The organism is Candidatus Thiodiazotropha endoloripes, assembly GCF_001708965.1.
GTDB classification, from domain to species: Bacteria; Pseudomonadota; Gammaproteobacteria; order Chromatiales; family Chromatiaceae; genus Thiodiazotropha; species Thiodiazotropha endoloripes.
Window position 1 is genome coordinate 1 of record NZ_LVJW01000008.1, and the last position, 57,671, is coordinate 57,671.

General features: G+C 51.5%; 51 protein-coding genes (1 of these 51 running past the window's edge). 34 read left to right on the forward strand and 17 right to left on the reverse strand.

The genetic code is table 11. The features are described 5' to 3' along the window. Nucleotides 1-57: 57 nt before the first annotated feature. Nucleotides 58-6,951 carry a VCBS domain-containing protein gene (locus tag A3193_RS19505; RefSeq protein WP_268806846.1) on the forward strand — a complete coding sequence of 2,298 codons (6,894 nt, stop codon included), beginning with the start codon at nucleotides 58-60 and terminating at the stop codon, nucleotides 6,949-6,951. A gap of 270 nt (nucleotides 6,952-7,221) precedes the next feature. Here A3193_RS19505 and A3193_RS19510 read toward each other — a convergent pair whose 3' ends face one another. The 3 genes from A3193_RS19510 to A3193_RS19525 all read right to left on the reverse strand — a co-directional run bounded on the left by A3193_RS19510 (nucleotide 7,222) and on the right by A3193_RS19525 (nucleotide 11,730). Further along, entirely contained in the window at nucleotides 7,222-8,844 is a 1,623-nt protein-coding gene (locus A3193_RS19510; protein WP_162273759.1) for a sensor domain-containing diguanylate cyclase, read from the reverse strand. A gap of 413 nt (nucleotides 8,845-9,257) precedes the next feature. Continuing rightward, entirely contained in the window at nucleotides 9,258-10,118 is an 861-nt protein-coding gene (locus tag A3193_RS19520; RefSeq protein ID WP_069015673.1) for an HDOD domain-containing protein, read from the reverse strand. 1,378 nt (nucleotides 10,119-11,496) lie between these two features. Next, nucleotides 11,497-11,730: a helix-turn-helix domain-containing protein gene (locus tag A3193_RS19525; RefSeq protein ID WP_139116858.1), complete on the reverse strand. Its 234-nt coding sequence runs from the start codon at nucleotides 11,728-11,730 to the stop codon at nucleotides 11,497-11,499. A gap of 91 nt (nucleotides 11,731-11,821) precedes the next feature. Between A3193_RS19525 and A3193_RS19530 the strand changes: the two genes are divergently transcribed. Beyond that, nucleotides 11,822-12,265 (forward strand): helix-turn-helix domain-containing protein, encoded by a 444-nt coding sequence (locus tag A3193_RS19530; RefSeq protein ID WP_069002827.1) that lies wholly within the window; start codon nucleotides 11,822-11,824, stop codon nucleotides 12,263-12,265. Between the two features lie 42 nt (nucleotides 12,266-12,307). Here the strand turns inward: A3193_RS19530 and moeA are convergent, their stop codons facing one another. Genes moeA through A3193_RS19560 form a run of 6 tightly spaced genes read right to left on the reverse strand, consistent with a single transcriptional unit; the run spans nucleotide 12,308 to nucleotide 16,985 of the window. After that, the gene (gene moeA, locus A3193_RS19535; RefSeq protein WP_069002828.1) at nucleotides 12,308-13,585 is read right to left on the reverse strand and encodes a molybdopterin molybdotransferase MoeA; all 1,278 of its coding nucleotides are present in this window, start codon (nucleotides 13,583-13,585) and stop codon (nucleotides 12,308-12,310) included. Then, entirely contained in the window at nucleotides 13,545-14,168 is a 624-nt protein-coding gene (gene mobB / locus A3193_RS19540; protein WP_235615061.1) for a molybdopterin-guanine dinucleotide biosynthesis protein B, read from the reverse strand. The genes moeA and mobB overlap by 41 nt, the downstream gene beginning before the upstream one ends. Further along, nucleotides 14,134-14,736: a molybdenum cofactor guanylyltransferase MobA gene (gene mobA, locus A3193_RS19545; RefSeq protein ID WP_069015651.1), complete on the reverse strand. Its 603-nt coding sequence runs from the start codon at nucleotides 14,734-14,736 to the stop codon at nucleotides 14,134-14,136. Before mobA ends, mobB begins: the two co-directional genes overlap by 35 nt. Then, a complete protein-coding gene (locus tag A3193_RS19550) occupies nucleotides 14,733-15,446 on the reverse strand; it encodes an ABC transporter ATP-binding protein (protein ID WP_069015652.1) in 714 nt (237 codons plus the stop codon). The genes mobA and A3193_RS19550 overlap by 4 nt, the downstream gene beginning before the upstream one ends. Continuing rightward, the gene (locus A3193_RS19555; RefSeq protein WP_069015653.1) at nucleotides 15,446-16,144 is read right to left on the reverse strand and encodes an ABC transporter permease; all 699 of its coding nucleotides are present in this window, start codon (nucleotides 16,142-16,144) and stop codon (nucleotides 15,446-15,448) included. Before A3193_RS19555 ends, A3193_RS19550 begins: the two co-directional genes overlap by 1 nt. A gap of 4 nt (nucleotides 16,145-16,148) precedes the next feature. Next, nucleotides 16,149-16,985 (reverse strand): ABC transporter substrate-binding protein, encoded by an 837-nt coding sequence (locus tag A3193_RS19560; RefSeq protein WP_083218899.1) that lies wholly within the window; start codon nucleotides 16,983-16,985, stop codon nucleotides 16,149-16,151. A gap of 516 nt (nucleotides 16,986-17,501) precedes the next feature. On the opposite strand from A3193_RS19560, the gene A3193_RS19565 reads away from it, so the two are divergent. The 4 genes from A3193_RS19565 to moaB all read left to right on the forward strand — a co-directional run bounded on the left by A3193_RS19565 (nucleotide 17,502) and on the right by moaB (nucleotide 22,288). Next, nucleotides 17,502-18,914 carry a sigma-54-dependent transcriptional regulator gene (locus A3193_RS19565; RefSeq protein ID WP_305782062.1) on the forward strand — a complete coding sequence of 471 codons (1,413 nt, stop codon included), beginning with the start codon at nucleotides 17,502-17,504 and terminating at the stop codon, nucleotides 18,912-18,914. A 4-nt stretch (nucleotides 18,915-18,918) separates the two neighbouring features. Beyond that, on the forward strand, nucleotides 18,919-20,988 hold the full coding sequence (locus A3193_RS19570; protein WP_069015655.1) for a cache domain-containing protein: 2,070 nt from the start codon (nucleotides 18,919-18,921) through the stop codon (nucleotides 20,986-20,988). Between the two features lie 106 nt (nucleotides 20,989-21,094). Continuing rightward, nucleotides 21,095-21,628, forward strand: a complete 534-nt coding sequence (locus A3193_RS19575) for an HD domain-containing protein (RefSeq protein WP_069002839.1) — start codon at nucleotides 21,095-21,097, stop codon at nucleotides 21,626-21,628. A gap of 138 nt (nucleotides 21,629-21,766) precedes the next feature. Beyond that, on the forward strand, nucleotides 21,767-22,288 hold the full coding sequence (moaB, locus tag A3193_RS19580) for a molybdenum cofactor biosynthesis protein B (protein ID WP_069015656.1): 522 nt from the start codon (nucleotides 21,767-21,769) through the stop codon (nucleotides 22,286-22,288). Between the two features lie 384 nt (nucleotides 22,289-22,672). On the opposite strand, the gene A3193_RS19585 is transcribed toward moaB, so the two are convergent. The 4 genes from A3193_RS19585 to moaA all read right to left on the reverse strand — a co-directional run bounded on the left by A3193_RS19585 (nucleotide 22,673) and on the right by moaA (nucleotide 26,161). Next, nucleotides 22,673-23,104 (reverse strand): hypothetical protein, encoded by a 432-nt coding sequence (locus tag A3193_RS19585; RefSeq protein ID WP_069015657.1) that lies wholly within the window; start codon nucleotides 23,102-23,104, stop codon nucleotides 22,673-22,675. A 209-nt stretch (nucleotides 23,105-23,313) separates the two neighbouring features. Continuing rightward, nucleotides 23,314-24,228 carry a helix-turn-helix transcriptional regulator gene (locus tag A3193_RS19590; protein WP_305782063.1) on the reverse strand — a complete coding sequence of 305 codons (915 nt, stop codon included), beginning with the start codon at nucleotides 24,226-24,228 and terminating at the stop codon, nucleotides 23,314-23,316. A 15-nt stretch (nucleotides 24,229-24,243) separates the two neighbouring features. Next, nucleotides 24,244-25,128 carry a formate dehydrogenase accessory sulfurtransferase FdhD gene (locus tag A3193_RS19595; protein ID WP_069015676.1) on the reverse strand — a complete coding sequence of 295 codons (885 nt, stop codon included), beginning with the start codon at nucleotides 25,126-25,128 and terminating at the stop codon, nucleotides 24,244-24,246. A 10-nt stretch (nucleotides 25,129-25,138) separates the two neighbouring features. Further along, entirely contained in the window at nucleotides 25,139-26,161 is a 1,023-nt protein-coding gene (moaA, locus tag A3193_RS19600) for a GTP 3',8-cyclase MoaA (protein WP_069002845.1), read from the reverse strand. Nucleotides 26,162-26,442: 281 nt separating this feature from the next. On the opposite strand from moaA, the gene A3193_RS19605 reads away from it, so the two are divergent. The 11 genes from A3193_RS19605 (at nucleotide 26,443) to A3193_RS19655 (ending at nucleotide 37,913) form a co-directional block, all read left to right on the forward strand. Continuing rightward, entirely contained in the window at nucleotides 26,443-26,967 is a 525-nt protein-coding gene (locus A3193_RS19605) for a DUF3305 domain-containing protein (protein WP_069002846.1), read from the forward strand. Beyond that, nucleotides 26,954-27,487, forward strand: a complete 534-nt coding sequence (locus A3193_RS19610) for a DUF3306 domain-containing protein (RefSeq protein ID WP_069002848.1) — start codon at nucleotides 26,954-26,956, stop codon at nucleotides 27,485-27,487. The genes A3193_RS19605 and A3193_RS19610 overlap by 14 nt, the downstream gene beginning before the upstream one ends. Continuing rightward, nucleotides 27,484-29,094, forward strand: a complete 1,611-nt coding sequence (locus A3193_RS19615; protein ID WP_083218102.1) for a 4Fe-4S binding protein — start codon at nucleotides 27,484-27,486, stop codon at nucleotides 29,092-29,094. Before A3193_RS19610 ends, A3193_RS19615 begins: the two co-directional genes overlap by 4 nt. Nucleotides 29,095-29,190: 96 nt before the next feature. Continuing rightward, nucleotides 29,191-29,856, forward strand: a complete 666-nt coding sequence (locus tag A3193_RS19620; protein WP_083218103.1) for a TorD/DmsD family molecular chaperone — start codon at nucleotides 29,191-29,193, stop codon at nucleotides 29,854-29,856. A 47-nt stretch (nucleotides 29,857-29,903) separates the two neighbouring features. Next, nucleotides 29,904-30,116 (forward strand): hypothetical protein, encoded by a 213-nt coding sequence (locus A3193_RS19625; protein WP_069002850.1) that lies wholly within the window; start codon nucleotides 29,904-29,906, stop codon nucleotides 30,114-30,116. Between the two features lie 18 nt (nucleotides 30,117-30,134). Further along, nucleotides 30,135-33,032 carry a formate dehydrogenase subunit alpha gene (locus tag A3193_RS19630; RefSeq protein ID WP_069015658.1) on the forward strand — a complete coding sequence of 966 codons (2,898 nt, stop codon included), beginning with the start codon at nucleotides 30,135-30,137 and terminating at the stop codon, nucleotides 33,030-33,032. 27 nt (nucleotides 33,033-33,059) lie between these two features. Continuing rightward, nucleotides 33,060-33,689, forward strand: coding sequence for a formate dehydrogenase FDH3 subunit beta (fdh3B, locus tag A3193_RS19635; protein ID WP_069002854.1), 630 nt, complete (start codon nucleotides 33,060-33,062; stop codon nucleotides 33,687-33,689). A 369-nt stretch (nucleotides 33,690-34,058) separates the two neighbouring features. Then, a complete protein-coding gene (locus A3193_RS19640; protein WP_069002856.1) occupies nucleotides 34,059-35,150 on the forward strand; it encodes a formate dehydrogenase subunit gamma in 1,092 nt (363 codons plus the stop codon). Then, nucleotides 35,147-35,788 (forward strand): hypothetical protein, encoded by a 642-nt coding sequence (locus tag A3193_RS19645; RefSeq protein ID WP_069015659.1) that lies wholly within the window; start codon nucleotides 35,147-35,149, stop codon nucleotides 35,786-35,788. The genes A3193_RS19640 and A3193_RS19645 overlap by 4 nt, the downstream gene beginning before the upstream one ends. Nucleotides 35,789-35,806: 18 nt before the next feature. Then, nucleotides 35,807-37,063 carry a (Fe-S)-binding protein gene (locus A3193_RS19650; protein ID WP_069002860.1) on the forward strand — a complete coding sequence of 419 codons (1,257 nt, stop codon included), beginning with the start codon at nucleotides 35,807-35,809 and terminating at the stop codon, nucleotides 37,061-37,063. Nucleotides 37,064-37,526: 463 nt separating this feature from the next. Then, on the forward strand, nucleotides 37,527-37,913 hold the full coding sequence (locus A3193_RS19655) for a DUF4399 domain-containing protein (protein WP_414630438.1): 387 nt from the start codon (nucleotides 37,527-37,529) through the stop codon (nucleotides 37,911-37,913). Between the two features lie 361 nt (nucleotides 37,914-38,274). Here A3193_RS19655 and A3193_RS19660 read toward each other — a convergent pair whose 3' ends face one another. Next, nucleotides 38,275-39,438, reverse strand: a complete 1,164-nt coding sequence (locus tag A3193_RS19660) for a putative sulfate/molybdate transporter (protein WP_069015661.1) — start codon at nucleotides 39,436-39,438, stop codon at nucleotides 38,275-38,277. A 211-nt stretch (nucleotides 39,439-39,649) separates the two neighbouring features. On the opposite strand from A3193_RS19660, the gene A3193_RS19665 reads away from it, so the two are divergent. Both A3193_RS19665 and arsJ read left to right on the forward strand, forming a co-directional pair. Further along, nucleotides 39,650-40,648 carry an ArsJ-associated glyceraldehyde-3-phosphate dehydrogenase gene (locus A3193_RS19665; protein WP_139116859.1) on the forward strand — a complete coding sequence of 333 codons (999 nt, stop codon included), beginning with the start codon at nucleotides 39,650-39,652 and terminating at the stop codon, nucleotides 40,646-40,648. Between the two features lies 1 nt (nucleotide 40,649). Then, nucleotides 40,650-41,882: an organoarsenical effux MFS transporter ArsJ gene (arsJ, locus tag A3193_RS19670; RefSeq protein WP_069015662.1), complete on the forward strand. Its 1,233-nt coding sequence runs from the start codon at nucleotides 40,650-40,652 to the stop codon at nucleotides 41,880-41,882. A 17-nt stretch (nucleotides 41,883-41,899) separates the two neighbouring features. On the opposite strand, the gene A3193_RS19675 is transcribed toward arsJ, so the two are convergent. Further along, nucleotides 41,900-42,322, reverse strand: coding sequence for an MAPEG family protein (locus A3193_RS19675; protein WP_069002863.1), 423 nt, complete (start codon nucleotides 42,320-42,322; stop codon nucleotides 41,900-41,902). Nucleotides 42,323-42,452: 130 nt separating this feature from the next. Between A3193_RS19675 and A3193_RS19680 the strand changes: the two genes are divergently transcribed. From A3193_RS19680 to A3193_RS19690, 3 genes are all read left to right on the forward strand, one after another. Further along, entirely contained in the window at nucleotides 42,453-43,031 is a 579-nt protein-coding gene (locus tag A3193_RS19680; RefSeq protein WP_069002864.1) for a TetR/AcrR family transcriptional regulator, read from the forward strand. Between the two features lie 25 nt (nucleotides 43,032-43,056). Then, complete coding sequence (locus A3193_RS19685) at nucleotides 43,057-43,569, forward strand: GNAT family N-acetyltransferase (RefSeq protein WP_139116860.1); 513 nt, start codon at nucleotides 43,057-43,059, stop codon at nucleotides 43,567-43,569. A gap of 62 nt (nucleotides 43,570-43,631) precedes the next feature. Further along, on the forward strand, nucleotides 43,632-44,024 hold the full coding sequence (locus A3193_RS19690) for an SAM-dependent methyltransferase (protein WP_069002866.1): 393 nt from the start codon (nucleotides 43,632-43,634) through the stop codon (nucleotides 44,022-44,024). 131 nt (nucleotides 44,025-44,155) lie between these two features. Here the strand turns inward: A3193_RS19690 and acuI are convergent, their stop codons facing one another. Together acuI and acuR are read right to left on the reverse strand one after the other, a co-directional pair. Further along, nucleotides 44,156-45,142 (reverse strand): acrylyl-CoA reductase (NADPH), encoded by a 987-nt coding sequence (gene acuI, locus A3193_RS19695; protein WP_069002867.1) that lies wholly within the window; start codon nucleotides 45,140-45,142, stop codon nucleotides 44,156-44,158. 49 nt (nucleotides 45,143-45,191) lie between these two features. After that, nucleotides 45,192-45,824: an acrylate utilization transcriptional regulator AcuR gene (gene acuR / locus A3193_RS19700; RefSeq protein WP_069015663.1), complete on the reverse strand. Its 633-nt coding sequence runs from the start codon at nucleotides 45,822-45,824 to the stop codon at nucleotides 45,192-45,194. Between the two features lie 370 nt (nucleotides 45,825-46,194). On the opposite strand from acuR, the gene A3193_RS19705 reads away from it, so the two are divergent. The 12 genes from A3193_RS19705 to A3193_RS19760 all read left to right on the forward strand — a co-directional run. Beyond that, complete coding sequence (locus tag A3193_RS19705) at nucleotides 46,195-46,485, forward strand: hypothetical protein (protein ID WP_069015664.1); 291 nt, start codon at nucleotides 46,195-46,197, stop codon at nucleotides 46,483-46,485. Continuing rightward, nucleotides 46,482-47,615 carry an ABC transporter permease gene (locus A3193_RS19710; RefSeq protein WP_069002870.1) on the forward strand — a complete coding sequence of 378 codons (1,134 nt, stop codon included), beginning with the start codon at nucleotides 46,482-46,484 and terminating at the stop codon, nucleotides 47,613-47,615. Before A3193_RS19705 ends, A3193_RS19710 begins: the two co-directional genes overlap by 4 nt. 6 nt (nucleotides 47,616-47,621) lie before the next feature. Next, complete coding sequence (locus A3193_RS19715) at nucleotides 47,622-48,305, forward strand: ABC transporter ATP-binding protein (protein ID WP_305782064.1); 684 nt, start codon at nucleotides 47,622-47,624, stop codon at nucleotides 48,303-48,305. Between the two features lie 6 nt (nucleotides 48,306-48,311). After that, a complete protein-coding gene (locus tag A3193_RS19720; protein ID WP_083218893.1) occupies nucleotides 48,312-49,316 on the forward strand; it encodes a hypothetical protein in 1,005 nt (334 codons plus the stop codon). 11 nt (nucleotides 49,317-49,327) lie between these two features. Continuing rightward, nucleotides 49,328-49,813, forward strand: coding sequence for a TlpA family protein disulfide reductase (locus tag A3193_RS19725; RefSeq protein WP_069015677.1), 486 nt, complete (start codon nucleotides 49,328-49,330; stop codon nucleotides 49,811-49,813). Next, nucleotides 49,810-50,487, forward strand: coding sequence for a sulfite exporter TauE/SafE family protein (locus A3193_RS19730; RefSeq protein WP_069002872.1), 678 nt, complete (start codon nucleotides 49,810-49,812; stop codon nucleotides 50,485-50,487). Before A3193_RS19725 ends, A3193_RS19730 begins: the two co-directional genes overlap by 4 nt. Nucleotides 50,488-50,615: 128 nt before the next feature. Beyond that, the gene (locus A3193_RS19735) at nucleotides 50,616-51,299 is read left to right on the forward strand and encodes a nitrous oxide reductase accessory protein NosL (protein WP_069015666.1); all 684 of its coding nucleotides are present in this window, start codon (nucleotides 50,616-50,618) and stop codon (nucleotides 51,297-51,299) included. A 134-nt stretch (nucleotides 51,300-51,433) separates the two neighbouring features. Then, nucleotides 51,434-51,946, forward strand: a complete 513-nt coding sequence (locus A3193_RS19740; RefSeq protein ID WP_305782065.1) for a nitrous oxide reductase accessory protein NosL — start codon at nucleotides 51,434-51,436, stop codon at nucleotides 51,944-51,946. Between the two features lie 156 nt (nucleotides 51,947-52,102). Beyond that, on the forward strand, nucleotides 52,103-54,232 hold the full coding sequence (locus A3193_RS19745; RefSeq protein WP_069002874.1) for an HAD-IIB family hydrolase: 2,130 nt from the start codon (nucleotides 52,103-52,105) through the stop codon (nucleotides 54,230-54,232). A 296-nt stretch (nucleotides 54,233-54,528) separates the two neighbouring features. After that, nucleotides 54,529-55,428, forward strand: coding sequence for a carbohydrate kinase family protein (locus tag A3193_RS19750; protein ID WP_069015667.1), 900 nt, complete (start codon nucleotides 54,529-54,531; stop codon nucleotides 55,426-55,428). Nucleotides 55,429-55,452: 24 nt separating this feature from the next. Then, complete coding sequence (locus tag A3193_RS19755) at nucleotides 55,453-57,432, forward strand: alpha-amylase family glycosyl hydrolase (protein WP_069015668.1); 1,980 nt, start codon at nucleotides 55,453-55,455, stop codon at nucleotides 57,430-57,432. A 121-nt stretch (nucleotides 57,433-57,553) separates the two neighbouring features. After that, on the forward strand, nucleotides 57,554-57,671 hold the beginning of the coding sequence (locus A3193_RS19760; protein ID WP_069015669.1) for a response regulator transcription factor. It continues 599 nt past the right edge of the window; the window shows 118 of its 717 coding nt (coding positions 1-118); its start codon is at nucleotides 57,554-57,556; its stop codon lies off the right edge, out of view.

A 57,671-nucleotide genomic window follows, 5' to 3' on the forward strand; every position in this document is an offset into this window, starting at 1 on the left:
ATTGATCTGGCAGAAGGTTCAGCTCTCTCCTTCTCCACCTCATCAGAAGTCGAAGGGCTGACTTTGAATGAGGATGGGTCCTACAGTTTCGATGCGTCATCTTATCAATCTCTCAGTGCGGGTGAAACTGAGACCATTGAAGTGCCAGTGGCGGTCGCAGATGATCACGGCGCTACGGCTGAAACCACACTGACGATTACCGTCACTGGCACGAATGATAATCCAGTTGCAGAGGCCCAAGAGATCTCGGCGGACGAAGGTGGTTTGGTTAACGGTCAGTTACAAGCCAGTGATGTTGATCTGGTAGAAGGAGGGTCTCTCAGTTTTTCCACTTCATCAGAAGTAGAAGGGCTGGCATTGAATGAGGATGGCTCGTACAGTTTCGATGCCTCATCTTATCAATCCCTCAGTACGGGTGAAACTGAAACTATCGAAGTACCGGTAACCGTCACCGATGACCAGGGCGCCACAGCTGAAACCACACTGACGATTACCGTCACCGGTACTAATGATGCCCCAGTAGCAGAAGCGCAGCAGACAACTGTAGAAGAAGGTGCCTTTGCAAAGGGGCAGCTGAAAGCTGGTGATATTGATCTGGCAGAAGGTTCAGCTCTCTCCTTCTCCACCTCATCAGAAGTCGAAGGGCTGACTTTGAATGAGGATGGGTCCTACAGTTTCGATGCCTCGTCATATCAAACCCTAGGTGTGGGTGAAACTGAAATCATTGAAGTGCCAGTAATGGTCGCAGATGACCAGGGCGCCACAGCTGAAACCACACTGACGATTACCGTCACCGGTACTAATGATGCCCCAGTAGCAGAAGCGCAGCAGACAACTGTAGAAGAAGGTGCCTTTGCAAAGGGGCAGCTGAAAGCTGGTGATATTGATCTGGCAGAAGGTTCAGCTCTCTCCTTCTCCACCTCATCAGAAGTCGAAGGGCTGACTTTGAATGAGGATGGGTCCTACAGTTTCGATGCGTCATCTTATCAATCTCTCAGTGCGGGTGAAACTGAGACCATTGAAGTGCCAGTGGCGGTCGCAGATGATCACGGCGCTACGGCTGAAACCACACTGACGATTACCGTCACTGGCACGAATGATAATCCAGTTGCAGAGGCCCAAGAGATCTCGGCGGACGAAGGTGGTTTGGTTAACGGTCAGTTACAAGCCAGTGATGTTGATCTGGTAGAAGGTGGGTCTCTCAGTTTTTCCACTTCAGAAGAAGTTGATGGCCTTACTTTGAATGAAGATGGGTCCTACAGTTTTGATGCCTCATCTTATCAATCCCTCAGTACGGGTGAAACTGAAACTATCGAAGTACCGGTAACGGTCACAGATGACCAGGGTTCTACAGCTGAAACCACACTGACGATTACCGTCACTGGCACGAATGATAATCCAGTTGCAGAGGCCCAAGAGATCTCGGCGGACGAAGGTGGTTTGGTTAACGGTCAGTTACAAGCCAGTGATGTTGATCTGGTAGAAGGTTCAGCTCTCTCCTTCTCTACCTCATCGGAAGTCGAAGGGCTGACTTTAAATCAGGATGGCTCATACAGCTTCGATGCATCATCTTATCAATCACTTGGTGCGGGTGAAACTGAAACGCTTGAAGTCCCTGTGACGGTCACTGATGATCAGGGTGCCACAGCTGAAACCACTTTAACAATTACTGTCATAGGCACTAATGATGCTCCAATTGCCAATGCAGAGCAGGTTGCAGTAGATGAAGGTGCTCTAATACAGGGTAATCTGGAGGCAGGTGATATAGATCTAGCTGAGGGAGCTTCACTCAGTTTTACCACATCATCAGAAGTTGATGGCCTGACTTTGAATGAGGATGGCTCTTACAATTTCGATGCATCATCTTATCAATCACTCGGTGCGGGTGAAACTGAAACTATCGAAGTACCGGTAACGGTCACAGATGACCAGGGTTCTACAGCTGAAACCACACTGACGATTACCGTCACCGGTACTAATGATGCCCCAGTAGCAGAAGCGCAGCAGACAACTGTAGAAGAAGGTGCCTTTGCAAAGGGGCAGCTGAAAGCTGGTGATATTGATCTGGCAGAAGGTTCAGCTCTCTCCTTCTCTACCTCATCGGAAGTCGAAGGGCTGACTTTAAATCAGGATGGCTCATACAGCTTCGATGCATCATCTTATCAATCACTTGGTGCGGGTGAAACTGAAACGCTTGAAGTCCCTGTGACGGTCACTGATGATCAGGGTGCCACAGCTGAAACCACTTTAACAATTACTGTCATAGGCACTAATGATGCTCCAATTGCCAATGCAGAGCAGGTTGCAGTAGATGAAGGTGCTCTAATACAGGGTAATCTGGAGGCAGGTGATATAGATCTAGCTGAGGGAGCTTCACTCAGTTTTACCACATCATCAGAAGTTGATGGCCTGACTTTGAATGAGGATGGCTCTTACAGTTTCGATGCATCATCTTATCAATCACTCGGTGCGGGTGAAACTGAAACGCTTGAAGTCCCTGTGACGGTCACCGATGACCAGGGCGCTACAGCTGAAACGATGCTGACGATTACCGTCACCGGCACTAATGATGCTCCAATTGCCAATGCAGAGCAGGTTGCAGTAGATGAAGGTGCTCTAATACAGGGTAATCTGGAGGCAGGTGATATAGATCTAGCTGAGGGAGCTTCACTCAGTTTTACCACATCATCAGAAGTTGATGGCCTTACTTTGAATGAAGATGGGTCCTACAGTTTCGATGCTTCCTCTTATCAATCACTTGGAGAGGGTGAAACTGAAACTATCGAAGTACCGGTAACCGTCACTGATGACCAGGGCGCCATAGCTGAAACCACACTGACGATTACAGTAACCGGCACCAATGATGATCCAGTAGCAGAGGCCCAAGAGGTCTCAGCGGAAGAAGGCGGATTGGTTAGCGGTCAATTGCAAGCCAGTGATGTTGATCTGACAGAAGGTTCAGCTCTCTTCTTCTCTACCTCATCAGAAGTCGAAGGGCTGACTTTGAATGAAGATGGGTCCTACAGTTTCGATGCCTCGTCATATCAAACCCTAGGTGTGGGTGAAACTGAAATCATTGAAGTGCCAGTAGTGGTCGCAGATGACCAGGGCGCCACAGCTGAAACCACACTGACGATTACAGTCACCGGCACCAATGATGCCCCAGTAGCAGAGGCCCAAGAGATCTCGGCGGACGAAGGTGGTTTGGTTAACGGTCAGTTACAAGCCAGTGATGTTGATCTGGTAGAAGGTGGGTCTCTCAGTTTTTCCACTTCAGAAGAAGTTGATGGCCTTTCATTGAATGAAGATGGGTCCTACAGTTTCGATGCGTCATCTTATCAATCACTTGGTGCGGGTGAAACTGAAACGCTTGAAGTCCCTGTGACGGTCACTGATGATCAGGGTGCCACAGCTGAAACCACACTGACGATTACCGTCACTGGCACGAATGATGATCCAGTAGCAGAGGCCCAAGAGGTCTCAGCGGAAGAAGGCGGATTGGTTAGCGGTCAATTGCAAGCCAGTGATGTTGATCTGGCAGAAGGTTCAGTTCTCTCCTTCTCCACCTCATCAGAAGTCGAAGGTCTGACTTTGAATGAGGATGGTTCGTACAGTTTTGATGCTTCCTCTTATCAATCACTCGGTGCGGGTGAAACTGAAACGCTTGAAGTCCCTGTGACGGTCACTGATGACCAGGGCGCCACAGCTGAAACCACGCTGACGATTACCGTCACCGGTACTAATGATGCCCCAGTAGCAGAAGCGCAGCAGACAACTGTAGAAGAAGGTGCCTTTGCAAAGGGGCAGCTGAAAGCTGGTGATATTGATCTGGCAGAAGGTTCAGCTCTCTCCTTCTCCACCTCATCAGAAGTCGAAGGGCTGACTTTGAATGAGGATGGGTCCTACAGTTTCGATGCGTCATCTTATCAATCTCTCAGTGCGGGTGAAACTGAGACCATTGAAGTGCCAGTGGCGGTCGCAGATGATCACGGCGCTACGGCTGAAACCACACTGACGATTACCGTCACTGGCACGAATGATAATCCAGTTGCAGAGGCCCAAGAGATCTCGGCGGACGAAGGTGGTTTGGTTAACGGTCAGTTACAAGCCAGTGATGTTGATCTGGTAGAAGGTGGGTCTCTCAGTTTTTCCACTTCAGAAGAAGTTGATGGCCTTTCATTGAATGAAGATGGGTCCTACAGTTTCGATGCGTCATCTTATCAATCACTTGGTGCGGGTGAAACTGAAACGCTTAAAGTCCCTGTGACGGTTACTGATGACCAGGGTGCTACAGCTGAAACGATGCTGACGATTACCGTCACCGGCACTAATGATGCTCCAATTGCCAATGCAGAGCAGGTTGCAGTAGATGAAGGTGCTCTAATACAGGGTAATCTGGAGGCAGGTGATATAGATCTAGCTGAGGGAGCTTCACTCAGTTTTACCACATCATCAGAAGTTGATGGCCTGACTTTGAATGAGGATGGCTCTTACAATTTCGATGCATCTTCTTATCAATCCCTTGGTGTGGGTGAAACTGAAACTATCGAAGTACCGGTAACGGTCACAGATGACCAGGGCGCCACAGCTGAAACCACACTGACGATTACCGTCACCGGCACCAATGATGCCCCAGTAGCAGAAGCGCAGCAGACAACTGTAGAAGAGGGTGCCTTAGCAAAGGGGCAGCTGAAAGCTGGTGACATTGATCTGGCAGAAGGTTCAGTTCTCTCCTTCTCCACCTCATCAGAAGTCGAAGGGCTGACTTTGAATGAGGATGGTTCGTACAGTTTCGATGCTTCCTTTTATCAATCACTTGGAGAGGGTCAAACTGAAACCATCGAAGTACCTGTGACGGTGGTTGATGATCAGGGTGGTTCATCCGATACCTATCTGACTATCACGGTAACCGGAACCAACGATCTTCCAACGGTAGTTACCGAAGAGGTCGTGGTAGATGAGGGGAAAATCATTAAAGGACAATTAGAGGCTGATGATATCGATTTACCGATTGGAGCCTCTTTGACCTTTTCAACAGATGCAAATGTCGATGGATTGACTCTCCATGCGGATGGTTCCTATAGCTTTGATGCAAGTGGTTATGAAGGATTGGATTCAGGTGAAACCGCAGTTATCGAAGTACCTGTGATAGTTGAAGATGATCATGGAGGGAAAGCCGAAACTATTTTGACCATAAATGTAGAGGGTATCGATAGTAATTCGGATTCATCTGGAGAACATACCGGTAGTGATCCTGACGAAAACGAGGAGAACCGTGGCAGAGGAGAGGAAGAGCGGGAAGAACACCGAGGTAGAGGCGGACGGGACGACCGTGAAGAGCACCGAGGACGAGGAGACCGGGACGACCGGGAAGAACACCGAGGACGAGGCGGACGGGACGACCGTGAAGAGCACCGAGGACGAGGTGATCGGGAAGACCGTGAAGAACACCGCGGACGAGGTGATCGGGACGACCGTGAAGAACACCGAGGTAGAGGCGGACGGGACGACCGTGAAGAGCACCGAGGACGAGGCGGACGGGACGACCGTGAAGAGCACCGAGGACGAGGTGATCGGGACGACCGTGAAGAGCACCGAGGACGAGGTGATCGGGACGACCGTGAAGAGCATCGAGGACGAGGAGACCGGGACGACCGTGAAGAGCACCGAGGACGAGGCGGACGGGACGACCGTGAAGAGCACCGAGGACGAGGAGACCGGGACGACCGGGAAGAACACCGCGGACGAGGCGATCGGGAAGACAGGGATGAACACCGAGGACGAGGAGACCGGGACGACCGGGAAGAACACCGAGGACGAGGCGATGGGGAAGACCGTGATGAGCACCGAGGACGAGGCGATCGGGAAGACCGTGAAGAACACCGCGGACGAGGTGATCGGGACGACCGGGAAGAACACCGAGGACGAGGAGACCGGGACGACCGGGAAGAACACCGAGGTAGAGGCGATCGGGAAGACAGGGATGAACACCGCGGACGAGGCGATCGGGACGACCGTGATGAGCACCGGGGTCGTGGCGACGATGATGACCGAGAACACCATAGAGGTTGGGAGCATCGTGATAATTGGGATGAACACCCTCGAAATGGTGAGCATGGCGAACGACATGAACATCGTGGTCATAGATTTCGTGAAGACAACGAAGAGTCCCAAGCCTCACCGACTGACATCCAGGTTCAGGGTGGAGTTGTAGAAGAGGGCTCTGCAAGCGGAACGGTTGTAGCAACCCTATCAGCCATCGATGAGGATAGTGGTGATCAGTTCAGCTACGATCTGATCCGGGATGATTCAGGACATTTTGATATCGTTGGTGATCAATTGGTTGTCACCCATGGTGCTGATATCGACTATGAAGATCGCAGTGCGCATCAGATATCGATAAGAGTGACCGATTCGACAGGTAACACGTTCACAGAGACCATTGCGATTAATGTTGCAGACGTGCAGGAAGCCATGTCAGTTGCAGAAGAGGATTACTCAAACGCGGATGTCGACGATGATAGTGGCCTGTTGGAGGATTCAGATGATCTTGATCGCAGGGATGAATTGGATGAGGACTCGGGACTCTCTACAGACTCAGACTATGAGTTCAGTGAAGAGTCTTCAGAGTTGGCGGAAGGAAGTGATTTTGATGACAGTCAGGATCTTGACCATGAAGTCAGAGAGGATGAGGCGGATAATCCATTCGATGGGGCAAATTATTTTGATGAAGGGCGGGCTGAAGGCTGGACTGATGTGGTGCAGCTGAATCCGGATGCAGATCCCAATGCCGATCCATCCAATCCATGGGAAATCTCGGTGGATGGTGAACAGGTTCAGTATGATATTGCAGACAATGCACTTTCCGTAAATCCAGAAACAAGTAGTCAGATTACATTTTCTGATGGTTCTGAGTTGACGATTGAGGGTGTGGAGCGTATTGAGTGGTAAGCAGAGTTATTACACTTTGTTTTTCGGTAGTAGTTCTGAATTGAAAATCTTCAGTTCAAGGGGTACTAAAAGCGATTAACGAAGGCATAGATTTAATACTACCTGATCCAGATAATGGATTTTATAAGTTTCTTGATCTGGGAATACGTTTTACCACGTCTGATAGGATTGGTGAAGAAGTGTTGAATTTTGCCTGTTTATTCGATTTATTGTAGTTATCTTTATTCTCAGTATGTGATGACTGGTGTGTATAAGCCTGAGTTCTCTATACTAGATAGCCTCTACCCTGTTTTTACCTGTGCGCTTGGCCATATATAGTGCAATATCTGAACGCTCAAGAATGTCTGTGTAACTTTCATCGTTCTGATCTATCTGGCTGATTCCAATGCTTACAGTTGTAGCAATGTTTTCATGACTTGAATCGAATGGTTTACTTCTGACATCATCACATATTCGTTGTGCTAAAAGCCTCGCTCCCTCGATGTCAGTCTCTGGTAGTAGCATGACAAATTCCTCGCCACCATAACGTGCTAAAAGATCCTCCGATCTGGTTGAATCCAGAAAAATATTGGCATTATGCTGAAGTATTTGATCGCCTATAGTGTGGCCATATGTGTCATTCACTTTTTTAAAATTATCAAGATCGATAATAAGAATGGAATAATCTCGATTAAACCGCTTGGCGCGTTTGAACTCAATTCCGGCAATTTTATTGAGTTCCCGGCGGTTATAGAGACCGGTCAGTTCATCAGTATTTGCCTCCTGTAACAGCTTGAGTGAAGCTGTTTTTTTCTGTATGCCATTCGTGGCTATAAATCCACTCGTGAGACTGATTACTATGAATATTAAAACATATAGAATCGTTGACATATACACAGGAATTGACGATTGTTGGCTGATTGTTTCGTTTGATAAATAGGAAATATAGACCCAATATCGATCACCGTTTTTCCGTATAAATGCATCTGCCCCGAGTTGTATATTTTCGAGTGTGCCTATCGTGTGTCTGTTGAGTGGATAAGCCCTTTGAAATATATAAACTCCTGTGCTTGTGGTTATTAAGCCGCTGTTACTACCATGTTTTATTTCCTTCCATACCTCAGGCTCTTCGCTTTCAAAAGTTACCTTACTGCTATACATAAAACCCCAGAGCTTTTCTTTTTCTGCCCCCATTAACCAATATCCATCGCTGTTATGCATAGTGACTTTCCCGCGTAGAGATTTGAAGATATCCTTTATCTTCTGAAGCAGTTCAATGGGGGTGTAATTGATGATGAGAACGCCGCGTTTTTTTCCATAGCCGTCGTAAACGGGGGTGGCAAACCGAATGGTGGGGACGATAGGTTTTTCGATCTTACCTTGTTCCATATTCAGGTCTAACGGCGATATATAGATCTCTCCCTGAGCTAGTGTTATTGCGTTTTGATAATAGTATCGATCACTTTTATCCTGTAGTTCTGTCTTTGGTACTATCTCTGGATCTCCCGATGTTTTGTTAACCCTTGTTACCTCTTTACCATTTGCATTAATTAAGCGAATTTGGTCATAGTAAGGTTTTCGCCTCACAAAAAGTGAAAAAGCCCGATTGAGTTCAATCCAATTCAATAAACTGTCATTCTGTAGATACTTTCTGAGAATTTCACCTTCAGAGAGCACAAACAGGTCAGAAAGTTTATCCTTGAACAGGGTTGAGGTGAAATCACCTGCGCTCTTCAACGCAGATTGCTCGCGAGCCACTATTATTTGTTTATCCTGAGATTGTGTTTGTTGGATTATATAAAAAAGAGTGCCATATAATGTTATGGTGGCAGGAATAAATATCTTCAAGAAGAAGATAATAAACGATGGTTTCTTTACCAGTTTTTTGTCCAATGAGGTCTCGGTATTAATCACAGACTGGTTCCTCATTGCGCTTACGCTTTCTACAGTATCGCATAGGAGTGCATCTATAACGGTTCCCTGTTATTTAATGAAAACGCTATTAGCGTATTCAGTAATATGATTGCAAGCATAGTTTTGAGTTGCTTAATCTTCAGGAAAATGACGCACGCTAAATAGGTAGTGACTTTAATGACAATCAGTAGTGAGCTACTGTTTTTCGAGAAGTTATTTAAACTAATTCTATTAGCAGTCATATTTATAATCCTCTGATTAACACCTCCTTATGTGGTTACTAAACCTGATTTAATATCGCGCATGAACTAGCATATCGATAGATGCATCCAGCCTTATTCAGAGCCGATCTTTCTAACGAAACAGCAGGTTTAGTTCTGGTGTGAAAGTTGAAACAGACTAGGTAAACATTCTTATGCCTGTTTTTGATCTATCGGAGATAGAATCGTCTTCAAAGTGTCCAGGGACATCATTAACATCTTATCGACGTGAGGAGTGATGTTTTCTGGACTAAGTCCTGTCTCTTCCCATATTGATGGATCAATCGCCCATATCATCTCTTCAACAGATAGTCCAGTCATCTGGCCTCGGGCAATCGCTAGTGCTATATGAACAAGGGATACGTCGAATTTATGGTCGGTTGCCCCCTTCGGTGTATGGTGATTCTGAATGACGGATATAATACTGTCTGGCAGTTGCCAGGATTTCATCAGTGCGGCACCCACATCCATATGATTGAACCCTAAATAGTGGTCTTCCTCTTCGGCGAGAATCCACTCGTCGCCAGCTGTGATATTTAAGATTTCAGTCGCTTTATCCGGTATTCTCAGGTAGATAACCAAACGTCCAACATCATGTAGCATACCGGCAACAAATAGACGCTCACTATGCAGTACATTACATTGCTGGGCCAATATCTTTGCTATTACGCCGGTTGTTACACCATGGCGCCAATAGTCCTCCATATTGATCAAGTGCTCTGGTATACCAGTAAAAGACCTGACAGCACAGGTTGCAGTCACGAGATTTCGTAACTCCTCGGTACCGGCAATGGTGACTGCTCTGGAAATCGTGTCTATTCTTGATCTGAGTCCATACATAGAGCTGTTAACCAGTCTTAACAGTCTGGAGGAGATGTCTGTATCGGCTGAAATTATTTCGGCAAGCTTGGCTGATGAACAGTTGGGCTGTTCCATCATGTGATTGACTTGTATGAAAACTTCGGGGAGAGCAACCAGCTGGTCGATATCTCTCACAAGTTCATCTGGTGACATGGCAATAACAAACCCCAATAAATTACACCACGGCTAATATAACCAATGGTTCTATGATCCAAATAAGTCGTTTATTGGTATCACTGATACGTGATTACCTATCCATGGGGTTTGATATTTGTATTCCGTAAGAGGCCGCTAATCTAACAAAAGAGACAAAAGATACCTACAAATAAGTACTCCTTCGCTGAGGATATTTGAACTGGTTCTCACTTTTTTGTGCCATTTAACAATTAGATTTATTCTAAATAAAAGCCGCATATAGATACGGAATTCGATAAAGAGTGCTTGGATCAACAAGCGTTCTATCTCTTTCCGTTTGTTGGATTCCTAAGATAAAAAAAATAAGTATGGCTTTGTTGACATAGATCAATAGAAAGATTCTGTGTGCTGGTAAGTTTGGCGACTTTGATTGAATTGGCGCCACATGTCAGTAATAAGCCTCTTAACACTTTTGCTGGTATCACGTGGAATATTTAAGTAAAGAATTATTTATTATGACTTGTATGTAACACGATGGAACTGTTGTGATCGCGCTTGCCATAAACAAGTATGAATATCCTATAGATTAAGATCGATATGTCGGTAAGCAAAGAGCAGATCAGAAAGTACTGTAGGATAAAGTATGTAGAGCATGCCCGTTCTCAAGGTGATACTCATGTAACGATTATATCTTCAGAAGTCACACAAGCATTCCAACTCGATCCCGATGATCCAATTGTATGTGAATCGCTATGGTCGAATGAGTTTGAGTATGAGAATTATCTATTTAGAGTTTCTAACAGTTGTCGAGGGGAGCATGGCGTCTCAATCATGGTCTATCGAATTCTCACTATAAATGAGGAGGAAGATGCGGATAATTGAATTATTCTTATACTAACTTATAGAGCAAATAGCTTTTATTCGATTATCGATGAAAAAATAGTTACCTTGACGCTAATTGACTGGATGGCCAGGATGGCACTCTAAATCTGCTTTCAAATGATCCACTCTATTCTGGAAGTAAAAATAAAGTTTAATCCTTGTGGATGTGTTATCTAGATGGACTTAAATAACACCACATTGCTTCAGTAAACCTTTTTTTAAATATGGTTAGAGTTGGTTTGGCACGTCTCCTCATAAAGCCGTGTCAATTTCTGCTCCATCTCCTGCATACGCCATTTAAGCCATAACGCGTTCTGTTTCATCCCTCTTACTGAAAAACTGCTGATACTATCGTGATGAGTGGCAATATGATCGAATGCTCTACAGAGTTGTTCACAACGTAAATTGAACTCTGAAAACTCATCACAATAAATTTTCAGTCTGTCTGAATAAGAGGGCGCTGCTTTAATCTTTCCATGAAACAATACTCGATACCTTTTTGTTTTGTGAAAATTCAGGAGGAACATTTCGAGATCTGTTGTTCACTCTGTGCCTTGGGGTAGAGGTCAGGTCGTAGTTCATATCGGCTCAATTTACCCTCGGAATGGCGCTCGAGTAAGAGGGTTAACCTTCCACTGGGCTTTCTGAAGCCAGAGGCGATCTGAGTCAGGTAGATATATTTGGTACCGCACTTTGCTGCCAGACGGGTGGCTGCCTCGCGACCTTCCGTTGAAATAAATGTCTTCATATCCATATTGAGGATGAACATTAGCATAGAGCTAAACGAATAGCAATATGTACATGGCCACTAATATAGCAATTAGCTATTATTTTTGACCATGAATATCAAGACGATACGCAAAGCCAATCTACTGGATCAGATCGACCGTTTTCATTCCCAGCGGGAGTTCTCCGAAAAGGTTGGGCTGACACCAGCTCACGTGAGCCAGATGGTCACAGGAAGACGCAATATGGGTGATGTGGTTGCCAGGCGGATCGAAACCGGTCTTGATCTACCTGAAGGTTATATGGATGTTCAGCATCCGGTGGTTGGGGTGGAGTATCAATATCCGAAGAACAAAGGGAGCAGGCAACCAGCCGTCTCGGATGGGGATAATCTGGAGACCCTGCTGATGTCAGTGCGTCAGATGAATCAACGACTCTCACCGAAAACCAGAGAGGTGGTGGCAAAAATTGAGCGGGCTGCGCTGAATGGCAAGTTGACGGATGAGGAGTGGACTACCCTGGAACGCTTGCTCAACTGTTTTGAAAAGGGGTGCTGAACACCCTTATCAACTCGTCAGTAAGATCCTCAACGTGACTGTTCACTCAAGACTTAACGATGCGAAGGGTTGAATCTCAACCCGGTCTCCTTCACTGACCCCGGCGCAACTTTCCGGCAGTAGGATAAAGCAGTTTCCACGACTCATTGAAGTGAGAATTCCCGAGCCCTGTTGGCCGACGGATTCGACGCTGAGTTGGCCATCGTCACCGGTTGAAAAAACACCCCGTATAAATTCATATCGCCCAGGCCGTTTACGGAGTGCGTCATGACAGACTGCCGTCAGGATAAAGGGTTGATAGGGCTTGCCAGTGGCCATGTAGTGTATGGCCGGCAGAACGAACTGATAGAAAGTGACCATGACCGCCACCGGATTGCCGGGCAGGCCAAAGAAGCGGGTTTGCCCCAGTTCGCCGAATGCCAGGGGACGTCCAGGTTTCATGGCGATTTTCCAGAAGTGGATTTCACCCAGCTGCTGCAGGATCTTTTTGGTGTAGTCGGCCTCTCCAACTGAAACACCGCCGGATGAGATTACCATATCCGCCTCTTCAGCGGCTGCCTGGAAGGCCTGACGCAAGGCTTCCGGGTCATCTTTGATTACTCCCATATCGAGCAGATGCACGCCACAGTTTTTCAGCATGCCGTAGAGACTGTAACGGTTACTGTCGTAGACATCCCCCTCTCTCAGGGATTCACCGATACCGCGCAATTCATCGCCGGTGGAGAAGAAGGCGACACGGGGCCTGCGCCTGACACTGACCTCTCCAAAGCCGAGTGATGCCATGACCCCCAGGTCGGCAGCCGTCAGGCGCCTGCCCGGTTCCAGCACACGGCTGCCTTTGGCGATATCCTCACCGGCATGGCGCACATTCTGTCCCTGTTTGTGTTGTGAGGTGAATGAGACCATTTGCGTCTCATCCAGCTTCGCCTGCTCCTGCATGATGACCGTGTCCGCGCCTTCAGGCATCGGCGCGCCGGTCATGATGCGAATACATTCACCGGATTGGCAATGACCTGGAAAGGGTTGACCGGCCACGCTAGTGCCGATCAGTTTGAAACTTGTAATAGAGGAGGATTGCAGATCTGAGCCCTTCAGAGCATAGCCATCCATCGCGGAGTTGGTATGGCCGGGAACATCGAGTGGGGAGATGATTGGTTGTGCCAGCACCCGGCCCAGAGCATCGCGCAGTGCCAGCCGTTCAGTGGTCAGGATCGGCTTGATACCACTCTGGATAGCCTCTCTGGCTGCAGCAACCCGGAGGGTGCTGGATGGTTCAGGGTCAGCGCAACTGGTTTGAGGATTGGTGGCTTGCAGGGTCATGGATGGGGCGTTCTCCGAATCGATAGAGCTGTTGACGAATGAAGTTTGCAATAGCTTCCGGTTGGTTGAGATCCAAGACCGGTAAACCCTCCGGTAGAGAGCATATCGCCTCATCCGTGGCGATGGCAATAACGTTTGAGTCCGTCTGGCAGATCAACGGCTTGCCCAGTTTAGGTCGGTGCAGCTCAATTTTTTGTATGGGAGCGTGTTTGAATCCCTCCACCAGCACCAGGTCGAGGGCGTGATGGTCGAGATGAGGTAGGGTGGACTGCAGATCCGGTTCATTCCGGTCATCGGTTTCGGCAATCAGTGCCATCCGTCCTCTGGAGGCGACCAGCATCTGGCTCGCACCGGATTTACGCAGTTCATAACTGTCTTTATGGGGGTGATCGATCTCAAACTGGTGTTGTGCATGTTTCACCACCGCGATCCTCAGGCCTGCCGCTTTGAGGATCGGCAGCAGTCTGGTCAACAGGGTGGTTTTACCGGTGCCACTGTAGGCTATGATGCCGAGCAGGGGGATCGGGTAATCGATCATCCTTCCACCCTTAACGTTCAGCGGTTTGGGGTTGTTCGAATTCATTCCTTTCCTCTGGCGTATTGATGTTCAGAAAGGTTTCAGGAATATCGGAAAAGTCGGTTGTAACCATTTTATGTTGCGCGTACCAGAGATCGATTTTCCGATCGCCGCCGTCCAGGTAAGCCTTCAGGCTTGGCCGCAGTTTTTTCCCGATCAGGGCATACACCGGTTGCAGGCGCTTGCCGTCGTGAGCCACCGCAATATCCGCATCTGCGTCTTCACGGGCGCTTGCCAGCCGGGCTACCAGATCTTTTGGTAATCTGGGACCGTCGCAGGGTACGGTGATCAGATTCGGGGTAGTGATCTGTTCCAAAGCGGAGTAGATCCCCGCCAAGGGTCCCTGGTAACCACTCAGTTCGTCACGAATCACCGGATAACCGAATCTCTGATAGTCCGTCATGTTTCGGTTGGCGTTGATTAGCAGATGCCCAACCTGGGGTGCGATGGTGTTGATGACATGTTCGATCAGTGGTTTACCATCAAGCAGGACCAGGCCTTTGTCATTGCCGCCCATGCGGCTACCCCGGCCACCGGCCAGGATGACTGCGGTGTAATCTGAACGGTCGTTCACGCCGTGCTCCTGAAGTTTGGGTGAGTCTGATCGAATTCGATCAGTTTCTGATCATCGATGCGTATCAGTTTACCCTGATCCAGGCGTAAGTGCTGGTCTATCAGAGTGGGGAAGTGCATGGGATCGTGGCTGGCCAGCAGCATGGCTGTGCCATCGCTTTTGAAGGCTTCCAGCAGACTGAGTGTTCGATGTCTCGATTCCTGATCGAGGTTGGAGGTCGGTTCATCCAGCAACAGGATGGACGGCCTCTTCAACCAGGCCCGTGCCAGGGAGACCCGTTGTTTCTCGCCACCGGATAGTGATTTGGCTGGCGCGTGGGACAACTGCTGGAGATCGGCCCACTCCAGGGCTTTATCGATCTGTTGTTGACGCTCCCGTTTGGTCAGTTTCACGCCGATGGCATAGTCCAGATTGTAGCTTACTGTGCCGTCAAACATATACGGGTGTTGATGAAGATAGAGGGCATGGTGTTGCAGGGTTTTTTTGACATGACGCCAGTTGAGTGGCCCCTTTCCCAGGTCGATCCGGATGCTGTCCGGTTTCTCCAGTCCAGCCAGAATACGTAACAGGGTGGTTTTCCCCGCCCCATTGTCGCCACTCAACAGGTGGGTCTGTCCAGCTTGAAGGGAGAAGGTGACCTCGTTCAGCACTTGCCTTTTGGCATAGTGTTTTTTCAGGCAATGGACATTGAATTGATCTGTTGTAGTCATCAGGCTGGTTGCCCCTTACCTTGAAAGTGCTGCAGGAAGGCGTTCAGAGTGAATGCCAGAATCAGTAGAACCAGACCCAGGGCGATGCCCTGAGCGAATTCACCCTTACTCGATTCCAAAGCGATGGCGGTTGGAATGTTGCGGGTATAGTGGAGGATATTGCCGCCAAGCATCATTGATGCCCCGACCTCGGCAATAATCCGGCCGAATGCTGCAAGCAGCGCAGCCATCAGCCCAAAACGCGCTTCCCGCATGATGGTGATCAACGCCCTTAGCGGTGTCGCGCCCAGGGTGCGTGCTGTCTCCCAGGCTCTGCGGTCACAGGCTTGCAGTGCCGAGTGTCCCATGGCAACAAGTATCGGAAAGGCAAGTGCGATCTGACCAAGCACCATCGCCGTCTGGGTGAACAGTAACTTCCACTCCCCAAGCGGACCCTGTCTGGAGAGTAGTATGAAAAGGGTCAGGCCTACGACCACGGCAGGCACTGAGAGCAGAGTGCTGTTGATGGAGATCAGCAGACGCCTGCCGGGGAAGTGGTAGTAGGCGAGTATAAAAGCGATCAGCAAGGCCGGTGGTGACGCCACCAGTATGGCAACCCCCGATACCCTGAAGGAGATGGCAATGATCTCCCAGAGTTCAGGGTTACCGCTGAACAGTAACTCCAGGGCTGCCAGCGTTGTGGTTGTTAATGATTCCATGTGATTAATGTTCTGCGGCGGCAAACTCTCCAGCATCGGCGGATGGGGTAAAGAGACGGTTACTGCCAATGCGGAAATTATTGATGCGCTCCTGACCCTCTGGTGAGATCAGCCATTGGATCAGTGCCTGGGCACCAAAATGGTTGGTGTCGGGGTAACGCTGTGGATTCACCGCGATGATGCCATACGGGTTGAACAGCAGGGGATCGCCCTCAAAGCCGATTTTCAGTGGAGACTTCTTCTCATAGGCAAGCCATGTACCCCGATCAGTCAAGGTGTAGGCATCCATTTCTGCTGCGATCTGCAGCACTTTACCCATTCCCTGGCCGGCTTCACGATACCAGCGCCCATGTGGGTCGACTGCCGCCTTCTTCCATAGACCCAACTCTTTTTTGTGGGTGCCGGAATCATCCCCGCGAGAGACGAAGGTCGCCTGATGCTCAGCGATGAGTTGCAGGGCCGTGGTGGCATCCTTGGCTTTTGATAATCCGGCAGGGTCTGATTGTGGACCGACGATCACAAAGTCGTTGTACATCACACCGTATCGCTTTTCACCATGACCCTGTGTGACAAATTCATCTTCCGCAGACCTGGCATGTACCAGAATCACATCCACATCGCCGTCACGTCCCATACGCAGTGCTTTGCCTGTGCCGACCGCAATCACATGTACGTTATAACCGGTGTCGGCTTGAAATTCCGGTAACAGTTCTTTAAGCAGTCCTGAATTGTCGGTACTGGTTGTGGTGGCCAGTCTGATGATTTTGTTGGTGTCTGCATTGGCTGCATTCAAAGGGATAAGCAGTGTCATCAACAGGAGTGTGAATAAGTGTTTCACCATATTTTTATTCATTGGGAATTGCCTCATTGCGGTAACCATTTCAGTATCACTGAATCGTCCATATAAAGTGTGGGTACAGCGATTGATCGGGATGAGTTGTTAAGTAAAAACATAATTAAATTGTGTTTTATTTCTTTTGTGCAGACTTAAACAGTAGTGTGCAACCATTGAACAAATGGCTAAAAAGCCAGTCGTTATCTATGGGTGCGATAGATTTAATTGCAAGAGTGGTGCCACTCTTATACTAAGCAGAGAACAACGATGAATACTTAAGGTCTGATGAGTATTCGTGGGAGTTGTCATGGTATTTGCAATAGCAAATGAACCTGTATTGTCTACTATGTAGATAATGGCAGGATAATAAACACAATTTCTGCATTCTTTAGCTGTCGGTTTCTCCCTTTGCTGTTCAAGGGAGTCCAAAATTGAGACAAATGGTCCCAGATTGACACACTTTTTGTTGGACATTTTGTCTCACTCAGCCGTCGGTGGATTGCCTTGATAGAACAGTACTCAATGAATATTAAGACTGAAGAGCTCGTGGTGCGGGATGAGCCCACTAGCGTTTACCACAAGGAAGGTACAACCAACCGAATGACCTCGGTGCTCATCGTGGACGATGAACCGGGTATCCTCAGCTTTTTGCAAAAAGGGCTGAGACGCTATTTCGGGCTGGTGGAGACAGCCAAGGATGTGGTCACTGCCGAAGAGCTGCGAAGACACTGCCATTTTGATCTGATTATCACGGACATACGCCTGCCAGGGCACCAGGGTGGGGTCGAGTGGGTGAGAGAGTTGCGTGAGCAGGGTGGAACCACCGGGGTTATCTTCATGACCGCCCATGCTGACCTGGAGACGGCCATCTCCGCACTCAGGGCGGGTGCCGAGGACTTCATTATGAAGCCCTTCCGTATGGAGCAGATGGTGGCATCCGTGGAGCGCTATCTGGATCGACAGAAGATGCAGCGTGAGAATTTTGTGTTGCGACGACAGGTCGATCAGATCTATGACAGCTCCGGCATCGTTGGCGAATGCCAGCAGATGCACGCCTTGTGTGAAGTGGTCAAACGTGTGGCTCCAATGCCGTCCACAGTGTTGATCGAAGGTGAATCGGGTACCGGAAAAGAGTTGGCTGCCCGAGCGATACACGACTTAAGCAACCGCTCAGGCAGTTTTGTACCGGTGAACTGTGGTGCGATGAGTGCCGAGTTACTGGAGAGTGAGTTGTTCGGGCATGTCAAAGGTGCCTTTACCGGTGCTCATCTCTCACGGGATGGACTGTTTACCTATGCCAATGGAGGGACCCTGTTCCTCGATGAGATTGGTGAGATGCCTCTGTCGATGCAGGCCCACCTGTTGCGTTCCCTTGAAGAGCGCACCATCCGTCCTGTCGGCTCCAATCGGGAAGTCCCTGTCGATGTACGGATCATCGCCGCTACCAACCGGGATCTGGGGAATGAGGTGCAAAAAGGGGAGTTCCGTGAAGATCTCTACTATCGACTCAATGTATTGACGCTGCGCATGCCAGCCTTACGAGAACGAAGTGAGGATATACCGCTGCTGGCCAACCACTTCATGCATACACTGGCATCCGACCTGGGAATCGATGTCCCGGTTTTGGGTGAGAACGAGATAGAACTGCTGATGCACTACGACTGGCCCGGAAACGTACGGGAATTGAAGAATGTGATTGAGCGCTGTCTGTTGTTGAATCGCTCGCCGAGTCTTTGCATCACCGCCACAGAACAACAGGATGGTGAGACGATTTCTGAGCAATCGGAAGCTTCATTGCAACTCGAGGCAGTTGAGAAAAGGCATATCCTGAAGGTGCTGGAACTTCATAGCGGCAACAAGTCGGCGGCGGCCCGGGTACTGGGAATTTCACGCAAGACACTTGAGCGCAAAGCACAAGCCTGGGGAATCTCCTGATTCCGTGTTGAAACTAATCCGTACCATTCAGAGCACCCTGCGTTATAAAATGCTGGTGCTGGTACTGTTCCCAATTGTTCTGATCATGCCGATTGCACTTGTGCTGGCCATCTACTGGGGCTCCCAGTTCAGTTATGAACAGCTGTTTATTAAGGTCAATACGGATCTATCCGTAGCTGAGGATAACTTTCACCGTCTGCAGCAGGATTACCTCAATACCCTGGCCCGCCTGGCGGAATCCTATACCTTCAATACCGCACTGGAATCGAAAAGTGGCGGAGTGATTCATCAACAGCTGGAGAAGATCCGACAGCAGAACGATTTCTCCTATCTGCATCTGCTGGGACTGGGTGGCAGGATCACTTTTTCCACAGATGCTGATCTGCCTCAGCGAGCCCACCCCTCTCCCTCACTCTTGATTGCCCTGCAGGGAGCGCCGAAAGTTGAGATTGAGATCTTCTCTGCTGAAGCACTTGAAGCCCAATCCCCGGGATTGGCGAACCGGGTTGCACTGCCATTGCTCGAAACCCCCAGAGCCACACCGACCGATCAGCAAGTGGAGGAGCGGGGGATGATGATCAGGGCCCTCTATCCGGTGAAGAACTCCAGGGGAGAGGTGGTGGCGATACTCGATGGCGGGGTGTTGCTGAATGGGAATTTCAAATTCGTCGATACCATCAGGGATCTCGTCTATGGTCCGGGCAGTCTGCCCGAGGGCAGCATCGGAACCGTGACGGTGTTTCTTGATGATGTGCGGATCACAACCAATGTGCCACGCGCCGTGAATGAAAGGGCGCTGGGTACCCGGGTTTCTGATGAGGTGCGAACCCAGGTACTGGAGCATGGTGAAAAATGGATCGATCGTGCGTTTGTGGTAAATGATTGGTATATCTCAGCTTACCAGCCGATTGTCGATGTGAATGGTGAACGGGTCGGCATGCTGTATGCCGGTTTTCTTGAAGCGCCGTCACGTAATGCACTGTGGCAGGCCTTGGTGGTGCTGATCCTGCTTTTTCTGGCGTTGATGTTGTTATCCTCGCTACTCTCCATCCGGGGAGCAAAATCGATCTTCAAACCCCTGGAGATGATGATGAGCGTGGTTCGCGCTACCCGTGAAGGCTATACCAGGCGTATCGGTCAGGTCTCGTCCACCGACGAGATTGGCGTTCTGGCGAAAGAGTTTGATCTGTTGCTGGATCTTCTGCAGCAGCGTAACCGGCAGATGCAGGAGTGGACAGATCAGCTTGAGGAGAAGGTGGAGGAGCGAACAACGGAACTGAAGTTGAAGAATGAGCGATTACTGAGCATGATTCAAACCCTCAAGGAGACCAGAGCACAGCTGATCAATGCGGAAAAACTGGCTGCACTCGGTGAGCTGACGGCAGGGGTTGCCCATGAGATCAACAACCCGACGGCGGTGATGCTTGGAAACCTGGATCTGCTGGTAGCTGAGTTGGGTAAGGATGCCGAGCCGGTAAAAGAGGAGATCGATCTGGTGATTGAGCAGATCTTCCGCATCAAGGATATCATCAACAGTCTGCTACAGTATGCCCGCACCGATCAGATGAGCGGTGAGGCTGCCTATACCGATGTCAACAGTGTGATCGAGCACACTTTGGTTTTGGTGCGCCATCTGCGCAGCAAGAGCGATTTTGAAATCAATCTGGATCTGCAGGCAACCAGACAGGTGAAGATCAATTCCCAGGAGCTGCAACAGGTGTTGGTCAATCTGGTGGTGAATGGGGTCCATGCTCTGCACCAGCGGGATGGGGAGATACGCCTGCGCAGTTCCGACTGGGAGAGTAAAGGCGTGGTGATTGAAGTGATCGATAATGGCAGTGGCATTGCACCGGAACGACTGGGTTCCATATTCAATCCATTCAACAGCGGTAAGCCGACCGGTGAGGGCACCGGCCTTGGGCTTTCGGTCAGTTACAGTCTGATCAAAAAATATGGTGGTGATATCAGGGTCAAGTCTGAGTTGGGTAAAGGTTCCGTTTTTACCATCTGGCTCTATCGGGAGGCCGATATGGTTGATGATGAGAAGAGCTTGTTTGAGCACTATAATTATTAGAGCCTGTTAACACCAGTCCGGTCCTAAGTGTGAGCGAAGTGAATAATCCAGGTTGCTTAAACGCGCTTCTATAGAAACCTTTCAAAGCAAAAACCTATAACTGTCTATGAATAACAACCTACTGCAATTGATCGTCAAAGCCTTGGCGTTTTCCGCCCAAAAGCATCGGGACCAACGACGTAAGGATGTCCAGCAGACACCCTATGTCAATCACCCCATCACCTTGATGGATATCCTGGTGAATGAAGGGGAGGTGTATGACACAGAGACACTGATAACCGCCTTGTTGCATGATACGATCGAGGATACGGAGACCACCTTTGAAGAGATCGAAACCGAGTTCGGATTGGTGATCGCCAGCCTGGTGATGGAGGTGTCTGATGATGCATCCCTCTCCAAGCTTGAGCGTAAGGCAATGCAGATACACCATGCCCCCAATCTCTCGGAAAAGGCCAAGCTGGTTAAGCTGGCCGACAAAATCGCCAATCTGCGGGACATCGCCCATAGTCCTCCGAAAGGCTGGGACCTGTCCCGACGACAGGCCTATTTCGATTGGGCCAAGGACGTTATCGATGGCTTGAGAGGCGCCCATCAGGGCCTTGAATTGTTATTCGATGACGCCTACAGCAAGCGACCCTGATGAATTTGCCCGTCAATCAGGATCTGGGACACAAGCGACGCTTGAGTTCTGATCTTGATCAAGGAACTGCGCCTTGCAACTGGCATGCTATCCACTGTTTTTCCTGATGAATAGAATGAGATCCACGGAGCCTATAACATGAGTGACGAACGTCAGTTTATCCCTTTGAATATCAGCGTAATGACTGTATCGGACAGTCGAACGGAAGAGAATGACAAATCGGGCCAAAAGCTCAAGAGCATGCTGGAAGAGGCTGGGCATCAGCTGGCCGACAAGCGCATCGTGAAGGATGATCGCTATCGGATCAGAGCGGTGATGTCCGAGTGGATTGCCAATCCGGATGTGCAGGTGATTATCACCACCGGTGGTACGGGGCTGACAGGAAGGGATGGCACACCGGAGGCGGTTGAACCCCTGCTGGATAAGATTATCAACGGTTTCGGTGAGATGTTCCGCTCCCTCTCATACGAGATCATCGGCACATCGACTATGCAGTCCCGTGCAATCGCCGGTGTCGCCAATGGCACTTTTGTCTTCTGTCTGCCGGGTTCAACCGGCGCCTGTAAGGATGGTTGGAGTAAATTGATCTCCGCGCAACTCGATTACCGGACACGCCCCTGTAATCTGGTGGAGCTGATGCCCAGATTACTGGAGAAATAGTTTTTCGATAGCAACTTAACTTTGGTCGATCTATTACTAACGGGTTCATTTCAGTTGGTTTCTCCAGCCTATCGAGATTGGTGACATAAAAAGAGATAACCAAACAGAAGATGAAGGTTAAAAATTACCAATCATCAGAGTGCCAAACAGATGGAGTGAGTAGCTCCCCTCTCCCCTTGCGGGAGAGGGGCTTTAATGCATCTCTTCGGCTGATATTGAGTTAACCAGACAGCAGTCACTGGGGATATTGAATTATGAGTTCAAACCATCCCCAGAGACTATTTCTATTCGCGTTCATTTGCGGACTGATTCTTCCTATCCATTTGCGGCCAATAGCAGAAGAGAGCTATGGTTTATGCGTGTGTCTCTACAGGCCTTGGCAGACTACACTCCACTGATGAAATTGAGGAACAAAAACAGCAGCACAAAAAAGCCGCCGACGATCATCCAGGTTCGGTTCCAGATGGCGTGGCGACGTTTGAGTTGTGCTGTTTCCGCGTCGATTACGGCCCTTGTCTGAGTGTCTATGGTGGGATCGATCCACACCTGTTGATGGCGCAGATCATCCGATTCCACCGCAGAGATGGCATGGGAAACTTCGGTTTTGTAGAGTCGGCTGTCCAGATCGACCAGTCTGTTGTGAAGCTGATTATGCAAGTGCATCAGACCCGCTTCGATATCATCGAAACGGGCGATGTATCGAATCTCGGAGCCCGCTTCAGATTCCTGGGTATTCGGCAGCTCATCTCTGATTCTGGCTCTGATCATGCCTGCGTGATCAGGGTGGGTTTCCAGTACCAGATAACCTGTTTTCATATTACGGCCTGCCGATTGTATAAGCTGCGACGATAAGTGGATGAATCCATCATACCACTGAGTGTTTTTTTAGGTGAAGTAGTGAGTCGCCAGACCATGAAGAGTGGGATTTATCTCTACATATCCAAGTTTACAATTGTGAGCGTTTGCTGTGAGTGGCGTCCATGTGCGGACTTCTTCATTCTTGACAACAATGAGAAACAGACGGGCTATTCATCCCCCCAAACCAGCTCACCCGCTTCACTCAAATCATAGCCCCCAAGACGCTCCCCCATGGCCTGGCAGTCGGCCGAGCGAAGACGATTGATCAGATCCTGAAACAAGCGACGGAACCAGATGTTTCTCGGCAGTGCCAGGTCGAAGGACTCCCAACCGAAAGGTATGAAGTCGAGTCCATACTCTTGTGCGGCCGCGCGCGCTCCCGGTGCGGCATCGGCCTGATCCATGGCGATACTGGCGGCCGCTTCCCGCTCCGACAGAGCGGTGCAGACCGAGTTCAACTGCTCGATATTGACGCTGTGTTGGCTGAGTACTTCGAGCAGAAAACGTTGTGCGCCGGCACCGCTTTGTCGCATCGCCCAGCGATGGTTGCCTTCCAGCAGGGTTTTGGTATCCGGCCTGAGTTCACCCAGTGTGCGATTGACCATCAACCCCTGTTCCCGGCGAAACAGACGAATCAGCACCCATTGCCTGAACTGGGGATATTGGCGTAACAGGGCCGGGTGGCGCGTGTTGCTCTCCTGGTTGGGTCCCCAGTGTATCCCGCAGGCATCAATCCGGTTCGCCTGGAGTAGATCAAGACCGAGTCGGGTACCTGTCGGCGAGTAGCTGATCAGGGCATGGGCACCGGTCTCCTGGGCAAAGTTCATGATCAGTCGATAGAGCAGGGGATCGTCACTGCCGGCAATCACCAGTCGGTTGGTCATCAGTCCGCCATGGGCGGAATCGAGCATCCAGCGATCCACCAGCTCTCTGGGAAACAGCCATTTGCCGGTGATCTTGGTTGCCGGAATACGCTCCTCGTTGACCAGAGAGTAGATCTTCTTCTCGTTAAGGTGCAGGTATTCGGCAACCTGTTTAACGTTCATGAATACATGCTGGTCCTGTGAGATCACTGCGGCCATATCCTCTCCTAATAATCAGCTCTTGGCGTGTTCCACCGGTTTCTTTTGATTGCTTTGGTAGCGCACCGGTGGAATGGCGTCAAAGGAAATATTCTCTGCACCGTTATAGATTAAAAAGTGCTTTCCCTTGGCCCGTGCGATCAGTGTCACGCCGATTCGCTGGGCCAGTTCCACGCCCATCTGTGTGGCGCCCGAGCGGGATAGCAGTAAGGGAATGCCCATCTGCGCGACTTTGATCACCATCTCAGAAGTGAGTCTGCCGGTGGTATAGAAGAGTTTGTCTCTGCCGTGAATATCATCAAGCAGCATATTTCCGGCAATCGCGTCCACCGCATTGTGTCGTCCCACATCCTCGATGAACAGCAGGATCTCGGCACCCCGGCAGAGGGCGCAGCCATGCACAGCTCCGGCGCGTTGGTAGACTTCGTTGTAGCTGCTGAGATTCTTCAGCAGGGCATAGATACCGGATTGCCGATGGGTGCATTGCGGCAGTTCGATTTTATCCAGATCCTCCATCAGATCACCGAAAACCGTACCCTGGCCGCAGCCGGTGGTAACCGTCTTGCGGGCGGTTTTCTGTTGCAGATCGGGAATGCCGTCAAAGGTGGTGACGGCAGCTGATTCGGTCTCCCAGTCCACCTGGACGGCCTTGACCTGATCGATCGTCTTGATCAGTCTCTGGTTGTGCAGCCAGCCCAATACCAGCATCTCCGGACGGGTGCCCAGGGTCATCAGTGTCACGATCTCCTGTTTATCCAGATAGACGGTCAGCGCCCGTTCCGCGGCTACCCGGCCGCGGCGTATCTCACCATACTCATCCACGGCTGTGGCGGGGTGGGCGGCACTCAGGCCCGCATCGGTAAGCTGGGGGCGATGAGTGTACTCATTTGCCTTGTTCATTGCGGTCACCTCATCCTCCGGTAACATTCATATGCCGGAACAGCACCGGTTGGCTGCTGAGGTCAAACTCATGTCCCTTGGGTTTGATCTCCATGGCATCGATGATGGCTTGACGTAAGGGGGCCTCATCAAGTGGATTGGCGCGTACCACACGACGCAGATCCATGGAGTGCTCCTGGCCCAGGCAGAGCAGTAGCCGGCCTTCTGCGGTCAAGCGCACCCGGTTGCAGTGTTCGCAGAAATTGTGGCTGTGGGGCGAGATGAATCCCACCCGGCTTTGCGAACCGTTGAGACGATAGTAGCGGGCCGGTCCACCGGTGGTTTCTGTGGTTGGAATCGTTTCGTAGTATTGCTGGATATCCTGTAGAACCTGGTCACTTGAATAGAATACCTGTTGCCGATCGTGATCGCTGATCACGCCAAGTGGCATCTCTTCAATGAAGCTGATGTCCATACCGCGAGCTTCTGCGAAACGGACCAGGTCGACCACTTCATCATGATTGCGATCCTTGAGAATCACCGTATTGATCTTCAGCCGTTTGAAACCGGCCTCCAGGGCGGCATCAATACCGTTCAGGGTGCGTTGAATGTCGCCAACCCGGGTCATCTCGTGAAAACGATCCGCCTGCAAGGTATCCAGACTGATGTTGATCCGGGTAACACCGGCGGTCTTCAGGGCCTCGGCATAGCGGGTCAGCTGGGTTCCGTTGGTGGTCAGGGTCAGGTCATTCAGGCCGGGAAGTCTGCCGAGTGCCTGAAACAGTTGCATGATGCCGCGACGGGTCAGGGGTTCACCACCGGTAATGCGGATCTTGTTGACCCCCATCTCGACAAAACTTTTGGCCACCCGGTAGAGCTCTTCCAGGGTCAGCAGCTGCGACCTGGGGACAAACTTCATATCCTCAGACATGCAGTAGACACAGCGTAAATCACAACGATCGGTGACTGAGATACGCAGATAGGTGATCTGACGATTGAATCGGTCAGTCAGACGATGGGTTTCCGGTGCCGGTTTATTGTTTGTTTCAGGCATTGATCATGATCTCTCCAACAAGCGCTTGTTCTCTACAGGCAAGAGTCATACCGAATTACTATTTCCCGTTTGATGCCCATGCTACGTATGCTCAGCGCAGGGTGGTGGTATGAAATGTCTCACCCTGTGAATAAGAACGGGACATTTTGCCCTGTTTTGCCACAGCTCCTTTTTTCGGATTATTTTCCGGCGCCGTGAATTCTCTGACGCTTTTCCACATCGGCTTTCTGGTACATAACTTGCGAATCACACCTGAAGGTTCCAATCAGGAGGTGTCGAGCATGTCTGCATCACAGAAGAGAATCGGCGACGACCTGCCCCGGGAGTTCTCGCTATCGGTGATTATGCAAAAGTCACCCAGCGCCAATCGGTGGCAGTCCTTTCAATGGGAAGCCGTAGGTGTGCTGGCAGCCGCTAAAGCGAATGCGGCCAATCCTCAACATGCGGAGATGATTTACCAACAGCAGGAGACCAGCCGATACCTCCACGCCGGTTTCAAGCTCAGGCTGCATGAGGATGAGTGCGAAAGCTATTACCACAATCTGCTCTCTGCAAATCCCTGCTGTTATGTGGTTGCCGATATGTCGGATGATGGTACACCGACACCGTTCATGGTGAGTTTCAGTTTTGATGAGGCTCACGCCTATCTGGAGGGTGATGAGGCAATCTACGCCGTTCCGGTTCCTGCCGAGATCTATCAATGGGCTGAGGCCTTCGTACTGGCCCACTATGTGCCAACCAAGCGCAGCAAGCGCAAACGGGCGGATTGGCGCAAGCCTGAGGGGGGGTCCCATGGAGCGCGATGAAAAAAAGCCTCTGGATGAGCTGCGAAGCCACCGTGATGAGGGTTTTATCCGGCGCTGGTCGGATCGAAAACTGGCCTCTCAGCAACCTCTGGTTGAACAGGTCGAAGTGGAACATCCGGCGGAACAACCCTGTGATGAGGATATGCCACCCCTGGAGTCGCTCAACGACTCCTCCGACTACAGCGGTTTTCTCTCTCCCAAAGTCTCAGAACCGTTACGCAAGATGGCCTTGCGCAAACTCTTCCACGGCACGGATTTCAATCTCTGTGACGGCCTGGATGACTATGCGGAGGACTTTACCACGTTCGAAGCCCTTGGGGATGTGATTACCGCCGATCTGAGGCATCAGCTTGAGTTGCAAGAGCAGAAAGAGGCGGAGCAGCAGGCGCTGGCCGAGGCGGAACCGGTTGAATCCGCAACAGCTGCAGTGGAGAGCAAGGATGAAAACTCACCAGAGGATCCGCGTCCGCTTGCTGAACAACAACCATCCGATGATGACAATCGAGAGAGCCCCGCATGAACGAGACGAACAACAACACCATTCAACAGATTAATCATCAGGCCCGGCGAGAGGCCCAGGCCGCCATGGGGCGGGTGAGAATTGAAGCCACAGGGCTGGTCAATTACCAGAGTCGCGGACGCTTGGCAGTGATCGGTGATCATCGGGCGATGGAGATTGCCCCGAGTCTGGGTGATCGTCTGCACCCCATGGTCATTCTCACCGCCGGTGCCGAAGAGCCGGGTGTTCCGCTGCTGCCGCTGGGAGGGCGGTCGATTGAGATCGATGGTTATCTGGGGGATTTCAAGATCCATCTCGGTGAGGCGGGGCAGGCCAATTATGAGCTTCTGGCGGTGGATCTGGTCCTTGATCTGTCAACTGAGCCCCTGTTGGATCGGGCCATGACACCGCCTGGTTATTTCCACTGTGCCGGGGATGATGCTGAACTGGATCAGGTGATTGGTGCGTTGGGAGAGATGAAAGGGCAGTTCGAAAAGCCCCGCTATTTCGATTACGACCCGCAGATCTGCGCCCATGGTCGATCGGGAAAAACCGCCTGTAGCCGCTGTCTCGATGTCTGTCCCGCAGAAGCTATCACCAGCCTGTCTGAGACCATCGAGGTGAATGCCTATCTCTGTCAAGGCGGGGGTGCCTGTGCCACGGTCTGCCCGAGCGGTGCAATACGCTATGTCTACCCCAGCGTAAAGGACACCCTGGAGCGATTGCGAAAACTGCTCACCGTTTACCGTGATGCAGGCGGGATGGATCCACTGCTGCTGATCACCGGGGAGAGCGATCAACCCTTTACAGAACCGGCGACGGGCAATCACCTGGTGATGCAGGTGGAAGAGCTGGCCAGTGTGGGGCTGGAGGTCTGGCTCTCGGCCCTGGCCTATGGCGCCAGGGCGGTCTGGCTGGTGGATCGTCAGGAGATGTCAGCCGGGGTGAGTGATGCCCTGCAGCAGCAATTGACCACCGCTGAAGAGATTCTGACTGCCATGGGCTATCCTGCCGGGGTGATCAGACTGACCCAGGCGGACCAGGTTGAAGACCTTTCGCTGATGCCTGAGCTGGAAACAGCCGGTTTTTCCGGACTTGGGGATAAACGTCAGACCGCCTTTCTGGCGATCGATCACCTCTACAGTCAGGCAACACAAGCCAAACCTGTGGCCAGTCTGAGTCAGGGCGCTCCCTTTGGCAGTGTCACGGTATCCAGCCACGCCTGCACCCTCTGTCTCTCCTGTGTCGGTGTCTGCCCGGGGAAAGCGCTGCAGAGCGGTTCGGGGGAGCAGCCGCAACTTCGTTTTGTCGAGGCCAACTGCCTGCAGTGTGGTCTCTGCACCAGCACCTGCCCCGAGGATGCGATCCAAATTACCCCCAGACTGTTGTTCGATGCTGAGAGCAGAAAGCTGCCGCATACCCTGCACGAAGAGCAGCCATTTCACTGCGTCTCCTGTGGCAAACCCTTCGCGACCCGCTCGGTGATCGAGAAGATGCGCAGCCGACTCAGTGACCACTACATGTTTCAAAATGAACGGGCAATCAGGCGTCTGAGTCTCTGTGATGAGTGCCGTGTGGTTGATATTGCCCAAGACCCGGACGCGATGGATGGACAGATTCGCCAATAAAATCGCCAATGCTTCACCATTCGATTCCCCTTTTGTCATTTTTTTACCCGTGGATCTGGTCCACGGCTTGCAATTGCTATCTCCGAGGAGCGTGTGATGAATGACCTGAGCCACAGGACGCAAAACAACTCAACAAACAACCAGTGGACATCTGAAGAGGCAGCCTATGCCGGTGAGGCGATCTGCCTGGATGAAGAGCAGCAGTGTCGGGTCGGTGCCTATGGCATGTTGGCTCAACTGCTCAGGAATCCACCGGATCAGCAGGTGCTGAGTCAGGTTTCGGCATTCACCGGGCTGACTTCGGAGGTTGATGAGTTGGCTCTGTCGATGACCATGTTGGGACTCTCGGCTGCCAGCTCAAACTGTGGAGCGGTTGACGATGAGTTTCACAATCTGTTTATCGGTATGGGTCGGGGAGAGCTTGTGCCATACGGATCCTGGTATCAGACCGGTTTTCTGATGGAGAGGCCATTGGGACGCCTGCGTGATGACCTGGTCCGTTTGGGCTTTCAACGCCAGCAGGGTGTTACCGAACCGGAAGATCATGTGGCGGCACTGTGTGAAGTGATGGCTATTCTGATTCAGGAATCACAACCCTTTCAGTTGCAGGCAGAGTTTTTCGAAACCCATATGGCCGGTTGGCTGGAGCGGTTTTTTACGGATTTGAGTGAAGCCAGGTCAGCTGTCTTCTATAAGGCCGTGGGACGCTTCGGATCCGCCTATATGGCATTGGAAAAACGATACCTGAATATGACCGTATGAAGTGAAACCAGTAATGATCGAATGACCACCCAACGGAGGAAGAGTCGATGAAAAAGAAGTCCAGACAAACACCGGATAACCAACGCAGGGCCTTTCTGCAGGGTACCGCCGGAGCTGGTGTCGGTGTGGCCGCCATAGCCGCTCTTCCCGGTCTGACTGCAGCCTCTCTGGAAGAGGCCAGCGAGGATCAGTCTGAGCATCAGAAAGGATACCGACTGACACCTCATATTGCTGCCTACTACAAGACCACGATCCGTTGAGTCATCGAGGGTACCGGAATGAAACTACACAAGATCTCTGACTCTGTAACCGATATCAACAAAGACCCGGCACCATCGAAGCGGACGGCCGCTGGTATGACGATGAGTCGTCGCAGTTTTCTGCGCAATTCAGGTTTGATGGCTGGCGGTGCCGCGCTGGCCACAGGTTTTACCCCTGGGATGATCAAACGGGCCAAAGCCGCGACGGATGCCGTAGGCGGCCAGGTTGAGTTGAAGAAGACCATCTGTACTCACTGTTCTGTGGGTTGCGGCATCATAGCCGAGGTGCAGAACGGTGTCTGGACCGGCCAGGAGCCGGCCTTCGATCACCCCTTCAATCTCGGCGCCCATTGCGCCAAAGGGGCCTCGGTCAGAGAGCACGGTCATGGCGAACGTCGACTGAAATATCCTACCAAGCTGGTCGATGGTAAATGGAAAAGAGTCTCCTGGGAGCAGGCGATCAACGAGATCGGCGACAAGATGCAGGAGATTCGTGAGCAGTCCGGACCCGATTCGGTCTACTGGTTGGGATCGGCCAAACACAATAACGAACAGGCTTATCTGTTCCGTAAGTTTGCCGCCTTCTGGGGCACCAACAATGTGGATCATCAGGCACGCATCTGTCACTCCACCACCGTAGCCGGTGTTGCCAACACCTGGGGTTACGGCGCGATGACCAACTCCTACAACGATATTCATAATTCCCAGGCAATTCTTATTATCGGTGGTAATCCTGCCGAGGCTCATCCGGTCTCCCTGCAACATGTCTTCAAGGCCAAAGAGGAGAACAACGCACCGCTGATCGTTATCGATCCACGCTTCACCCGTACCGCAGCCCATGCGGATCTGTTTCTGCGTTTGCGTCCGGGTACCGATGTGCCGTTGATCTGGGGCATGCTCTATCACATCTTCAAAAACGGCTGGGAGGATAGAGAGTTCATCCGTCAGCGTGTCTACGGCCTGGAAGAGGTGAAAAAAGAGGTGGCCAAGTGGACACCCGATGAAGTGGAACGGGTAACCGGTGTGCCTGAGAACCAGGTCTATGCTGCGGCAAAGACCATGTCGGACAACCGACCGGGTACCTTCATCTGGTGTATGGGTGGCACCCAGCACACCATCGGTAACAACAACACACGCGCCTACTGCACCTTCCAGCTGGCCCTGGGCAATATGGGAGTTTCCGGCGGTGGTACCAACATCTTTCGTGGACACGACAATGTTCAGGGTGCCACTGACTTCGGTGTGCTCTCCCACACACTGCCCGGTTACTACGGACTCTCAAAAGGGGCCTGGGGCCACTGGTCCAAAGTGTGGGATGTGGATTATGACTACATCGCAGGGCGCTTCGATCAGGGAAGTTATGAGCAGTCCAAGGGTAAGGATGTTCCCGTGATGAACACCAAGGGGATACCGGTATCCCGCTGGATCGACGGTGTTCTGGAAGAGAAGGGTAACATTGCACAGAAGGATAATGTGCGGGCGATGGTGCTCTGGGGACATGCACCGAACAGTCAGACCCGCGGTCCGGAGATGAAGAAGGCGATGGAGAAGCTGGACATGATGGTGATCATTGATCCCTATCCCACCGTCTCTGCCGTGATGCATGATCGAACCGACGGTGTCTATCTGCTGCCGGCGGCAACCCAGTTCGAAACCTATGGTTCGGTGACCGCTTCAAACCGTTCCCTGCAGTGGCGGGACAAAGTGATCGAGCCAATGTTCGAGTCTTTGCCTGACCATACCATCATGTATCGGATGGCGAACAAACTTGGCTTTGCCAACGAACTGTTCAAGAACATCAAGGTGACCAACGATGAACCGCTGATCGAGGATATCACCCGGGAGTTCAACAAAGGCATGTGGACCATCGGCTATACCGGCCAGAGTCCTGAGCGGATGAAGAAACAACAGCAGTACTGGGGCACCTTCGACTATACCTCACTGCTCGCTGAGGGTGGTCCCTGTGATGGTGAATTCTACGGTCTGCCCTGGCCCTGTTGGGGAACCGCTGAGATGGGACATCCTGGAACACCGAATCTCTATGACACCAGTAAACCGGTGGCAAAGGGCGGCCTGACTTTCAGGGCCAGGTTCGGAGTGGAGCGCAACGGGGTCAGCCTGCTGGCGGACGGTGCCTATTCCAGAGGCTCGGAGATCAAGGACGGCTATCCGGAATTTACCGACAAACTGCTGAAGAAGCTTGGTTGGTGGAACGATCTGACTCCTGAGGAGCAAGCTCTTGCTGAGGGCAAGAACTGGAAGACCGACCGCTCCGGCGGCATCCAGCGGGTCGCGATCAAACATGGCTGTGCACCCTTCGGAAACGCCAAGGCCCGTACCGTGGTCTGGACCTTCCCCGATCCGGTACCGATTCATCGGGAGCCACTCTATACCAGCCGCAGGGATCTGGTTGAGAAGTATCCCACCTATGAAGACCGCAAGTCCTTCTATCGTCTGCCGGTACGTTACGGATCGATCCAGGCGAAGGACTACTCGAAGGACTACCCGATCATTCTCACCTCGGGGCGTCTGGTTGAGTATGAAGGTGGCGGCGATGAAACCCGCTCCAACGCCTGGCTGGCCGAACTGCAGCAGGATATGTTTGTCGAGATGCATCCGAGGGATGCCAACAACGCCGGGGTCAAGGATGGCGATGATGTCTGGCTGGAAGGTGCCGAAGGCGCAAAGATCAAGGTTAAAGCCATGGTAACCCGCAGAGTTGGCTCCGGTGTGGCCTTCATGCCGTTCCATTTCGGTGGCCATTTCCTGGGCAAGGATCTGCGCGACAAGTATCCCGAAGGGGCCGATCCCTATGTGCTGGGCGAAGCCTGTAACACGGCCATGACCTACGGCTACGACTCCGTTACACAGATGCAGGAAACCAAGTGCAGCCTGTGTCGCATCACGAAAGCCTGAGCGCGGGTTTAACAGAGGATATACGACATGGCACGAATGAAATTCTATTGTGATCCTGAACGTTGCATCGAATGTAACGCCTGTGTGACTGCCTGTAAAAATGAAAACGAGGTTCCCTGGGGAGTCAATCGTCGTCGGGTAGTGACCATCAACGACGGGGATGAGGGAGAGCGTTCCCTCTCGGTTGCCTGCATGCACTGTTCCGACGCACCCTGTGCAACTGTCTGTCCGGTGGATTGTTTCTATACCACCCAGGATGGTGTGGTGCTGCACGATAAAGACATCTGTATCGGTTGCGGTTACTGCTTCTACGCCTGTCCTTTCGGCGCACCTCAATTTCCGGAAGATGGCGCCTTCGCCACCCGTGGCAAGATGGACAAATGCACCTTCTGCGCCGGTGGTCCGGAGTCGGACAACAGCTCGGATGAGCATCGTAAATATGGCTCGAACCGACTTGCTGAAGGTAAGTTGCCACTGTGTGCAGAGATGTGTTCCACCAAAGCCCTGCTTGCCGGTGATGCGGATGTGATCTCCGACGTCTATCGCAGTCGCATCATCAACCGCAGTGCCAGTGTGATGGCCCGGGGTGTCTCCTATCGGGAGTCCTCATTCAGGGCACCGAAAAACATGAGCGGTAAAAGCAGCTCAAAAGAGTGATAAGGATAAAGTTCTCAATAAATCGTAGGGTGCGGCCTCGCCGCACCTTGCAGTATTGAGTGACCTGGCAGGGTTTAATCGTCAATTTGTTGCTTTTAAAACGCAGGCTCCAGGAGGTTCTGATTGATCTGAAGAGAGTTACCCCAAGCTAGGCCGGAATCGGGAAAATCGATCAGATGGATTCGGCGCTCTTTACTATGACCGATTTTCAAGAGACCACATAAACGGTTTTATTTAAAAATAACTGATGGGTGCAGGCTGGAGATATCACTTCAATCACCTGCTTACCAACCATCAGTAAAAACAGATATGCGTTTATTCACATTGATGAGCGGACTAAACAAAAACCAGGCCACCAGGATGAGGTTAATGATTAATAACAGTGAGAGGACAAGTCGCTATATGGGGCGCATCTCATTTACCGGGTTACTGGTATTCCTGCTGCTCTACAGCCTGCCTCTCGAGATCATTGCAGAGACCAAGAGCAGCCGGGAAATGCCTTCCGTGATGGTACTTAACCCTGCTTCAGAGTTATGGCGGGATGTACGTCAGAGAGAGGGGAGTAATATCGGTAACTCCCAGGTGCGGGGTGTCGATAGCGGTGTTTTGATCAATGCCTATGGGGATACCTGGCGTAAGTTCCGTATGCAGCAATTGATACCGATCGGCGGTTCGATACTGGCTGGTGTGTTTATCCTGTTGGGTATCTTCTACATGATCAGAGGCAAGGTGCCAATCGAAGGCGGCCCATCGGATCGTAAACTGTTTCGATATACCACCTATGAACGGATGATCCACTGGTTTGTGGCCTCGATTTTTCTGTTTCTTGCAATCAGTGGACTGATTCTTCTGTTTGGCAGACCGGTGCTGATTCCGCTGATGGGCAAGGAGGCGTTTTCTATCTTGGCATCGGCCTGCAAAGAGGGACACAACCTGATGGGACCCCTGTTTCTAATCGCCGTGGTACTGATCTTTTTCCGCTTCGTCAGACGCAATATCTACCAACGAGGCGATCTGAGTTGGTTGCTGCGGGGCGGGGGGATCATCGGTAGCAAACATGTGCCGTCCAATTTTTTCAATATGGGCGAAAAAAGCATGTTCTGGTTGCTGATCCTAGTCGGTGGTCTGATCATCGCTTCAGGCCTTGTATTGGTGTTTCCACTGTTTGGTCAGGGAAGAGAGTGGATGGAACTCGCTCATGTGGCCCATGCACTTGGGGCACTGTTGATGATTGTGGTGATCATGGGACACATCTATATCGGTTCAGTAGGCATGGAGGGCGCATTGGAAGGCATGACTACCGGTTATTGTGATCTTAACTGGGCCAAGGAGCATCATGACCATTGGGCAACCGAAGTGATCGAGCGGGGAGAGGATCTCTCCAATGATGAGGTGGAGAGACTAAGACGCAGTGAGCCGCCGGGCCGTATCCAGCTGGACCTTCAGGAGCATGGCAAATGATTGGAGAATTCATCGACGGGCCACTTTGGATTTTTGCACTCACCGTATTTATCATTGGTGTGATCTGGCGAGTTGGATCCATCGTCTTGAGTGGTGTCAGAACCGATCTTGCTGAACCAAAAGGCAGTGCAGGCAGTGGTGCTTTTCGCACTTTGTTCAGTCGATTTATTCCGCAACGTACGGTAACCAAACGAGGCAAGCTGCAACTGATAGCCGGTTACTCCTTTCATCTTGGCTTGTTTGCCTTGCTGTTTTTCGCTCAACCCCATATCGATTTTTTTGCCCAACGGATTACCGGTTTCTCCTGGATTGCAATGCCCTATTGGGCATTCATCGTATCTGCAGAACTGGCGTTCGCTGGATTGATCTTTTTGTGGCTTTATCGATTGCTCAATCCGGTAACGCGATTGCTCTCGGATCTGGATGATCACATCGGAGCGATATTGGTGTTTCTGGTGATGCTGAGCGGTTGTCTGGCACTGGCTCAATCTTTTGAGGCATTGCGTCTTCTGCATCTGCTGCTGGCTGAACTGCTGCTGCTCTACTTTCCTTTCAGCAAGTTGATGCACGCCTTTACCTTTGTCATGAGCCGGGGCTATACCGGTGCGACCATGGGACGCAAAGGTGTGAATGCTTAGAATTTTGGAGGCTTGTCGATGAGTGAAACCTTTGACCTTGGTGTGGAAGCAATGAAGGCGCAACTCGATGCGAAAGTCGCTTCCTACTTCTCCAGTTGTGTCCATTGCGGGCTGTGTGCCGAGGCCTGCCTTTTCTATACAGAGACCGGGGATCCCCACTATACGCCGATCTATAAACTGGAACCGATGAAGAAAATCTGGCGTCGTGAAAAGACTTTCTGGGGTAAGCTCGGTGCTACATTAGGCATGGGGGATGAACTTACCGAGCAGGATTTTGCCGACTGGGAAACCCTGGTCTATGACAGTTGTACCCTGTGTGGGCGCTGTTCCATGGTCTGTCCGGTGGGTAACGATATCACCTATATGATTCGTAAGCAGCGTGAGGCATTCTCTGTCGCAGGTTATGCGCCGGAAGGGATGAAAGAGGCTTCCAGGCGTGCCCTGAAGTTTGGCAGCCCAATGGGCGTTACCTTCAAGACCCTACAGGCCACCCTGTCTCATGTGGAGAAGGATACCGGACTGACCATTCCGGTCGACAAACAGGGTGCCGATTACATGACTCTCTTCTCCTCTATGGAGATTGTCAATTTTCCGGAGTACATCGAAAGCATCGCGAAAATATTCAAGCGTGCCGGTGTCTCCTGGACCATCAGCAGTAAAGCCTATGAAGCGACCAACAGTGGTATTCAGATTGGCAATAAAGAGATTGCAGCTGAACTGGTTGGCAGAGTGGTGGAGGCGGCAGAAGATCTTGGTGTGAAATATGTGGTCAGCCCGGAGTGTGGACATGCCTATACCGCGATTCGTTGGGAAGGACCAAACCTGATCGGCAGGGCCTTCAATTTTGAAGTTGTACATATCCTGGAACTGCTGGAGCAGTTGCAATCGGAGGGGCGGTTGAAGTTGAAGTCAACCGAGCAGACCCCGATGACACTGCATGATCCCTGTCAGATCGTTCGTCGGGGTGGTGTGGTGGATCAGCCCAGGGTGTTACTCAATAGTGTGGCAGACAATTTCAAAGAGATGCCGGATCACGGAGTGATGAATTGGTGTTGCGGTGGTGGTGGTGGAGTGAGTGCCAATGAGAGAGCCGAAACGCTCAGGCTGGAGGTTTTCACCCGTAAAAAGAGACAGCTCGATCAGACCGGGGTGGATACCATGGTTACAGCTTGCGCCAACTGCAGGATCATCCTGGAGGAGGGTATCGAACACTATGAAATGGATGCCGAGGTGATCAGTCTGACCGAACTTTTGGCCGAGCACCTTGAAGAGTGAACAGTACCCAATTCGTGGAGAGCCTAAGATCGAAGCGCCATTGCAGTGAGTATCGGTAACATTTCATCGATTCTCATCAGTCCTGGCCTTTGTCGGGTGGAAGAGTTGCAGCTGTGTGATAGCTGACTGATCTATATGATGCAGAGATCCAAGGCCAAATATTTACCTAATTCTCAAGGGTTATCCTCACTCAACCATTAAGCTGAGTGACTGTCTTAATATCAGCCCGGGTAAACTCGAATCTCTACCTGGTGTGGGCTGGATGGGGCTGCTGAAGTTTGGTGATCAATGGGCTTGGATCCGACTCATTGATGAGATCCCAGCAACAACAAACTTAGAAGTAGGACTGTTAGGATCAAGCGTGCAAACATTAACAGGTCCTCAATATAAGGTACTAAAAAAATTATCCGAGGAGGAAACCATGATTTCAATTCTGACAAAAGTGTTCTCAGGACTCATTCTCATGCTGGTGGGGATGCCGCTTCTGTTGGCTGGTACACCGGCCCCTGAAGGCGCCCATCTCTATATCATTTCACCCAAGAATGGTGAAACCCTTTCCGGACCGGTGACTGTTACCTTCGGTTTGAAAGGTATGGGAGTTGCTCCAGCGGGGATAGACAAAGCCAAGACCGGTCATCACCATCTGTTGATCAATGTGGATAAGATGCCGGCGATGGATAAACCACTGCCATCTGATGACAAGCATCGCCACTTCGGTGGTGGACAGACCGAGGTCACCCTGGATCTGCCTAAGGGTGAGCACAGTCTGCAACTGGTGTTGGGCGATATGAACCATGTACCGTTTAATCCACCGGTTATCTCTGAAAAAATCATGATTATGGTGAAATAGGAATCATAGAGGATGATTGGTGTTGAAGAATCGCACTCGCCATTTGTGAAATGTTATTTGAAACTCTGGTCATCCTCTTTGTACGGACTCTAACCAGTTCATTATCGAAACCGAAAAAAATAACCCGGTCCCTATAGGCGTGGCCGATAACGTCTGTTGGTGATAAAACCGCTCTATTTCCTGATTACTTGCCTAGTCGACACTAGGGTGCCACAGACTCTATTGGATTCCCTTTCATACGTTATGTTGCCAAAGCCGTTCACCGGTATACCTCGGCAGCTGTCGTTCACGCCTCCCTGATTCTCCATCAACCTCCAGGTCCCTTGAACCGATGCTTCAATGATCTGCAGATCAAGTGGTGTCACTCTGTTCTATTCTTATTTGGGAATAGAGATCTGCCGAGCAGAAACCAGCCCCAGCCAATCAGTAGACCGACAGCCACATTGAGTGTTGCGCAGCAGATTCCGGTCAGCAGTATGACGCTCAGATCGAGTGGCGGAGAGGAGGTGAGTGATTTGTGCCAGGCGAGATCGAGTCCCGCATAGATCAGCAATGCGCCAACCGCTGCCAGGGGGATCAGCAGGAGAATCTGCAGTGCCTGTGGACCAAACAGTACCCCCAGGGTGATCATGGTGATGCCGAAAAGCACTGGTGCCAGCCAACTGCGGGCACCAAAGCGGTGTTGTACCACCAATCCTCCGGCGCCATGGCACATGGGGAAGGCACCGAAAGGCGCCAGCAGCATATTCATCGCACCAGTGGTGAGACCGAGCCTGGTTGGAGAGATGCGTTGTTTATCCTTGGGGAAATAGTGACCGGCGATGGCTGCTGTGGCCAGGATCGCATTGGTCAGTGTCAAGCTGAGTTGGGGTAGTAGAATAGTTTGTGCCGAGAGACCAAGTTGAGGCCAGCCGAAAGTTGTCCAGTCAGGGGTGTGCAGAGCCAGGCTTAAGTCTGTCAGCGAATTTTGCGTGGTCGACAGGCTCCATAGGCAGGCGCCGATGACAATCGCCACGGCAGCAAAGGGCTTCAGGGGAGTGGCCAGCAGGAGAAACAGTATTCCTGTAGAGACTATCCCGGTCCAGGGGTCGGTAATCACCAGTCCGATACCAGCCCATGCGAGCATCAACCCGACGCCGAGCTGGATCCCGGTCATAACCGGTGTGGGTATTTTTCGTGCCAGCAGATCGAGAACGCCGAACAGAGAGATCAGAACAACGGTAAAGCCCAATAGAAAACCGGTGGCAGCGATCGTCTGGGCATCCAGGCTCTGGGTGATGACGATGGCGGCAACCACCTTCATCGGTTGTATTGGAATTGGCCGACGATAGACCGCAGCCACAACCAGGGCAAACAGACCAAAGCCGATCAACAACCCGGTGGGATCGACCTTTTGTAAGGTTAAAACGCCGATGACAATCGGTAGAAAGGTGCCAAGATCGGCAAATGCCCCGGACAGGTCCCCAAGATACCGATGTTTTGATTGCGACTTGAAAGATTGAAACACTCCCCGAGTATAGGACACATATCAAACCGGTGAGCAAACCGTTAGCATAGCCTTGTCATGGACCACAATGGTGTAGAAGATCCTGATTGTCGACGGATAGAACCGGGGTTGTAAGTCCGGCTCCACTCGAACATTCGGGGTGTTTGTCATCAGATTGCAATAAAGTCACGGCACAATCTGCCCGGTTCTGTAGATTTGTCTATATTCATGCTTAGTTGGGGGGCATATTTTGAAAGCACGCATCGGTATCAATGGTTTTGGGCGTATGGGTCGTTTGGGCCTCAGAGCAGGCTGGAACGACGCGAATCTGGCGTTCTGCCAGATCAATGAGATTGCCGGTGATGCCGGCTGTTCCGCCCATCTGTTGCAATTTGACTCTGTGCATGGGATCTGGGATCACCAATGCCAGGGTGAAGGGGCAGCGCTGACGGTCGATGAGAGCAGTCTCAGTTACTCTTCGAATCCGACGATCGATGAGACCGATTGGTCCAGTTGCGATATTGTTATTGAGGCCACAGGCAAACATCACAAGAAACCGGAGCGGCTTCAATCCTATTTTGATCAGGGAGTGAAGAAGGTCGTCGTGGCTGCACCCACCGAAGGCGCCTTGAATCTGGTGTATGGGGTGAATGACCATCTCTACGATCCGCAGGTCAACCATTTGATCACCGCAGCCTCCTGTACCACTAACTGTCTGGCGCCTCTGGTGAAGGTGCTGCATGAGAAGATCGGAATCGTGCACGGCTGCATGACCACCATTCACGACATCACCAATACCCAGACCATTGTCGATCGAGGGCATAAGGATCTTCGTCGGGCCCGTGCCTGCGGCCAGTCATTGATTCCCACCACGACCGGTTCGGCCAAGGCGATCACCAAGATCTTTCCTGAACTGGAGGGGCGTCTCGATGGTCATGCCGTACGGGTGCCGTTGCTGAATGGTTCCTTGACCGATTTTGTCTTCGAGGCACCCAGGGCAGTTACGGCTGAAGAGGTGAATGGTTATCTTCGTGAGGCTGCGGATGGGGAGTTGAAAGGTATATTGGGTTACGAGGAGCGTCCACTGGTCTCGGTTGACTATGTCAACGATCCTCGCTCCTCGATTGTGGATGCCCCATCCACCCTGGTGATCGATGATCGCCAGGTCAAGATCTACGCCTGGTATGACAACGAGTGGGGTTATGCCAATCGACTGATCGATATCGTGCGAAAAGTGGCTGCGGGATAAGATGGATCAAGGTGTACGTAACTACCTGGTGGTGACCGGAGGCTATTGGGCCTTCACCATCACCGATGGGGCAATCCGCATGCTGGTGGTGCTCTACTTCCACCTGCTTGGCTACTCACCGTTTGAAGTGGCGATGCTGTTTCTCTTCTATGAGTTTTTTGGCATCGTCACCAATCTGGTAGGCGGTTGGTTGGGTGCGCGCATCGGCCTCAATCTGACCATGCACATCGGCATGGGGCTGCAGGTGGTTGCTCTGATGGCATTGACCGTACCCGATGCCTGGCTCTCGGTAGTCTATGTGATGATCGCCCAGGCACTCTCCGGGATTGCCAAGGATCTGAATAAAATGTCTGCCAAAGCCTCGGTCAAAACGATGGTGCGTGACGGTGGCGAATCCAAACTGTTCAAGTGGGTGGCTCTGCTCACCGGTTCAAAGAATGCCTTGAAAGGGGCCGGTTATTTCATTGGAGCGGCGCTGCTTGAATGGATCGGTTTTCGCGGTGCACTGGCTGTTTTGGCCGGGATGCTGTTGCTGGTTTTGATTGCGACTTCATTGATGCTTCCTGCCGGACTTGGGAAGATGAAATCGAAGCCGAAGTTTTCCCAGGTCTTCTCCAAAGTGGCAGCAATCAACTGGCTCTCCGCGGCGCGTTTTTTTCTGTTTGGCTCCCGGGATGTCTGGTTTGTGGTCGGTTTACCGGTGTTTCTCTACGAAGTGCTGGATTGGAGTTTTACTCAGGTTGGTGGATTTCTGGCACTCTGGATTATCGGCTACGGCTTTGTTCAGGCCAGTGTTCCCAAACTGCTTGGGCGTGTTCACCAGGGGCAGGGGCCAGGTGGGGGAACGGCGCGCCTGTGGGCTTTTCTACTGGCACTGTTACCTGCTGCCATAGCCATGGCACTGAATCAGGGTTGGCCGGCCGAACAGGTATTGGTCGTGGGTCTGATTCTGTTCGGGATTGTCTTCGCCATCAACTCAGCGGTTCACTCCTATCTGATCCTGGCTTACTCGGATCATGAAAAGGTCTCCATGAACGTGGGTTTCTACTATATGGCCAATGCCGGAGGTAGACTGATAGGTACTGTGCTGTCCGGCCTGATCTATCAGACTTACGGTCTTCAGGGGTGTCTCTGGTGGTCGGCGCTGTTTGTGATTCTGGCCGCTTTGCTCTCCTTCGGTTTACCCGAGGTCGGGGCGGATGAAAAACAACCGTTGAAAGCTGACAGTCACTGATTCACCGGTGCGCAGGTTCAACCCATCAACAGTTGCAATAGCAACCGAATCCAGATAATAAATATCAACAAATAGCTGACAATAAAGGCATTCTTTCGATGCAGTACATTGTTGCTTCCCAGGTGTATCCAGCTGTGGATCATGCGTGAAGCGAGGTAGCACCATGCCAGCCCCAGATAGATGGGATCTGATTTCTCCAATAGCAGAATAACAATCGTACTCAGATAGAAAAGCTGTGGTGTTTCCAGCAGGTTCTGAAAATGGTGGCTGATTTTGATCAGATATTCCGGTGGTCGGCCACCCCGGTTGTATTTGAAGTAGGCAATGCTCAACGAGCCCTCTCTTACGGCCTTGTAGCGAGCAGCGATCAGGGCGATCCCCATGCCTCCGGTTATCACTACCAGGCAGATCATTGGAAACAGAATTTGTGAATGATTCATGACTATCCTTGGTTTTGCACTGAAGTCGCACCAAAGATCCTAAAATTCCTAAATATGATCAAGATAATATTATCGGCCTATGCTATTTTCATTTCATGATCCAGCCACTGTTTAACAGGCCCTGACAGCCATGCCCTATCCAGCTGAGCACAAACAGCAGAGTCGTCAACGTATTCTCGATAGTGCGGTACGATATTTTCTCCAGCAGGGCTATGAAAAGACCGGGATCAGCGAGATCATGCAGGATGCCGGTCTGACTCATGGAGGCTTCTATGCCCATTTCAGCAGCAAAGGTGAGCTCTATATCGAAGCGATGACCCATGCTGCGAAAAACGGTCGTTTTACAGCCCATCTGAAAAACGGCAAACAGGGGCAGGCGTGGTTTCAGGGGGTGCTGGAGGGTTATCTGAATCTGGACCATGTAGAAGGTGAAGAGCATCCCTGTCCACTGGCTTTTCTGGTTACCGATATCGCCACTCGTGAATCTGACGTGAGACATGCCTACACCCGCATATACAAGAGCATGAATCGTTACATCAGTCGTCAGGCTATGGAGGAGCCAAACAGACCCAGTGATGATATCTATGCAGTAACCGCCATGATGATTGGTGGGGTGGCGATCAGTCGAGCAATCGATGACCCGAAGTTGGCCAAACGTCTGTTGCACAGTTGCAAGCAGATCGCAGAGAAATTGATAGCCGGTGACTGATTCCATTCCAGCCATTGAATTTGTCATGAATAACGGCATCCAGTGTCGGGTGCAACCCTGTGTGGAACCCAATACCCGACACACCACCGAATTTCTGAAAAAGCAGATCGAGATCGGCTTCCGGCATATGTCCGCACGTTCCCGTTTCAGCCGCTTTGCGGCTGCTCTGGATCATTTGACCGATCAACAGCTTGACTATCTGACTGATCTGGATGGTAAGGACCGGGTGGCCTGGTGCGCCTCAATAACCCGTGAGGATGAGGAGAGTGGTATTGGCATCGCCCGATATATCAATATACCCAATGAAGCGAAGATGGCTGAATTTGCCATCACGATCGTTGACGACTATCAGGGGCAGGGGGTTGGCTATCAATTGCTGAATAAACTGCTCGAAACGGCAAAACTGAATGGTTTTCAGATATTGCGCGGATATGTACTGATGAGTAATTCAGCGATGCTGGCACTCTGCAAGCGATTCGAAAGTAAAAAGTCTTCGGTTGATGGACCTTTTGTGATTGTGGATATAATAGTGCAGTAAATAATCGATATTTCTCTTGCTGTGAATAAAGGAGAAGACAATCAGTTCGGGAGCATAGTCTGATGAGCGCAACACTTAAATTTATCGGCCATATCAATACCCCATACAGGACATTGGAGGATTGCCCTAACAATGTGGATCTGAATGGCCCGCTGTGCCAACTGGTGATTCATGATGCCTACATAGACGGCCTGTTTGGTTTGAAGAAGGGGCAGAAGATCCTGATTCTCTACTGGTTTGAGAATACTGACAGAAGCGCGATACAGCAGCAGAGCAACCAGGGTGGCGAGTTGATCGGCAGCTTTGCCTTGCGTTCACCCCACAGGCCTAACCCTATCGGGGCAGCACTCCTGCCGATCAAGGGTATTGAGGATGGTGTGGTCTTTGTGAAGGGGCTGGATTGTCTGAATGGCACCCATCTGCTTGATATCAAACCCGCAATATTGTCCGAATAGCCTCCCATAAATTGTGGGATTATAGGCCGACTTCAGTTTGTGAATCACAACATACAACATTCATTGATCGCATTCTGAAAACAGGATATGGAGGATCATATCCTGTTTTTACTTTAAATGGTCGTGACGTCTTACCGATTGACATCGACGATTCTTCTGCCCCGGATCTTTCTGGCCAGCAGATTGTCTGCTGTTTCGATCACCTCGGACAGACCAACTTCTTCAGCAATATGGCTCAACTTGCTGAGATCCAGGTCCTGCTCCAGTCGGTCCCATGCCTGCTGGCGGATCTCTTTGGGACACATCACGCTGTCGATACCGACCAGGGAGACGCCTCTCAAGATGAAGGGAGCTACCGTTGCCGGAAAGTCCATACCGCCAGCCAGACCACAGGCGGTGACTACGCCACCATAGTGGGTGCTGGCACAGGCATTGGCGAGTACATGGGAGCCAACCACATCGACCACCCCGATCCAGCGCTCTTTGGCCAGCGGTTTCCCTGGTTGGGCGAGTTCTTCGCTTGGGATGATTTCAGCCGCGCCCAATTCCGTCAGAAAAGCGGACTCCGCTTCAGCTTTACCACTCAGAGCAATCACTGAGTAACCCAGTTTGGCCAGTATCGCAATCGTGACACTGCCAACACCGCCGGAGGCCCCGGTCACCAGGATATCCCCCTTGTCCGGTGTGATGCCGTTTCTTTCCAATGCGAGGATACAGAGCATCGCGGTATAGCCGGCTGTACCGATTGCCATGGCCTCTTTCGGCTGTAAAGACTTCGGTAGTCGAACCAGCCAGTCGCCGTTCACTCTGGCTTTCTGTGCCAGTCCACCCCAGTGTTTTTCACCCACACCCCAGCCATTCAGGATCACCTGATCGCCTGTTTGGTAATCCCCGTGTGTGGTGCTGCTGACGGTTCCCACCAGATCGATACCAGGCACCATGGGAAAGCGTCTTACAACCGGTGATTGGCCAGTGATCGCCAGGGCGTCTTTATAGTTGATGGATGAGTAGTGCACATCGATGGTGACATCACCTTCCGGGAGCATTGCTTCATCGATATCTGAAATCGTGGCTGAGTAATTCCCATCTTGCTTGTCAATCAGAACGCCTTTGAACATATCTGTGCCTCATTGGTTAGACAAACGTCTATTAAAAAATGAAAAAAAATTACTTCAGACTGTTTACGAAAAAATCTGCGTAACTTTGCAGTGCCCTGGGACTGCGTTCGAGTTTTGCACGCAAAACCGCGCCCTCCCAGCCAGTCCAGAACAGATAGGCAGACTCCTTGCAATCTTTGTTGGCGGATATATCGCCGGTCGCTTTGGCTTCCTCCAGGCAGGCTTCCAGCCGCTGCTGCCAGGCTTCGAAGACCTCAATCAGTTGTGTGCGGAATGATTCGGGCAGGGCGCCCATCTCCTGGCCAAGGTTGCCAACCAGACAGCCACGCTTGAACCGATGCCGGGCCATGCCATCTGTCGCATCCTGCATGAATGCAATCAGACGTTGCAGAGGCGGGAGAGATCGATTGCCCAGGGATTTATCCAGCTTGTGCTCGAAAAATTTGGCGTAGTTGCTGATCAGTTCCGAGCCGAAGGCATCCTTGTTTTTGAAGTAGTGATAGAAAGAGCCCTTCGGCACCCCGACGCGTCGCAGAATCTCGTCAATGCCGGTGGCGCTGTAGCCTTTTTCGGTGAGCACCTCCATACCTGAACGAATCAGTTCAGCTTTGGTTTGACTGAATCCGGCCTGGTCTTTGGGGGGGCGGCCGCGACGTCGTTTCAGGGGGATGGCAGAGCTCATGGGGGAATATTAGACCGATCGTCTACAAAAATCAAACGGTAGCCTCTTCGGTGACAGGATCGGTAGCTCGTCTCAGCTTATCGATGACAAATCGCCACGCTCTTCTGTGGAGAAATGAATGGATGATCCAAGCATCGCTGTGGCCCTGGTTCGCTTTCCTAGAACCAGATATCTGAAATTTTTTTTGGTTGTAGATCTCGATCTCTTGATATCGAGTGAAATGCCCTGGTTTTCAAGCTCTGAATTGGGTCATATGACCTAAAAAAACGGTGAAATAGCGATCAATGATTGATGTCAATGAGAGATGGAAAGCGGGCCGGCTAGACTCTTGGCGGTCTCTGTTTTTTTACACCGTTCTGTCATTGATTAGATGAAAAGATCCAACACCTTTTTTGTCTGTCTGCTGATATTGCTGACAGGCTTTATTGCAAGCCTTGTGGATGTTGCGATAGAGAGTGGGCAAGGTTTCCCGCAAGCAGTGGCGTCCGCTGACCTGGTCAGCAGGCTGGGCCTGACCGACCTGGCGCTGTTCACCGAGGCCCGTTATACCAGACACCCCTCTCAGACCGATATCCACTCAGCTTTCCAGGATCATCCCGTCGCATTGGAGCATTTCCCCACAGGTTCTTTACTGCAACCTCCGATCGATTCCTTACCATGATTACCATACTGCGCAAACAACGTTATTTTATCGACTTTACCCTGGGCACAATGATGCGCCACAAGGGGAAGAGTCTTGGTCTGCTGACAGTCTACTCACTGATCATATTCATGCTGGCTTCAGTGATGTTGTTCAGTCATGCCATGCGCAGCGAAGCTGTTGCTCTGCTGGCCGACTCTCCGGAAATCATTGTGCAACGGATCGAGGCGGGACGAAGTGTCATGGTGCCGGCAGAGTATCTGCAGAGAATCGGTAGGCTGCGCGGTGTCACTGAAAAACGTGGCCGCTTGTGGGGCTACTACTACGATCCTGCGGTCAAGGCCAACTATACGGTGATGACCAGTGAACAGGATCAGCTATCGATCAACGATATTGTGATTGGTGAGGGGATAGCCCGAACCAGAGGTTTGTCGATTGGTGACTATCTGACACTGCGGTCACATGAAGGCAAGGCATTCTCTTTTAGAGTTTTGAGGCTGCTGGAGAGTGAGTCGGAACTGATCAGTAGTGATCTGTTACTGATGAATTCTGAGGGCTATCGGCGACTGTTCGGTATTGACGAGTCTGTTTACACCGATCTGGTGTTGTCTGTGAGAAACCCCCGGGAGATTCAAAAAATCGCAGAAAAGCTGACGCTGTTATTGCCGGACAGTCGGCCAATTCTCAGAGCGGAGATCCTGCGTACCTATGAGAGTCTCTTCTCCTGGCGGCAGGGTGTGATGTTGATTCTATTGCTTGGTTCTGTGCTCGCTTTTGTCATATTCGCCTGGGACAAAGCCTCCGGGTTGAGTGCCGAGGAGCGTAAGGAGATCGGCATCCTGAAAGCGGTTGGCTGGGAGACCGGGGAAGTGATGCGGATGAAGTTCTGGGAGGGGATGATCATCTCCCTGACGGCTTTTCTTATCGGTTATCTGGCCGCCTACTTACATGTGTTCTATACCTCGGCCGGTCTGTTTGAGCCTGTGCTGAAAGGCTGGTCTGTTCTCTATCCCAGTTTTCAGCTAACCCCTTCAGTGGATGGTCTGCAACTCGCGACGCTGTTTTTCTTTACGGTGTTGCCCTATACCCTGGCGACCATCGTACCTGTCTGGCGGACCTCCATAACAGACCCTGATCTGGTAATGCGGTAGTCAGTGATGTTGATTGAATTGACAGATGTACGCAAGGCCTTCAATCAGGGCAAACCGAATGAGTTTTGGGCGATACAGGGAATCACCACCCAGTTTGAGGTTAACCGGATCAGTTGTCTTAAGGGGGCCAGTGGATCAGGTAAAACCACCCTGATGTCGATGATCGGCTGCCTGTCCCGGCCTACCAGTGGACGTATACGTCTGCAGGATCGCACCATCTCCTCCCTGCCTGAACGGTTTCTTACTCAAGTCCGTCGGCATACCTTCGGTTTCATTTTTCAGCGCTTTAACCTCATTCCTGGACTTAGTGTGGTGGAGAACATCATGCTGCCGGCCTACCCGCTGGGTTTGAAAGCCAGCAGCTTGAGAAGCAGGGCGGATCGTCTGCTCGAACAGTTCCTGCTGGCCGATAAAACGGATAATCCTGTTGAGTGGCTGTCCGGTGGTGAAGCTCAACGGGTGGCGATCTGCCGGGCACTGATCAATGACCCGAAAATCCTGATCGCCGATGAGCCTACTGCCAATCTGGATAGCCGGCTCTCCCGAGAGTTCATGGCTCTGCTCGATGAGTTGTCGAAAGCCGGCAAGACGGTGCTGATCAGCAGCCATGATCCGGTTGTCTTCGATTCGCCGGTTGTCGACCGGGTGGTGGAGCTTGAGGATGGTGTCATGGTCCCAGGGGAGAGATAGCCGGTGATGTTGAATCCTGCCACTCTGGCACTGCTGCTGGTGTCGATACTGGTCTCCATGATGCTGTTGGTGGCAACCGCTTTTGCCTTCAGAATCTTACACCACTGGGATATTCAGAGTGGCAGTGAGTTGCAGCTTCGACTGGAAAGAGGTACCTATCTGGTCTCAACCCTGTTGATCTGGGCTTTCCTGTTTGAGTTTCTCTCGCTGTTGCTGTTCATCTACAACGCAGAGGCCTTGTCGGGACAGTTTGTTGGCGCCATGTGTGCAACCGGGGTATTGAATCTGAATCCCTGGGGTTGGCCCACACTGTTTTTGAAGATCACGATGTTTTTTGTGGCAGTCATCTGGCTGGTGCTGAACTATCTCGACAACCAGGGCTATGACTATCCGCTGATCCGCTTCAAATATGCTTTGTTACTGTTGGCTCTGCCGCTGGTGATAGGCGAAACGATCGTGCAGTGGCTTCATTTCACTGAGATGGAGCCAAACCTGATCACCTCCTGCTGCGGAACGCTCTTCTCCGCCGATGCACAGGGAGTTTCCGCTGAGGTAAGTGGTATAGCGCCGGCTCAATCGATAGTCACGCTGGCTATCTCGGCCATCCTGGTAATCGCCGCTGGAGTATGGGTGGCATTGCGCGGATGGGGTGGCTGGCTGTTATCGATTGCGGCTATTGTCGCCTTTGTGGTTGCAATCCTGGCCATTATCTCTTCCATCTCGCTCTATATCTATGAGCACCCTCATCACCACTGCCCGTTCTGCATTCTCAAACAGGGGCACGGTTATGTGGGTTACTTTCTCTACATACCTCTGTTTCTGGCAACCTCACTCGCTTTGAGTGCCGGGTTTGTATCACCCTGGCGGAAGATCCTCAGTCTGAGTCATGCGGTGGCGGATCTGTTACCTGTACTAAGCTGGTTGTCGCAGTTCTTTTTTATACAGTTTTACCTTACCGCAGCCTGGTCGGTCTGGTTTTCCCGTCTTACCATGATGGAGGTCTGGTGGTGATTAAAAAGCCGATGTCCATCTTATTTGTTGTATTCAGCCTGACCATACTCAATGGCTGTCAGTCAGAGCATTCAGCCCTGACCAAAGGGGAGCCGCCACCCGCTTTTCAGTTACAGGATCTCAACGGCGATCGAGTGAATGTAACCAAGGATTTTGCGGGAAAGGTTGTTGTGATCCGCTTCTGGGCGGATTGGTGCCCCTTCTGTAAGTCGGAGATGCAGAGCATTGAGCCGGTCTACCAGGCATACCGTTCAAAAGGGTTGGTGATCCTTGCGGTGAATGTGCGGCAGGATCGTGAAACAGCATCAGCCTTCATAGATGAACTGAATATCAGCTATCCGGTACTGCTCGATCAGGAGGGGGCGGTGGCGAGAGAGTATGGGGTAATCGGTCTGCCCACCACCTTTATACTCGATCGCGACGGGCGCTTGCATACCCGTATCATCGGTGAGTCCACAGCGGAGCTGTTTGCCCGCATCGTGGATGCTTTGATATGAGTGCTGAGCTGACTCTCGGCGTGGCATTTCTAACCGGCATTCTCGGCAGCTTTCACTGCCTGGGAATGTGCAGTGGAATCAACACAGGATTCTTTATCCATTTTGCACCCAGGTTGCGATTAAGCCATCTGCTTACATACCACACACTACGGATTGCCGTTTATACATTACTCGGAATCGGTGGTGCTGTCGTTGGTCAGGTGTTGGTACAGAGTGGCATTGTTGGAAAAGCGCAGGGATTGCTGATGATTCTTGCCGGTGGTTTGGTTGTGTTACTGGGATTGAATCTGTTGGGTGTTTCACTCAACAGGGCGGTGAAGGTAAGGCCGGTCACTCATGTCGTTTCATTAACCGGTCTGAACAAACCGATCTCGCTTCCAACCGTGATGGCCGGTCTGCTCAATGGCCTGGTGCCATGCAGTCTGGTTTTCTCCGTTGCCGTGAAAGCGGTATCCACCGCCGATCCGTTAACTGCGGGATTGCTGATGTTGAGTTTCGGTGCTGGAACCCTGCCTTCCATGGTGACAGCCAGTCTACTTGGCGGTTATGTCGGCAAGACCTTCCGTGGCGCGCTTGCACGGTTGGCTGGTGTGCTGGTGGTGGTGCTCGGGCTGTGGACAGTTTATGAAGGGGTGGTCTTTTACGACATTATGCGTGGGTTGGCCAATTGGTAGATCCACGCTTGGATTCGTCCTGACAGGCTCTGATTCGGCACCCAAATTCAGGGATTGTTGTGCGGTTCAATCTCATCACATGTTTCAAACCGCCGTTTATGTTTGAGTAGAAGAGGAGTTGTAAAACGATGAGTGAAACGAGTAACAAGGAACGCAGGAATCTGTTGAAGCTGTTATCGGCCGCAGGTTTGACCGGACTCTCCGGTGGTGTGTTGGCAGGCCAGGGTGTCGGGGCCATGGTGCCGGGTAAAGGCTGGGTCAAGGCAAGCGAGGCGAGTTGCGATGGAGATGGTACACCGCTGCAGTTTATTCCTAAAAAGGCGCCGGATAGTAATCCCTTGGAGAAAGAGCTGGAGAAATATGCCAAGTGTCCCTATTGCGGAATGGACCGCACCAAGTGGCACCACAGTCGTCATCTGGTCCACTACGATGATGACCTGGTGGATGCCACCTGTTCGATACACTGTCTGGCAATCAGCCTCTCGCTGAACATCGATCGTGGTCCAAAGGCGATCTATGCTGCGGATTATGCGGCCGATGATGAGATCAAGCCGTTGATCAATGTGGATCAAGCAAGCTATCTGATCGGTGCCAAGCTGAAAGGTACCATGACCACCCGAAGCAAGATGGCCTTCGGCTCAGTGGCGGCGGCAAAAGTGATTCAGGCGGAAAAAGGTGGTGCTCTTGCGAGTTTCGATGAGGCCTTGAGTGAGGCCTATGCCGGTATGGCGAAAGATACCTTGATGGTACGTAAGAAACGTTCGGAACGGCGCAGGAAAATGATGCAAAAGATGAAGCAGCAAAAGGGCTGATGGAGTGCCTGCAGTGTCAAGTGTTGCTTGACACTGCAATGCAGTTTTGTGGCTGTGGATTCACGACTCTCCGCTTGTTATCACTCAATCGGGTCGTCGTGAGAATGTTATCGCTTTCAGTGAATGACAGATAGATGAGTATGAAAATAACCTGGTTGAAACGGCTGAGTGTGATGCCACTGATGTTGGCATATGGGTTGACTCAGGTGTCCGGTCTGCAGGCGCAGGAGCTACCCGACCCTGGTCCGAAGGATACCTGTCCGGTTTGTGGCATGTTCGTCGCAAAGTATCCGGAATGGATCGGCACGGTGCTGTACATGGATGGGCATGCGCACCATTTCGATGGCGCCAAAGATCTTTTTAAGTATCTCCATGATCTACAGAAATGGGCGCCCAACCATCAGGCGAGTGAAATCGATCGTATCGCAGTGACCGAGTACTACAGTCTGGGCCGTATCGATGCCCGGAGTGCTTTTTATGTGATTGGCTCGGATGTATTGGGTCCCATGGGACATGAGTTGATCCCACTGGAGAGCCTGGCCGATGCGGAGGCTTTTCTGCAGGATCATCAGGGAGTGGCCATCCTGAAATTTGATCAGGTTGATAAAGCACTGTTGTTGAATCTTGATGTGGGTGTTTTTGAGTAGTTCTGCACCACACTTGAAACCTTGGCTTTCAGCATGGTTTTACTCCGGGCTGCAAGCCTGGGAGGGAGAAGGCAACACGATTTTTTGCGCCTGTTCTGATATGATGATCTGACATGATGCAGGGTTGATACGGTTCCCAACCAGGACGATCCCACTATGTATATCTGTCTGATAAGTGTTCATGGTTTGATTCGCGGTCACGATCTCGAGCTGGGACGTGATGCCGATACCGGCGGGCAAACCAAGTATGTGGTGGATCTTGCCAAAGCGCTCGCTGAACGGGATGGGATCAGCCGGGTCGATCTGGTAACCAGACGCGTGGTCGATGCGGAAATCAGCGATGACTATGCAGAACCCCTCGAACTGCTGTCAGAGAAGGCCAAGATCGTAAGGATCGATGCCGGTCCTGAAGGTTATCTGGCCAAGGAGACCCTGTGGGATCATCTCGACAGCTTCATGGACAACCTGCTCAACTGGCTGAAGTCCCAGCCGCGCATGCCCGATATCGTTCACACCCACTATGCGGATGCAGGATATGTCGGGGTAAGGCTTTCCCATCTGCTGGGTGTGCCGTTGGTACACACCGGCCACTCCCTGGGGCGGGATAAACAGCACCAATTACTGGCTAAAGGTTTCAGTCGAAAGGAGATCCGTGAGCGTTACAACATGGATCGTCGGGTGGAAGCGGAAGAGGAGGTCCTGGCCAATGCGGATCTGGTGATCACCAGTACCCATAATGAGATCGAAGAGCAGTACAGCCTCTATAACCACTATCAGCCGGACAATATGGCGGTAATCCCGCCGGGCACCAACCTGACCCAGTTCCACCCCCCGTCCCGTGGGGCTAACATTCCTTTCCGTAAAACCCTGTCGCGATTTCTGCGCGATCCCGACAAGCCGATCATTCTCGCGCTCTCCAGGCCCGATGAGCGTAAGAACATTCTCACCCTGCTGGAAGTCTATGGTGAGTCGAGTCAGTTGCAGAGTGTAGCCAATCTGGTGATTGTTGCAGGGAACCGGGACGATATCCGGGATATGGAGAGCGGCCCCCAGTCGGTGATGACCGATATTCTGATGACCATCGATCTCTATGATCTGTATGGTCGGGTTGCCGTGCCGAAACGCCATCTGGCCAAGGAGGTGCCGGAGATCTATCAGCTGACGGCACTCTCTGAAGGGGTGTTCGTCAATCCGGCGCTGACCGAGCCCTTTGGTTTGACCCTGCTTGAAGCGGCAGCCAGTGGATTGCCGCTGATTGCAACGGAAAACGGTGGGCCGGTGGATATCATCGGCAACTGTAACAACGGATTACTGGTAGACCCGCTGAACAAGAAAGCGATCCGTCGCAGTCTGCTGAAGATATTGCATGATAACGAGTTGTGGCAGAAGTTTGCCCGCAATGGATTGAATGGTGTTCGCAAACACTACTCGTGGAAAGCGCACGCCAAGAAATATCTGGCGATGATCAAACCGATGCCCGCAGAGCATGAGAGGTTGCCGACCAAGCCACTGAAACATGTCAAATATCGCTATCGGGACCGGGCCATATTTACCGACCTGGATCAGAACCTGCTGGGGAATCCCACCGGTCTGAAACGTTTCATAAAGGTGGTGCGCGATAACCGGAAATGTGCCACCTTCGGTATTGCTACCGGGCGTCGCCTCGACGATGCCCTCTCCATCATGAAGAAGTTCTCGATTCCGATTCCTGACGTACTGATCACCAGTCTGGGTACCAAGATCCACTATACACAGGGTCTTTCGATGGACGACTACTGGGGTGAACATATCGACCACCTATGGCAGCCGAAAGGCATACGCCGGGTGCTGGCGGATCTTCCCGGGATCAAACCTCAGCCCAAACAGGATCAGAGTTTTTTCAAAATCGGCTACCACTACGATCCCAACAAGGCGCCCTCCGTTGATGAGATCAATGCACTGCTGCGTAAGGAGGAGTTGACCTGCAATGTGATACACGCCTTCGGTCAGTTTCTCGATGTGTTGCCATCCCGGGCCTCGAAAGGGCAGGCGCTGCGTTATGTGGCGCAACGGCTGGACGTACCCCTCGAACATATCCTGGTCGCGGGAGGCTCCGGTTCTGACGAGGATATGATGCGCGGCAATACTCTGGCCGTGGTGGTGGCCAACCGGCATCATGAAGAGCTCTCCCATATGATCGATCTTGAACGGATCTATTTTGCCGAGCAATCCCATGCGTTGGGAATTCTTGAGGCGATCGATCACTACGACTTCTTCAGAAGCTGTCATGTGCCTGAAGAGCCCTGACGCTCAATCGGCTACTCTGAATAGACTTGGACAGAAGTCTGATAGTGCAACAAGCAGTCTGTCGTGATTTGCTATCCTTAACACGAATGGCGCTTAATTAAGCACTAAAACCCATTGCATCCAGTTTTATCAATGGGTTTTGGTGGGGCATGGCCCCACCAAATAACGCTAAAGTAAGTGTTATTCATCCTTAACCCCAATATGCTTATTCTTTAAGCAGTCGGGTTGATCAAGCTTTGTGTGATTGAAACTCAACTCGTTGTTCGATGAATTCGTCTTAACAGGCCCTGATAACAATGAATAATAAAAAACTGATCATCTATGGTGAAGTGCTCTACGACTGCTTTCCGAATGGGGAACAAGTACTCGGAGGGGCGCCGTTCAACGTCGCCTGGCATCTCCAGGCGTTTGGCCAGTCCCCCTATTTTGTCAGTCGTGTCGGTCGGGATGCGGAGGGGGAACGGATTCTCCAGGCCATGGCTGATTGGGGCATGGAGACCGCCGGCGTGCAACAGGATGACGAGCATCCCACAGGTCGGGTCGTGATCAGCCTCGAGCAGGGTGAGCCGAGCTATGAGATCATGGCCGACGCGGCCTATGACTTTATCGATTCGACAGCGTTGAACTCCCTCGGTTGTGAGATGCTCTATCACGGCAGTCTGGGGTTGAGAAACACGACCGCCCGTAGTGCCCTCGAGCGTCTGAAACAGAATGGTGCAGAGAGTGTATTCCTCGATGTCAATCTACGCCCGCCGTGGTGGCAGCGGGAATCGGTCATGCGCTGGATCAATCAGGCAGACTGGCTTAAATTGAATCAGCATGAACTCGATCAGCTGGATGGAGGTGCCGGGGATCTGCATGAGCAGGCGCTGGCATTCAAGCAGAAACATGACCTGACCGGCTTGATCGTCACAATGGGGGAGCAGGGTGCATTTGTACTGTCGGATCAACCATCACCCCTGCAAGTGATCCCCGAAGCCAGTCAGGAGACCGTGGACAGTGTCGGTGCAGGTGATGCTTTCACGGCGGTGATGCTGCTTGGCCTGAACTCCCGATGGCCCCTGAAGCTTACCCTGCAAAGGGCGCAATCCTTTGCTTCAGCGATTGTAGGCAAGCGTGGTGCTACCGTATCATCTGCAAAATTCTATGCGGACTTCATTTCACGATGGGAGAGTCAGGGGAGTAATGCCGATTAGTGCTATAGCTCCCGGTATCGCAATATGTATGAACAGGTTTCACATTCACTGCTGAATCATATCCTCGACGAACTCAAAACCGAGATTCGTAAACGGGATCTGCGCCATTTCTATACCCGGCTCGGGGCCAATTTCTATGGTATTCATCTGCTGTTTCACCACCTCTACGGAAAACGGGACGATTTCAAGGAACAGATGATTCATCTGGTGGAGGTTATGGCGATCCGTTATGTACAACGCCATGTCACCCTCAAGCAGTTGGACAGCGAACGGGAGAAACATCACAACTGGTTCCTCAGTCAGGAGTGGGTAGGCATGGCCCTCTATGCGGATGGTTTTGCCGATAATCTCGAGGGGGTGGAGGAGCGTTTGCCCTATCTGCAGGAACTGGGCGTCAACATGCTGCATGTCATGCCGGTGATGGTCTGTCCCGACGGCGCCAGCGACGGGGGCTATGCGGTCAGTGATTTCCGCAATGTGGATGAGCGTTTCGGCAGCCTGGAGGATATCAACAGACTGGCCACCTCCACCCGTAAAAGGGGTATGCTGCTGGTGATGGATATGGTGCTCAACCACACTTCGGATGAGCATGAGTGGGCGCAACGGGCCCGCGCCGGAGAGCAGAAGTACCAGGACTACTACTACACGTTCAACAATCGTGATATTCCGGATATGTTCGAAGAGACCATGCCGGAGATTTTTCCCGAGACCTCACCCGGTAACTTCACCTGGGACGAGCCGATGAACAAGTGGGTGATGACGGTCTTCAATCACTACCAGTGGGACCTCAACTACAACAACCCGGCCGTGTTCATCGAGATGCTGGACAACACCCTGTTCTGGGCAAATCAGGGGGCGGATATTCTGCGTCTCGACGCGGTGGCCTTTCTCTGGAAGAAGATCGGCACCACCTCGCAGAATGAGCGTGAGGCCCATCTCCTGCTGCAATTGATGAAGGATTGTTGCCAGGTTACCGCGCCGGGTGTGCTGTTCATTGCCGAAGCGATTGTTGCTCCGGTGGAGATTACCAAATATTTTGGTGAGGATGCGGTAATCGCCAAAGAGTGCGAGATCGCCTACAACGCCACCTTCATGGCCTTGATCTGGGATGCGGTTGCCACCAAGAACACCAAGCTGCTGCGTCAGGGTATTCAGAGCCTGCCAACCAAGCTGGATCGGGCCACCTGGCTCAACTACTTACGCTGTCACGATGATATCGGTCTCGGTTTCGATGATGCGGATATCCAGCGGGCCGGTTACCAGCCGCTGGCCCATCGAAAGTTCCTGGTCGAATTTTTTACCGGTCAGTATGACGATTCCCCCGCCCGCGGCGCACCCTTCGGAGTGAATCTGAAAACCGGGGATGCCAGAATCTCCGGATCTCTGGCCTCCCTGGTGGGTCTGGAGGCCGCGATTGAGCAGGGTGATGCGGAGGCGATTGAGCAGTCGGTCAAGGTGATCCTGTTACTGCACAGTCTGATCTGCTCCTTTGGCGGTATGCCACTGCTCTACTATGGTGATGAGATCGGCACATTGAATGATCGGGAGTTCCTCAACGATAAGAACAAGGCTGGGGATAACCGCTGGATGCAGAGGCCGAAGATCGATTGGCAGCGGGCAGAACGCCGCCATCAGCACGGCACCCCTGAACAGCAGATCTTCGATGGCCTGAAAAAGATGATTGCCGCCAGAAAAGGGATTCCCGCGTTTGCCGATTTCAACAACCGGGAACTGATCGAAGTGGATAATCCTCATCTGTTTGTCTTCTGGCGCAGCGATCCATTCATGCCGCTGGGTTCCGTTCTGGTTGTCTGCAATTTCGACAGCAGCCCTCAGTTTATGGAGCTCAGCGCATTGGGCAACCGGGGGATGTTTGAGTATGGGAATCTGAAGGATCTCTATTCGGGGGAGAGCCCGCGACTGTTCAAACAGCAGTTGGTGGTGCCACCCTATCAGTTCTACTGGTTGACCGATCAGCGGCCGGAAACAGGACTCACTCTGTAAAGTGTCGACTGCGGTCGTGATAGTTTCGTGATAATTGCGTGAAAGTAGCGCTATAGATTTTTGATTCAATCCTCGTAAAGAAAAGACCAACCGAACCCTATGACTGGAATTGATCGATTCAATGCAACGTAAGTTACTGATCGTCGAAGATGAGCCGGATATTGCCCATCTGGTGCAAAAACATCTGCAGGATGCCGGATACGACGCGGATATCGCGAGTAATGGCGCAGCAGCCATGG

Excerpts from the sequence above, each read along its gene's own strand:
- A3193_RS19720 (WP_083218893.1), top strand. The coding sequence starts at position 48,312 with ATGTTGAATCCTGCCACTCTGGCACTGCTGCTGGTGTCGATACTGGTC.
- A3193_RS19615 (WP_083218102.1), top strand. The coding sequence starts at position 27,484 with ATGAACGAGACGAACAACAACACCATTCAACAGATTAATCATCAGGCC.
- arsJ (WP_069015662.1), top strand. The coding sequence starts at position 40,650 with ATGGATCAAGGTGTACGTAACTACCTGGTGGTGACCGGAGGCTATTGG.
- A3193_RS19650 (WP_069002860.1), top strand. The coding sequence starts at position 35,807 with ATGAGTGAAACCTTTGACCTTGGTGTGGAAGCAATGAAGGCGCAACTC.
- A3193_RS19610 (WP_069002848.1), top strand. The coding sequence starts at position 26,954 with ATGGAGCGCGATGAAAAAAAGCCTCTGGATGAGCTGCGAAGCCACCGT.
- A3193_RS19745 (WP_069002874.1), top strand. The coding sequence starts at position 52,103 with ATGTATATCTGTCTGATAAGTGTTCATGGTTTGATTCGCGGTCACGAT.
- A3193_RS19560 (WP_083218899.1), bottom strand. The coding sequence starts at position 16,985 with ATGGTGAAACACTTATTCACACTCCTGTTGATGACACTGCTTATCCCT.
- A3193_RS19755 (WP_069015668.1), top strand. The coding sequence starts at position 55,453 with ATGTATGAACAGGTTTCACATTCACTGCTGAATCATATCCTCGACGAA.
- A3193_RS19655 (WP_414630438.1), top strand. The coding sequence starts at position 37,527 with ATGCTGGTGGGGATGCCGCTTCTGTTGGCTGGTACACCGGCCCCTGAA.
- A3193_RS19705 (WP_069015664.1), top strand. The coding sequence starts at position 46,195 with ATGAAAAGATCCAACACCTTTTTTGTCTGTCTGCTGATATTGCTGACA.
- A3193_RS19550 (WP_069015652.1), bottom strand. The coding sequence starts at position 15,446 with ATGACTACAACAGATCAATTCAATGTCCATTGCCTGAAAAAACACTAT.
- A3193_RS19630 (WP_069015658.1), top strand. The coding sequence starts at position 30,135 with ATGAAACTACACAAGATCTCTGACTCTGTAACCGATATCAACAAAGAC.
- moaA (WP_069002845.1), bottom strand. The coding sequence starts at position 26,161 with ATGCCTGAAACAAACAATAAACCGGCACCGGAAACCCATCGTCTGACT.
- A3193_RS19605 (WP_069002846.1), top strand. The coding sequence starts at position 26,443 with ATGTCTGCATCACAGAAGAGAATCGGCGACGACCTGCCCCGGGAGTTC.
- A3193_RS19740 (WP_305782065.1), top strand. The coding sequence starts at position 51,434 with ATGAGTATGAAAATAACCTGGTTGAAACGGCTGAGTGTGATGCCACTG.
- moeA (WP_069002828.1), bottom strand. The coding sequence starts at position 13,585 with ATGACCCTGCAAGCCACCAATCCTCAAACCAGTTGCGCTGACCCTGAA.
- A3193_RS19645 (WP_069015659.1), top strand. The coding sequence starts at position 35,147 with ATGATTGGAGAATTCATCGACGGGCCACTTTGGATTTTTGCACTCACC.
- mobB (WP_235615061.1), bottom strand. The coding sequence starts at position 14,168 with ATGAATTCGAACAACCCCAAACCGCTGAACGTTAAGGGTGGAAGGATG.
- A3193_RS19595 (WP_069015676.1), bottom strand. The coding sequence starts at position 25,128 with ATGAACAAGGCAAATGAGTACACTCATCGCCCCCAGCTTACCGATGCG.
- A3193_RS19735 (WP_069015666.1), top strand. The coding sequence starts at position 50,616 with ATGAGTGAAACGAGTAACAAGGAACGCAGGAATCTGTTGAAGCTGTTA.
- A3193_RS19675 (WP_069002863.1), bottom strand. The coding sequence starts at position 42,322 with ATGAATCATTCACAAATTCTGTTTCCAATGATCTGCCTGGTAGTGATA.
- A3193_RS19590 (WP_305782063.1), bottom strand. The coding sequence starts at position 24,228 with ATGGCCGCAGTGATCTCACAGGACCAGCATGTATTCATGAACGTTAAA.
- A3193_RS19685 (WP_139116860.1), top strand. The coding sequence starts at position 43,057 with ATGAATAACGGCATCCAGTGTCGGGTGCAACCCTGTGTGGAACCCAAT.
- A3193_RS19520 (WP_069015673.1), bottom strand. The coding sequence starts at position 10,118 with ATGTCACCAGATGAACTTGTGAGAGATATCGACCAGCTGGTTGCTCTC.
- A3193_RS19725 (WP_069015677.1), top strand. The coding sequence starts at position 49,328 with ATGTCCATCTTATTTGTTGTATTCAGCCTGACCATACTCAATGGCTGT.
- A3193_RS19640 (WP_069002856.1), top strand. The coding sequence starts at position 34,059 with ATGATTAATAACAGTGAGAGGACAAGTCGCTATATGGGGCGCATCTCA.
- A3193_RS19575 (WP_069002839.1), top strand. The coding sequence starts at position 21,095 with ATGAATAACAACCTACTGCAATTGATCGTCAAAGCCTTGGCGTTTTCC.
- A3193_RS19530 (WP_069002827.1), top strand. The coding sequence starts at position 11,822 with ATGAATATCAAGACGATACGCAAAGCCAATCTACTGGATCAGATCGAC.
- A3193_RS19625 (WP_069002850.1), top strand. The coding sequence starts at position 29,904 with ATGAAAAAGAAGTCCAGACAAACACCGGATAACCAACGCAGGGCCTTT.
- acuI (WP_069002867.1), bottom strand. The coding sequence starts at position 45,142 with ATGTTCAAAGGCGTTCTGATTGACAAGCAAGATGGGAATTACTCAGCC.
- A3193_RS19620 (WP_083218103.1), top strand. The coding sequence starts at position 29,191 with ATGAATGACCTGAGCCACAGGACGCAAAACAACTCAACAAACAACCAG.
- A3193_RS19690 (WP_069002866.1), top strand. The coding sequence starts at position 43,632 with ATGAGCGCAACACTTAAATTTATCGGCCATATCAATACCCCATACAGG.
- A3193_RS19555 (WP_069015653.1), bottom strand. The coding sequence starts at position 16,144 with ATGGAATCATTAACAACCACAACGCTGGCAGCCCTGGAGTTACTGTTC.
- moaB (WP_069015656.1), top strand. The coding sequence starts at position 21,767 with ATGAGTGACGAACGTCAGTTTATCCCTTTGAATATCAGCGTAATGACT.
- A3193_RS19585 (WP_069015657.1), bottom strand. The coding sequence starts at position 23,104 with ATGAAAACAGGTTATCTGGTACTGGAAACCCACCCTGATCACGCAGGC.
- A3193_RS19565 (WP_305782062.1), top strand. The coding sequence starts at position 17,502 with ATGAATATTAAGACTGAAGAGCTCGTGGTGCGGGATGAGCCCACTAGC.
- A3193_RS19750 (WP_069015667.1), top strand. The coding sequence starts at position 54,529 with ATGAATAATAAAAAACTGATCATCTATGGTGAAGTGCTCTACGACTGC.
- acuR (WP_069015663.1), bottom strand. The coding sequence starts at position 45,824 with ATGAGCTCTGCCATCCCCCTGAAACGACGTCGCGGCCGCCCCCCCAAA.
- A3193_RS19730 (WP_069002872.1), top strand. The coding sequence starts at position 49,810 with ATGAGTGCTGAGCTGACTCTCGGCGTGGCATTTCTAACCGGCATTCTC.
- A3193_RS19710 (WP_069002870.1), top strand. The coding sequence starts at position 46,482 with ATGATTACCATACTGCGCAAACAACGTTATTTTATCGACTTTACCCTG.
- A3193_RS19680 (WP_069002864.1), top strand. The coding sequence starts at position 42,453 with ATGCCCTATCCAGCTGAGCACAAACAGCAGAGTCGTCAACGTATTCTC.
- fdh3B (WP_069002854.1), top strand. The coding sequence starts at position 33,060 with ATGGCACGAATGAAATTCTATTGTGATCCTGAACGTTGCATCGAATGT.
- A3193_RS19525 (WP_139116858.1), bottom strand. The coding sequence starts at position 11,730 with ATGAAGACATTTATTTCAACGGAAGGTCGCGAGGCAGCCACCCGTCTG.
- A3193_RS19715 (WP_305782064.1), top strand. The coding sequence starts at position 47,622 with ATGTTGATTGAATTGACAGATGTACGCAAGGCCTTCAATCAGGGCAAA.